Source organism: Vibrio sp. R78045, assembly GCF_042466085.1.
Classification (GTDB): domain Bacteria; phylum Pseudomonadota; class Gammaproteobacteria; order Enterobacterales; family Vibrionaceae; genus Vibrio; species Vibrio cyclitrophicus.
This window is the reverse complement of record NZ_JAXHBS010000004.1, coordinates 1-57,671: the sequence shown is the minus strand read 5'-3', so window position 1 is coordinate 57,671 and position 57,671 is coordinate 1. Positions and strand designations below refer to the sequence as shown.

Annotated in this window: 60 protein-coding genes (1 of these 60 running past the window's edge); 32 read left to right on the top strand and 28 right to left on the bottom strand. The window is 39.9% G+C overall.

The features are described from left to right. Both SJY39_RS00830 and SJY39_RS00825 read left to right on the top strand, forming a co-directional pair. Positions 1-2,482, top strand: partial view of a hypothetical protein gene (locus tag SJY39_RS00830; RefSeq protein WP_390240806.1) — the 3' portion only. The gene continues 170 nt to the left of window position 1, outside the view; only the last 2,482 of its 2,652 coding nucleotides appear in the window; the start codon falls outside the window, past its left edge; its stop codon occupies positions 2,480-2,482. Positions 2,483-2,496: 14 nt separating this feature from the next. After that, a complete protein-coding gene (locus SJY39_RS00825) occupies positions 2,497-3,279 on the top strand; it encodes a hypothetical protein (protein ID WP_390240805.1) in 783 nt (260 codons plus the stop codon). Positions 3,280-3,318: 39 nt separating this feature from the next. Here the strand turns inward: SJY39_RS00825 and SJY39_RS00820 are convergent, their stop codons facing one another. The 14 genes from SJY39_RS00820 to SJY39_RS00755 form a co-directional block, all read right to left on the bottom strand. After that, a complete protein-coding gene (locus SJY39_RS00820; protein ID WP_390240803.1) occupies positions 3,319-4,005 on the bottom strand; it encodes a hypothetical protein in 687 nt (228 codons plus the stop codon). A 9-nt stretch (positions 4,006-4,014) separates the two neighbouring features. Further along, positions 4,015-4,353 carry a hypothetical protein gene (locus SJY39_RS00815; protein WP_390240801.1) on the bottom strand — a complete coding sequence of 113 codons (339 nt, stop codon included), beginning with the start codon at positions 4,351-4,353 and terminating at the stop codon, positions 4,015-4,017. Positions 4,354-4,408: 55 nt separating this feature from the next. Further along, positions 4,409-5,854 (bottom strand): hypothetical protein, encoded by a 1,446-nt coding sequence (locus SJY39_RS00810; RefSeq protein ID WP_390240800.1) that lies wholly within the window; start codon positions 5,852-5,854, stop codon positions 4,409-4,411. A gap of 11 nt (positions 5,855-5,865) precedes the next feature. Continuing rightward, positions 5,866-6,450: a prokaryotic N- methylation motif domain protein gene (locus SJY39_RS00805; RefSeq protein WP_390240798.1), complete on the bottom strand. Its 585-nt coding sequence runs from the start codon at positions 6,448-6,450 to the stop codon at positions 5,866-5,868. A gap of 50 nt (positions 6,451-6,500) precedes the next feature. Then, positions 6,501-7,685, bottom strand: a complete 1,185-nt coding sequence (locus SJY39_RS00800; RefSeq protein WP_390240796.1) for a type II secretion system F family protein — start codon at positions 7,683-7,685, stop codon at positions 6,501-6,503. After that, the gene (locus tag SJY39_RS00795) at positions 7,678-9,336 is read right to left on the bottom strand and encodes a GspE/PulE family protein (RefSeq protein ID WP_390240795.1); all 1,659 of its coding nucleotides are present in this window, start codon (positions 9,334-9,336) and stop codon (positions 7,678-7,680) included. The genes SJY39_RS00800 and SJY39_RS00795 overlap by 8 nt, the downstream gene beginning before the upstream one ends. A gap of 20 nt (positions 9,337-9,356) precedes the next feature. Further along, complete coding sequence (locus SJY39_RS00790) at positions 9,357-10,112, bottom strand: hypothetical protein (protein WP_390240793.1); 756 nt, start codon at positions 10,110-10,112, stop codon at positions 9,357-9,359. Next, positions 10,099-11,703, bottom strand: a complete 1,605-nt coding sequence (locus tag SJY39_RS00785; protein ID WP_390240792.1) for a hypothetical protein — start codon at positions 11,701-11,703, stop codon at positions 10,099-10,101. The genes SJY39_RS00790 and SJY39_RS00785 overlap by 14 nt, the downstream gene beginning before the upstream one ends. Before the next feature lies 1 nt (position 11,704). After that, a complete protein-coding gene (locus SJY39_RS00780) occupies positions 11,705-13,324 on the bottom strand; it encodes a hypothetical protein (protein ID WP_390240790.1) in 1,620 nt (539 codons plus the stop codon). Next, a complete protein-coding gene (locus SJY39_RS00775) occupies positions 13,321-14,526 on the bottom strand; it encodes a TcpQ domain-containing protein (protein WP_390240788.1) in 1,206 nt (401 codons plus the stop codon). The genes SJY39_RS00780 and SJY39_RS00775 overlap by 4 nt, the downstream gene beginning before the upstream one ends. 63 nt (positions 14,527-14,589) lie before the next feature. Continuing rightward, entirely contained in the window at positions 14,590-14,832 is a 243-nt protein-coding gene (locus SJY39_RS00770) for a hypothetical protein (protein WP_390240786.1), read from the bottom strand. Further along, entirely contained in the window at positions 14,832-16,019 is a 1,188-nt protein-coding gene (locus tag SJY39_RS00765) for an ATPase, T2SS/T4P/T4SS family (protein WP_390240784.1), read from the bottom strand. The genes SJY39_RS00770 and SJY39_RS00765 overlap by 1 nt, the downstream gene beginning before the upstream one ends. Continuing rightward, positions 16,000-16,989 carry a type IV secretory system conjugative DNA transfer family protein gene (locus tag SJY39_RS00760; protein ID WP_390240783.1) on the bottom strand — a complete coding sequence of 330 codons (990 nt, stop codon included), beginning with the start codon at positions 16,987-16,989 and terminating at the stop codon, positions 16,000-16,002. Before SJY39_RS00760 ends, SJY39_RS00765 begins: the two co-directional genes overlap by 20 nt. Before the next feature lie 5 nt (positions 16,990-16,994). Continuing rightward, positions 16,995-17,531: a hypothetical protein gene (locus SJY39_RS00755; RefSeq protein ID WP_390240781.1), complete on the bottom strand. Its 537-nt coding sequence runs from the start codon at positions 17,529-17,531 to the stop codon at positions 16,995-16,997. Between the two features lie 271 nt (positions 17,532-17,802). Here SJY39_RS00755 and SJY39_RS00750 point away from each other — a divergent pair, with 271 nt between their 5' ends. After that, positions 17,803-18,411, top strand: coding sequence for a hypothetical protein (locus SJY39_RS00750; protein ID WP_390240779.1), 609 nt, complete (start codon positions 17,803-17,805; stop codon positions 18,409-18,411). A gap of 40 nt (positions 18,412-18,451) precedes the next feature. On the opposite strand, the gene SJY39_RS00745 is transcribed toward SJY39_RS00750, so the two are convergent. From SJY39_RS00745 to SJY39_RS00690, 12 genes are all read right to left on the bottom strand, one after another. Further along, complete coding sequence (locus tag SJY39_RS00745) at positions 18,452-21,469, bottom strand: hypothetical protein (RefSeq protein ID WP_390240777.1); 3,018 nt, start codon at positions 21,467-21,469, stop codon at positions 18,452-18,454. 14 nt (positions 21,470-21,483) lie between these two features. Continuing rightward, the gene (locus tag SJY39_RS00740; RefSeq protein WP_390240775.1) at positions 21,484-21,813 is read right to left on the bottom strand and encodes a hypothetical protein; all 330 of its coding nucleotides are present in this window, start codon (positions 21,811-21,813) and stop codon (positions 21,484-21,486) included. Between the two features lie 11 nt (positions 21,814-21,824). Continuing rightward, entirely contained in the window at positions 21,825-23,054 is a 1,230-nt protein-coding gene (locus SJY39_RS00735) for a hypothetical protein (RefSeq protein ID WP_390240773.1), read from the bottom strand. Then, on the bottom strand, positions 23,051-23,821 hold the full coding sequence (locus SJY39_RS00730; RefSeq protein ID WP_390240771.1) for an HNH endonuclease: 771 nt from the start codon (positions 23,819-23,821) through the stop codon (positions 23,051-23,053). The genes SJY39_RS00735 and SJY39_RS00730 overlap by 4 nt, the downstream gene beginning before the upstream one ends. Before the next feature lie 10 nt (positions 23,822-23,831). Further along, positions 23,832-24,257, bottom strand: coding sequence for a hypothetical protein (locus tag SJY39_RS00725; RefSeq protein WP_390240770.1), 426 nt, complete (start codon positions 24,255-24,257; stop codon positions 23,832-23,834). Positions 24,258-24,275: 18 nt separating this feature from the next. Then, the gene (locus SJY39_RS00720; RefSeq protein ID WP_390240769.1) at positions 24,276-24,680 is read right to left on the bottom strand and encodes a hypothetical protein; all 405 of its coding nucleotides are present in this window, start codon (positions 24,678-24,680) and stop codon (positions 24,276-24,278) included. A gap of 39 nt (positions 24,681-24,719) precedes the next feature. Further along, positions 24,720-25,916, bottom strand: a complete 1,197-nt coding sequence (locus SJY39_RS00715) for a hypothetical protein (protein WP_390240768.1) — start codon at positions 25,914-25,916, stop codon at positions 24,720-24,722. Between the two features lie 23 nt (positions 25,917-25,939). Then, a complete protein-coding gene (locus tag SJY39_RS00710) occupies positions 25,940-27,328 on the bottom strand; it encodes a hypothetical protein (RefSeq protein ID WP_390240767.1) in 1,389 nt (462 codons plus the stop codon). Next, the gene (locus SJY39_RS00705; protein ID WP_390240765.1) at positions 27,321-28,433 is read right to left on the bottom strand and encodes a DotH/IcmK family type IV secretion protein; all 1,113 of its coding nucleotides are present in this window, start codon (positions 28,431-28,433) and stop codon (positions 27,321-27,323) included. The genes SJY39_RS00710 and SJY39_RS00705 overlap by 8 nt, the downstream gene beginning before the upstream one ends. 100 nt (positions 28,434-28,533) lie before the next feature. Continuing rightward, positions 28,534-29,208 carry a hypothetical protein gene (locus tag SJY39_RS00700; protein ID WP_390240763.1) on the bottom strand — a complete coding sequence of 225 codons (675 nt, stop codon included), beginning with the start codon at positions 29,206-29,208 and terminating at the stop codon, positions 28,534-28,536. A gap of 3 nt (positions 29,209-29,211) precedes the next feature. Next, on the bottom strand, positions 29,212-29,790 hold the full coding sequence (locus tag SJY39_RS00695; protein WP_390240762.1) for a hypothetical protein: 579 nt from the start codon (positions 29,788-29,790) through the stop codon (positions 29,212-29,214). After that, positions 29,787-30,524, bottom strand: a complete 738-nt coding sequence (locus tag SJY39_RS00690) for a hypothetical protein (protein WP_390240760.1) — start codon at positions 30,522-30,524, stop codon at positions 29,787-29,789. Before SJY39_RS00690 ends, SJY39_RS00695 begins: the two co-directional genes overlap by 4 nt. 361 nt (positions 30,525-30,885) lie before the next feature. On the opposite strand from SJY39_RS00690, the gene SJY39_RS00685 reads away from it, so the two are divergent. From SJY39_RS00685 to SJY39_RS00630, 12 genes are all read left to right on the top strand, one after another. Further along, positions 30,886-31,440, top strand: coding sequence for a hypothetical protein (locus tag SJY39_RS00685; protein WP_390240758.1), 555 nt, complete (start codon positions 30,886-30,888; stop codon positions 31,438-31,440). Position 31,441: 1 nt separating this feature from the next. Continuing rightward, positions 31,442-32,854, top strand: a complete 1,413-nt coding sequence (locus SJY39_RS00680) for a hypothetical protein (protein ID WP_390240756.1) — start codon at positions 31,442-31,444, stop codon at positions 32,852-32,854. Beyond that, positions 32,851-33,042, top strand: a complete 192-nt coding sequence (locus SJY39_RS00675) for a hypothetical protein (protein WP_390240755.1) — start codon at positions 32,851-32,853, stop codon at positions 33,040-33,042. Before SJY39_RS00680 ends, SJY39_RS00675 begins: the two co-directional genes overlap by 4 nt. A gap of 292 nt (positions 33,043-33,334) precedes the next feature. Continuing rightward, entirely contained in the window at positions 33,335-36,370 is a 3,036-nt protein-coding gene (locus tag SJY39_RS00670; RefSeq protein ID WP_390240753.1) for a type IV secretory system conjugative DNA transfer family protein, read from the top strand. Between the two features lie 8 nt (positions 36,371-36,378). Further along, the gene (locus tag SJY39_RS00665) at positions 36,379-36,891 is read left to right on the top strand and encodes a transglycosylase SLT domain-containing protein (protein ID WP_390240751.1); all 513 of its coding nucleotides are present in this window, start codon (positions 36,379-36,381) and stop codon (positions 36,889-36,891) included. 3 nt (positions 36,892-36,894) lie between these two features. Further along, entirely contained in the window at positions 36,895-39,372 is a 2,478-nt protein-coding gene (locus tag SJY39_RS00660) for a DNA topoisomerase (RefSeq protein ID WP_390240750.1), read from the top strand. A 3-nt stretch (positions 39,373-39,375) separates the two neighbouring features. After that, positions 39,376-41,631: an ATP-dependent helicase gene (locus tag SJY39_RS00655; RefSeq protein WP_390240748.1), complete on the top strand. Its 2,256-nt coding sequence runs from the start codon at positions 39,376-39,378 to the stop codon at positions 41,629-41,631. Then, on the top strand, positions 41,632-41,811 hold the full coding sequence (locus SJY39_RS00650) for a hypothetical protein (protein WP_390240746.1): 180 nt from the start codon (positions 41,632-41,634) through the stop codon (positions 41,809-41,811). An 11-nt stretch (positions 41,812-41,822) separates the two neighbouring features. Further along, entirely contained in the window at positions 41,823-42,896 is a 1,074-nt protein-coding gene (locus SJY39_RS00645) for a hypothetical protein (protein ID WP_390240744.1), read from the top strand. 60 nt (positions 42,897-42,956) lie between these two features. Next, positions 42,957-43,628, top strand: coding sequence for a hypothetical protein (locus SJY39_RS00640; protein ID WP_390240742.1), 672 nt, complete (start codon positions 42,957-42,959; stop codon positions 43,626-43,628). 5 nt (positions 43,629-43,633) lie between these two features. Next, positions 43,634-44,443, top strand: coding sequence for a hypothetical protein (locus SJY39_RS00635; RefSeq protein WP_390240740.1), 810 nt, complete (start codon positions 43,634-43,636; stop codon positions 44,441-44,443). Then, positions 44,436-45,257 carry a hypothetical protein gene (locus tag SJY39_RS00630; RefSeq protein WP_390240738.1) on the top strand — a complete coding sequence of 274 codons (822 nt, stop codon included), beginning with the start codon at positions 44,436-44,438 and terminating at the stop codon, positions 45,255-45,257. The genes SJY39_RS00635 and SJY39_RS00630 overlap by 8 nt, the downstream gene beginning before the upstream one ends. A 56-nt stretch (positions 45,258-45,313) precedes the next feature. On the opposite strand, the gene SJY39_RS00625 is transcribed toward SJY39_RS00630, so the two are convergent. Continuing rightward, on the bottom strand, positions 45,314-45,757 hold the full coding sequence (locus SJY39_RS00625; protein ID WP_390240736.1) for a hypothetical protein: 444 nt from the start codon (positions 45,755-45,757) through the stop codon (positions 45,314-45,316). Between the two features lie 2 nt (positions 45,758-45,759). After that, positions 45,760-46,491: a DNA/RNA non-specific endonuclease gene (locus tag SJY39_RS00620; protein WP_390240734.1), complete on the bottom strand. Its 732-nt coding sequence runs from the start codon at positions 46,489-46,491 to the stop codon at positions 45,760-45,762. Positions 46,492-47,086: 595 nt separating this feature from the next. On the opposite strand from SJY39_RS00620, the gene SJY39_RS00615 reads away from it, so the two are divergent. The 17 genes from SJY39_RS00615 to SJY39_RS00535 all read left to right on the top strand — a co-directional run. Further along, complete coding sequence (locus SJY39_RS00615) at positions 47,087-47,851, top strand: TfoX/Sxy family DNA transformation protein (RefSeq protein ID WP_390240732.1); 765 nt, start codon at positions 47,087-47,089, stop codon at positions 47,849-47,851. After that, positions 47,836-48,081, top strand: coding sequence for a hypothetical protein (locus tag SJY39_RS00610; protein WP_390240730.1), 246 nt, complete (start codon positions 47,836-47,838; stop codon positions 48,079-48,081). Before SJY39_RS00615 ends, SJY39_RS00610 begins: the two co-directional genes overlap by 16 nt. A gap of 126 nt (positions 48,082-48,207) precedes the next feature. Beyond that, on the top strand, positions 48,208-49,617 hold the full coding sequence (locus SJY39_RS00605; RefSeq protein ID WP_390240728.1) for a DNA cytosine methyltransferase: 1,410 nt from the start codon (positions 48,208-48,210) through the stop codon (positions 49,615-49,617). 33 nt (positions 49,618-49,650) lie between these two features. Then, complete coding sequence (locus SJY39_RS00600; RefSeq protein ID WP_390240726.1) at positions 49,651-50,091, top strand: hypothetical protein; 441 nt, start codon at positions 49,651-49,653, stop codon at positions 50,089-50,091. A gap of 21 nt (positions 50,092-50,112) precedes the next feature. After that, the gene (locus tag SJY39_RS00595; protein ID WP_390240725.1) at positions 50,113-50,424 is read left to right on the top strand and encodes a hypothetical protein; all 312 of its coding nucleotides are present in this window, start codon (positions 50,113-50,115) and stop codon (positions 50,422-50,424) included. A gap of 20 nt (positions 50,425-50,444) precedes the next feature. Further along, the gene (locus tag SJY39_RS00590) at positions 50,445-50,948 is read left to right on the top strand and encodes a hypothetical protein (protein ID WP_390240723.1); all 504 of its coding nucleotides are present in this window, start codon (positions 50,445-50,447) and stop codon (positions 50,946-50,948) included. A 112-nt stretch (positions 50,949-51,060) separates the two neighbouring features. Next, positions 51,061-51,921, top strand: a complete 861-nt coding sequence (locus SJY39_RS00585; protein ID WP_390240721.1) for a hypothetical protein — start codon at positions 51,061-51,063, stop codon at positions 51,919-51,921. Between the two features lie 572 nt (positions 51,922-52,493). Next, positions 52,494-52,988 carry a Fe3+-citrate ABC transporter substrate-binding protein gene (locus tag SJY39_RS00580; RefSeq protein WP_390240719.1) on the top strand — a complete coding sequence of 165 codons (495 nt, stop codon included), beginning with the start codon at positions 52,494-52,496 and terminating at the stop codon, positions 52,986-52,988. Between the two features lie 53 nt (positions 52,989-53,041). Next, a complete protein-coding gene (locus tag SJY39_RS00575) occupies positions 53,042-53,239 on the top strand; it encodes a hypothetical protein (RefSeq protein ID WP_390240717.1) in 198 nt (65 codons plus the stop codon). 20 nt (positions 53,240-53,259) lie between these two features. Further along, on the top strand, positions 53,260-53,439 hold the full coding sequence (locus tag SJY39_RS00570) for a hypothetical protein (RefSeq protein WP_390240715.1): 180 nt from the start codon (positions 53,260-53,262) through the stop codon (positions 53,437-53,439). A gap of 127 nt (positions 53,440-53,566) precedes the next feature. Then, positions 53,567-53,839 (top strand): hypothetical protein, encoded by a 273-nt coding sequence (locus SJY39_RS00565; RefSeq protein WP_390240713.1) that lies wholly within the window; start codon positions 53,567-53,569, stop codon positions 53,837-53,839. A gap of 2 nt (positions 53,840-53,841) precedes the next feature. Next, entirely contained in the window at positions 53,842-54,849 is a 1,008-nt protein-coding gene (locus SJY39_RS00560; protein WP_390240711.1) for a hypothetical protein, read from the top strand. Positions 54,850-54,860: 11 nt separating this feature from the next. Beyond that, positions 54,861-55,130 (top strand): hypothetical protein, encoded by a 270-nt coding sequence (locus SJY39_RS00555; RefSeq protein WP_390240710.1) that lies wholly within the window; start codon positions 54,861-54,863, stop codon positions 55,128-55,130. Between the two features lie 4 nt (positions 55,131-55,134). Then, a complete protein-coding gene (locus tag SJY39_RS00550; RefSeq protein WP_390240708.1) occupies positions 55,135-56,316 on the top strand; it encodes a hypothetical protein in 1,182 nt (393 codons plus the stop codon). A 109-nt stretch (positions 56,317-56,425) separates the two neighbouring features. After that, positions 56,426-56,794 carry a hypothetical protein gene (locus SJY39_RS00545; protein ID WP_390240706.1) on the top strand — a complete coding sequence of 123 codons (369 nt, stop codon included), beginning with the start codon at positions 56,426-56,428 and terminating at the stop codon, positions 56,792-56,794. 69 nt (positions 56,795-56,863) lie between these two features. Continuing rightward, the gene (locus tag SJY39_RS00540; protein ID WP_390240704.1) at positions 56,864-57,247 is read left to right on the top strand and encodes a hypothetical protein; all 384 of its coding nucleotides are present in this window, start codon (positions 56,864-56,866) and stop codon (positions 57,245-57,247) included. A 120-nt stretch (positions 57,248-57,367) separates the two neighbouring features. Then, a partial coding sequence (locus tag SJY39_RS00535) for a hypothetical protein (protein WP_390240702.1) occupies positions 57,368-57,671 on the top strand: 304 nt, incomplete at its 3' end.

Sequence of the window (57,671 nt, the reverse complement as noted above, 5' to 3'; positions counted from 1 at the left end):
GTCACTGAATATTATAGCTATGGCTGGGGTGATGATTGTTGTCTGTATGAATGGTGGTAAAGCTCTCTTGTCGGGGTTGATTACTGCTAGCCTTTCAAATGGTTCGTCAAAATACCTGATTGTAAGAGTTATCTTAGCTGTCGGTTTGCTATTGCCTACGGATGCTGGTGTTGAAGCTTTAGATGCGTACAACGTAAATATCAGTAACGTCCAAGCGAATACCATGAGACTGATTCTTGCTGGTGGTGCTGTTGCTGATTGGGGCTGGCAGTTATCTGGTAAAGCAATGTTTGACTTCAATATCGGTGGCGCTCCAACATTGAGAAATACCATAGACCGCTCAAATGACTTTGCCGTTGGATTTGTCTGTAATCTGATGTACCACAAGACGATTGGTACTATCAATGGTGAATCATTATTCAATTACATGGTTGGTAGTAAAGGGAGCACAACAAGCAGAGCAGACTTTAAAGCAGCTTCAAGTTTGAGTGAGATCTCATTGCCGCCACCATCTGGGGTTCACCAGTATTTATCAATTTTGTTAGGTGGTCAAAACGCCAAGTGCGGTGTGATCGAGTTTTCAATTATTCCAGATCCCGATTTAGTAACAGGGGCGTCAGAGGGACAGAATGATGGAATTCAATTTGGGCAGCTCATTGAAGAAGTCCCAAAGATGCAGTCAATAATGCGAGCTACTGCGAACTCAATGATTTTTGGTAGTTTGTTACCGTATGAGACATTCGCTGAGCATTATTATCGCGACTTCGCATCGTTCACCGTTGAAACCATTTATGATGTATTAGGTAAAACAGGTGCTGATCGATTCATTCCTACTGAAATCAATATCGGTTCACTTCAATCAGCTCAAACTACATTACCTTTAAAAGTTAACGCTACCGCTGATGCCATGATCTATTTAGCTCAAAAATTAGCTTATGATCAACAGGCTGTAAGTAATGCTGCTCTATCCAGTTTTGGTAATGAGATGATTCAGGGGCAAGGTTCAACGGCAAGTGAATCTTACGGCTCAATATCGGAACGTGTTTTCAATCGATACCTTTCGGGCTATGTTTCAGCTGGGGCGTTCTGGTCATTCTATCAAGAGTTCGCAGGGCTTAGTTATGAAGCTGAACGTTACACTAATGAGTTAAAAATAGACCTGAATGATTTATCTGATGGTTCGAATCTTTGTGTGAACTCAACGTTTAGTTGGTTTACTAGTAAAGAGCTTGATGGTCGTGAATACGCTTGTGAAACCGTAGGGCATTTAACACTGGGCTTTGATTTTATGACAACAATCATGGCTGATAAAGGGTCGTTAAAGCAGATGTCCACCACCATTAATGGCATAGACAGGTCTTATGGCGTGGACGTGAATATTTGGTCTAACTTCTTCAAGACTAACCAACCCAGCAATGAAGTGGAACTAGGTTTTTTTGCTGGCTTGTTTGTCGGCTTATTTGAATCACTTTGGAAAGGAATGAGCATAATCGACTTTGGTAATGATGGTACGGCCATGGGGTCAGGTTCTGGTTCTAGAGGTTCATTATTGTCTGGTTCGGATGCAATGTTACTTAACCTATCTGGTCAAAACTCTCCTTATGTCATGCTGACTCAATTTGGTGAGGGCATTAGAGATATTGCTTTTCTTGTTCACGTCACCAGATCTGCGTTAAAAGCGGCTTCTGATGCAACCGTGCAAGTAGCATCGAAAGTTAACCAATCAGTACTAAATAAAATGCCCTTGCTCGCTCCGTTGGTTTTTTTGGAAAAAATGTTCATAAATTTGGGCGCAGAAATGGTTAGTTGGAGCATATCGGTTCTTTCAAAGTTAATTATGGCTCTTACTTCTGTGTCATTGATTCTTATTTACGCATTACCAGCTATACCCGTTTTCGGGTGGACAATGATAATTTTAGCAATGCTGTTTACCTGTTTTGCTGCGATGGCCTCAGTACCTTTTGCTGCTATCTTGATGGCGCTACCTAAAGGGGATGGTGTCTTAGCCCCAGATACTGAGAGATTCCTATCACTCTTGTATGGCGTATTTATCCGTCAACCAATGACCGTAGTTGGTTTTGTCGGCAGTATAGCCTTTGGTTATGTCGGCATGTCTTTATTTAATCTAATTTGGTTTACTTCCATGTTTAATAAGATTGGTGGGTTAAGTACGTTAGATTCAATTTCATTCGTTATTTTCTGCATTCTAGGTTACGGGGTCGGGCTGTTTTTCATCTGTTTGTATTGTTTCCGAATCACTACTTTGTTGAATGATGCTAGTGGCGTTTGGTTTAGCTCGGTTCTCGCTGGTGGGGCATTTGGTAATAGTGATGCGGATACCCAAGCAGCGACCCAAGGAATGAAAAGCTTATCAAGTCAACTGGACGATCTAGCAGGAAAGTTTATGGACACTGGTAATGATGATAAACCGAAGAAGAAAGGAAAAAGCAAAGACAAAGATACTTCAAACTTTAACGCTTAAGATAGGGGGCATGTATGTCTGACAATACAAACATTGAACAATCACAGACTACCAAGACAACGGATACCGGTTGTGAAAAAAAAACTGATCTAATCAGTAGAGTAAATGAAGTATCAGTCTCAAAAGATAGCAATGCAGTCATTGAATCTTCTCGCAACCATACAGCTAATTTGCCGCCTCTACCATTGGGCGGTGAACAAGAGCCTAAGCCAAAGAAAAAGCGTGGTGCGGCTGTCAGAGGGGTCATTGTAATAGGGAAAAGCTTATCAAACACAGTTGATGATCATTTTTTCCGTGGTTTACGCCCAAGCTCAGCAGCTAACAAGGTGTTTATACAGCGCTTCTTAATGCCTACTATAAACGACACAATGGCGATTCTCGAACCAAATGAACTGATTGAAAAACATAGGCGCATAGACGAACATCAGTTGCCTTTTAGAGAGCTAATGTTGCAAGTCGAGGGAACAACTCTAGAGAAAATTGAGGCAAACCAAGACATTCTATTAAGCTGTTTGGGTTTGGCTACCTTTTCGGTTCTGTACAGCTTGTATAAGCTGTTTTACTTCTGCTTGAGTGTACTTGTATCAGATTTACCTACAACATTCGCACAGTGGGTTACAGTGGGGCTATGGACGTCCTTTTTTATGTTTTCGATATCGGTTTACATCAGTTTTGCTTATCATAATTGGGTAATTGAAAGGGATCGGTTTGGGACAGGGGGAATGTTCCTGAAAGATTTTTTGAATGGTAAACGTGAGGCCATATTCCCCTATAAATTTGCCAGAAAGTATTTATAAAAAAGAAGCGCTCAATGAGCGCTTTTTTTGATCAAGCTATTAGGTCTTAAAGCTCCGACGTAATACCCAAGAGAACACGCTACTTGAGAGGTAGGTGTACATTGCAAACACAGCCAGTACCAACAGGATATGCTTGGGGTAGGGAAGTTGGCCATGCTGATTAATTGTCATCAAAGGCTTCGTCCAAACGGTGAATGAGCTTGTATCTTGTGGTACTGGTTCGTATGGAAACATAGCAGCCATTTTTTCCGACTGAACTTCAACGGTCACACTGTTTGCACCAAAATTTGCGTTACGAGCGATAAAGTAACCTTTAATCGTTTCACTATCCCCAACTGGCGGTAAAACAGGTGTGAATTCGTTTTTTGAAAAAAATGAAAAAGCGCTTCCGTAATTTTCTACTGGTTGCTTAGAGGTAGGTACGGTTTTATACGGGACGCTATAAGTCAATCCACTACGTGTAGTAAGACGATCAAGATGCAGTTCCATTCTTTCTGAATATCCAATAAATGAACTAGAGGGTAGTGAAATGAATGGCTGGTAAATAGTGAGCAGAGTTAGCGTGAATGAAATAACAAACACCTTAACTTTTCGTATCTTCATGGCGCGATAGGGCAAAGAAGCCAAAAGCCAAAAAGTTCGACGAACCGAACTGATTAAAAAAGCAATGCTAACCAAGACCATTACAAGGCCATGTACTACACCTTTCGTTAACGTTGTTAGCATTGCATCACCTTATTCCTTAGAGTTTGTGCTTGCCATGTTGATTGCATCATTAATCGTAATGTCGATTAATCTTTGATTGTGATTAAAAACAAAATCAATAGCATGCTTGTTCTCTTCAAATGTACTTTTCTTTAAGTAGCGGTACTTATAAATCGTTCTTGAGTCGGGATAGATAATTTCTTGCGGATACCCGAACACTTGCTTAACTGTTTCCATGGTACTAATTCCAACAGTCAGACGTTCAAGTTTTGCGTAGTTAATTGGCTTTCCAACTTCTAGATTGGTACAGCCAACCATCAAAAAAAACGCACAAAAAACGGTTAATTTTCGAACTGTTATTGCAATCATATATGTATATCCTTTATAGCGCAAGTTTGTGTTTTTGCATTTTTTTAAAAAACGATTACGGGTAGTAGCAGTATACTTCTGCAATACCTTGAGCGGCATAGTCGGGTATGACATTACCAGTTGTTGGGCTGTGTGTTTCAAACCTGATTCGCCAAGTAGAAGTTGATTCATCAGCGGATACATAATTATAGTTTCTGTGCAGCCTTGGATACCCATTAGAATCGAGTAAGAAGCTTGTCCATCGTGTAGGTGTAACCAACAGTCTAGCCAATCCTGTGTCAGCACATGACGGCTTGGGTATGATGTTGTAATGTTCAACAAGTCTAGAGCCTTGCATCGAAAACTTTGGCATTAAATCACTAATTGATCTGTTACCGAGTGCTGTCAAAACGATGTCGTTTAGTCTCGTTGTGCCAGAAGTTGATAAATCGATGAAATAACTAGTGTCAGCATTGTTATATATCGCATTATCTACACCAATACTGCCGTTGCCGATATTTACTGCATCACCCGTCGCGCCTATTGATAACTCGCCAGCAATCGTATTTTGAACGTTTGGGTTAGTTTGGGTGAAGTAATCAAGCGCCACATTATCAATGTTAACGTTGCCTAATTGAGCACCAGTTGCATCAATAAAAGTTGAAGATAAGAGGTTGATCGTAGCTTGAGGTGAAGTGAGTGTTTGAGTCTGCACGTTCTCTAATTGGCTGTTACCATCCATGTCAATGAAGTGAGTAGTAGATATGGTGTCAGTACCTCTATCATAATCAGCAAATCGTTCTGCACTAACCGTTTCAACCCCCTCAATACTTGCTCCGTCCAAATAACGTTGTGTTCCGTGAGCTTCCACTAGGCCATCGGCTCTTAGAAATGGTGTGCTAGCAACATTTAGCCCAACATCAGCAGAAATTACAGCGGTCACTTGATCGACAAGAAACATTGTGTTGGTAGCGCCTTGACTCGTAAACATGACTTTTGGTTCGGCTCTGTTTGCGATCTTCAAGGCTAAGAAGAGGTCAATGTCTCCATTACGTCTCATACCAATGTTGTTGTCACTCTCTTGGACAATTGAAACTCTAGTGTTGATATTTACTCCATCGTTACTCACAACAAAACGATAAATAGTATCTTCACCCAAATTAGGTCTATCAAGAGCGCTACAGTGTATGAAATTCAATGGAGCTGTAGCAGTTGCGCTACACGTAGTTTCTTTCAGCCAATCTAGTCCAGTATGAACAGCTCCATCTTCGAATGGAGCGCCAGCAGTATTCCACTGTGCTAGTGGTGAGGCTAAAGCAGGAGGATTGCCCCCACTGCTTTGATAACGAACCACACCATTAACCACGGTTGCTAATCTTTCACTTTGCAAACTAATGGATTCATTCCAATTTTCAGCAACGGTCTTCTGAGCCCATAAATTCAAAAGATACCCTGTTATGACTGTTGCCAATAAAGCGCCAATGAGAACATTGCCATTCTGCTTACTTCGTCTTGAATCCATATTCGCTTACCTTAGTTAGAAATGAAGACTAGGTTTGTTGTCGTACCAGCAGCGGCACATTGAGTAGTAACAGCTGGCATTGTCGCAACGCGAGTAGTACCAACACGGATTTCTAGAGCTCGCTCAAACAAGCCTTGTACAATGTCTTGGCAAAGAGTGTTCGTCACTTCTGACATAGTGATTTGAGCGTACTGATCAACACCAGATAAAACACGACCGTTAATTAACGTTGCGGAGTCCACAGAGGTAAACGTAAGACCGTTGGTTGAGAATGGCGTAACAAATTCGTCAGCCGTTACGGATTTGTCGTCTTCAAGAACAATTTCATTTGAGTTGTATACCACCTGATTACTTAAGCCATCATACGTACCATAAGTTTCTTTTAAAGCTGGTAAATTATCGAAAGCTTTGTTTACCATGGCTACAGCAGTTCTTGTTTTATTTCCCTCTTCCCAGTTAGCGTACATGCCGTAAATTACAGCTAAACCAATACTACCCATAACTACAACGAGAATTGCACCAACAATTGATACACCCTTTTGCTTATTACGGGTAGATTTCATTTTTAAGTTACGACGATTAGTTGAGTGTTTCATACATTAGTCCTTTAAATTTAAAGTATATTGATTTGAAAAAATGATTGATTCTATTTTGATAAGTACTCACCTACAGTAAATAGCCCTCCAATAAACAAACCTAAGTACATAACAAGTACGACCATACCTGTTACGTTAATTCCTATGGCTAAAGCTTTCATTTTTAGCCCCTCATGATTTTTAATCTCGGTTGATATTCCTACCATGTGCTTGCTTGGGTCTTTTGCATCTAAATAGACCTTAAGTAAAAACTGGGTATCAACACTGAATAGATTTGTATTTAAAGACTGACTTATTGCACCAGTTAGTTCAAACGTCTCTTTTATATTCTTCACTTCGTAAGATAAAAAGGGACTTGCTTTTTTAACCATTACCGAAAGAACTGCGTCTAAGCTTTGTCCAGCTTTGGTTAAAGTAGCCAGAGTTTGCAAGAAAGCTACTGATGAGTTGGCTCGATAGCTTTTAAAGGGGATTCCAAATATTGGGATTAACTCTATGACAGCTCTTGGAGTCCCTTTTAGTCGACTAATCGTTGTTAGGTAGAATATTCCTAGAGAAATTAAAGTAGGAATAATAACCACTTGATTAGCTAGTACCGACTCATTAAATGAGTTGAGTGCTAATAGTATTCCCTCTAATTCGTGTCCATTATTCCTAACTAATCTAACCTGTGGTACTACGACTTTAGGATGCATCCAGTTTATCATCGCGAAAATTGCCGACATGTAAAAAACGGGAGAGGCCGCAGCAGAAAGTATAAGGGTCATGTTGGTTGATTGTGAATTATAGTTGTCAATGATCATCCTGATACCCTGTTGGCTTGTCGGGGCAGATTCTAGGATCATTATGTCTATCTCTGAGAGGTAGGGTGATAAGACATTGGCCAGAGTTGGGTCTTGAGTGTCTGAGTTCCAAATTCTTAAAACATTCAAATAGAATCGCTTTAACCCATTCTTTTTACCTTTAGGATAGTGAGAGTTAACTTTGTCTGATAATAGTTCAATGGAGCTCGCAATATCTTTACCTTGTTCTATTTTTGTCAGCAACATAGTTAGATAGTTAATAACTACTTTTTTTGAAACGAAAAACGCTTGAAATTTAAAGAATATCGATGATGTATCTAATTTCTTATATTTCTGGTCATCATACTGTGTATCTTCAAGGCTCAATGAGTTTTTTAGAAAAACTTCTAGCTTTTGAATGCTATCTGAAATAGTAATATTAAATTTAGGCATAAATTACCTTTGGGTGCGGTATATTCATTTCTTGTCTTAAGTAATATGTATCGTATAAATCGCCAATTTCATTCAGTACATCGGCACAGTCTACATATCCATTGAAAATAGCAGTGAGCGCACAATCAATTTTTGTGAAATTATTATCACTTAACCAGACGCGCTTACTTTCAAACTTTAAACCTTTTGATAGCGGTTCTAGAATTTGAGGTGATACGTTAACGACCTCTGCGATTAATTGTCTCCCAATTAGACCATGGCGACATTTTGGGTTTGTACACGTATTCGAATTACTAGTATTTCTAAATCTAAGTTCTGATACTCGATGACCCATACCCATCTGGCATAATTGTTCAATTGCAAGCATCTGTTTTTCATTAATACTTGGTTCAGAATAAATATCCGTTGAACAATCAGGACAAATCTTCTTAAGCAACTTTTGTGAAATAACACTACCCAAAACCTCACCTGATGAGAGTGTGTTGTGATTACAACCAAGACCCACTAATCTCTCAAATACATCAAAAGGACTTTCACAGTGAAGTGTTCCAAAAACTTTATGACCCGTTTGAGATAATGTTTGTGCAGATTCAGCACTCATTCGGTCACGAATCTCAGCAAGTGCAAGAGTATTCGGATCGGCTCGCATGAAGTATGAGATCAAATCATCAGCTAAGCTTTTGCCATTATCATCTTGGTTAATGTTGAACTGTGTAACCCCTTTCAGTTGTCGTTCAATCGGGTTTTCCATCGAGTAGATAGATTCTGTATCGTTCGTTTCCTCGTTGATCAACATTAGGTAGTTTTGTTGAGAGACGGATTTTCCTGAGTTAGTCTCACCAATGGTTAATACCATCCCCTTTCCACGTAGGGCGGCTTTAATTCGAGATGGCTGGTCAAACATAAAGCCAAGCTCTTCGAATGGGATTCTCTTTGCGTGTTCATTTTGATCGCCAAGAACCCTCATAACCATGTGGTAGCATTTTTCTACATTGATTGTTGGGTGCGTTGTTATTCGTACACCTAACCGCTTATTTTCAAGATTTCGATACATAACAGCATCGGCTTGTTCGTAGTCTTTAAATTCTTCACTTTTGATTGCACCATCTTTAGCGGCCATGGAGCTGTATAGAACTGAAACCATCGAGTGCAATTCCTCTTGGTTTCTATCACCACCGTAAACCTCCAACTCACCATTAATTCGAAACTTTATTTTCGATTCACTACGGTCACACGTAACGTGAATATCAGATGCCCCCATATGCTCTGCATCCAACAACATTGTTTCAACTTCTTTCTCTCTAGAGTTGTCTGTCTTAGAGTTTTCCGAGTTTACACTCAGTTTTTTCATGTTTTTGATTATGTCTTTGGAGACATAATGGGGTCTTAAAGTATTACAAAGGCTTGCTAGTTCAGGTTGTCGATTTAAGGTATTTCTAGTCGCAGTCAGGAATAGGTCTATTGGTGTACCATTCGAGTTTTTTAACTCATTGTTAACCAGTGCGTGAGCTGTCTTGCCTTTTTCGCCCTCACTGATTAAAACAATGTATTTCTCATTGCTGTCTAAACTCATACCGACGTCTTTTGCCGTCAGTACGCTCATGACTGTGCCAAATTGACTTGTGTCTGTAACAGTTTCGCGATTACTCATACCCGAACTCATATTTGAACCTACTTGCTCAATGAATCGAATGGAGTAGGGGAGGTGTTCATTGTCGGGTAGTTAACATCGAGAAAAGTAGAATTTGTAGAATCGCCACCTTGATTTTGCAGCTCTACATCAAGCTCTCCCATGACAATGCTTTTCGCATACTCTCTTGTTACTTCGTTAGCAAATTCAATCTCATTCAAGACTTCTGTAGGCGATTGGAGAATTAGAGTCTGTCGTCTATTAGTCTTTGTGTTAAGTACAATTACGTCGTTATCTACGACGTCTATAATACGGTAGTTACCAAATGGCCTTTTAGATGAAATTGCGTCTTTTACATTCACATCCTTTCTGATCTTCCCGTTTACAATAAAGCTAGCTTGAATGAAATTGCCGACTTCAAAGTATTCAGACATGTACATACCGCTATCATTGGTCGCGATAAGTTCACGCATTCGCTTTATTCTGTCACCTTGTTGGTTTTGCAACTCTGAGACTTTGATTGAAGCTTGATCAGCAGCGACCTCTTCCTCAGTGAATTCAGGCACTTCAATTTTTGGTGGGTTGATAAGGTTAGCAAGTTCAGCATTTGCTTTATACAATGCGATGAGTTCTTGAATTTCTTCAAGTTGCTTCGCTTTAGACATTTCCGATTGCATAATTTCTAACTGTTTTTGTTCGAACTCTTTTACAGTCAACATTTCCGCTGAAATCGGTGAGGAACTTAGGATGAACAGCCCAGCTAGTAATAATTTAGATGCGATATTATTTTCTTTCATGAATGATTGCCTCAATTACAGTGTTGCTCGTTTCAGGGTCGTATTTGACTGATTCCAACATCAAGTTTGTTTCATGAACTAGCAATTCACTTACTTGTGAAATAACACTGGTATTTTTCCCAGAAACGATAAGTCGATGTGCTTTGAAGTTCGATATCCAACTGTTTTCATTAACAGTAACTGGTGTGTCTGTCTCGCTAGATTCAGGTTCATATCTCTCTTTAAGTTCAAGATATCGTTCACTTAATAGTGTTGGTGGGATAATCTTCTCTTGGCGAATTGACCAAGAATCAATGACCTTTGAATGCTGCGCAAATTGAAGCTTTGATATGACGTCAAGTATCGATGACTTGTTTTGCTTTGCTTTCCATTTTTTAGGATCAAGCTCGATAGATACTTTCGTTGTGTTGACAGCTGAATTGCCATCTAACCTAGAAGCTGCGTTAGGGTAGAAACCAACTAAGTCATTGACTGTAAATAAGTCATTTTCTCGAACGAGCGACTGGCTATAGTTAGCCGTAAGAACGTAATCTTTTGGGTCTAATTGCATGACAACTTGGATGTGTTTCGTCTTCCACCCATTAACTTCAACTAACGTGTTACGTATTTTCTCACCAGCCTGAGTAAAAACATTTTGCCCTGATGCAAGGTCAAAGGCTCGAATCCACTCGACTTCATTGTTTAGCCTCTCTTGTTTTAACAATCTGTACTGGTCGATTTGGTCTGGTTGAGGTGAGTTATTAGCTTTTTTGTCAAGAGCGGCAGATAACTGGTCAGCCCTTATTCTCGCTGCCTCGGCTCTTTTGGCGTTGGCTAACGCCTCTGCTTCGAGAGAAGATTGATGCCAGTTGTATCCCCACAAGAGGATTGAACCTATCGTAAACCCTGCGGCTACAAGTAATATGCTTCGATTTTTCGACCCATACTTTTCAATGTTTTTTAGAAAAATTGGGGTAGCTTTCGAGTCGTCAGATATTAGAGAACTAAGGTGGATCTCTTCATTCTGAACAGTGATGTCATATGCTGAGTCACTTTTGAGGTTGTCGAAGTGACTGATAATGAAATTAAATCCAGCAACTATTTCCTCATTGACATCTGTATTACATGCATGAACCGTTATTGGGATAGCCTGTGCAAAATTGACATCATTCAATTTGTATAAAATGGTTTCTATCTGGTCGCTGAATAGTTCTTCGCCATCTTTCTTAATTTCAACAGTAGAATCGATTTTAATCGCGAGCCCAACCGTACCAAGAACATAGTAAATATTTTCTTTCAGATGGAAGATGTAGACATTTACATTCCCACTGATTCTTAAGTCAGGTCGCTTATTTTTAATTGCTGTTTTTGTTTCGATTGCTAGAGACTTACAGTTAGTCTCGTTAAGTGTTTGACGGGGGTCGCTCAATGCACCCACTTGTACATTGGAATTGCCGTTTTTCTCAATCACACCTTTCTTTGAAAACTCAAATATAGGTTTGAACGCAGCTGTATACTGGGACTGATTTCTTACATCCGTAGCAACAGACCACTGCATGTCTGTCATTACTGGGAACTGTGTATAATCAAATCTGAATCTTATTGACTTCATATCAGCGACCCATAATGTCAGCTCTAACCATGACGATTAAAGCAGCTTTGTAACGCTTCTTAGTATTACCGCCACCTGTCCACCAAGGCATTTGTTCAGCTAAAGAAGTGATTTGAGCTGACGATAGATCACGTTCGTAAGCATTAAGTACAACGGTTTCACCTGAACGAATAGGGATGCCTGTAATAGTGCCGTGTTGCCCCGTCTCTTCTAGCTGAACCATGTTTTCTTCATCACCAAAGGCGCTGATATTGTTAATTGCTTTTGTGTTTAGTATTAACTCCATATCAATGCTGCCTGTACTTGTCAGGCGTGGTCTTGATGATAAGTTGAAACCTTCATTGATTAACTTAGTGGTTGTGCTTTCTTGAGAGAAGCCGTTTGAGTCTATTGTCACTTCTCGGCCAGCAACAATTGCTTGGTTGTTTGAGCTAACGAGTTGAGTCGGGATGTTGTTTTTGGTTTTAACTGTGTTGGTGATTCTTGAAAAAACACTTGAGTTTTCATTCAGGAATTTCAACATGGCTGTTGAACCATCGAACTTGCCGCCAATCTTTTTAGCGGTTAGGCCACCTAATCCAGATTCAGAAACAACTTTCGGTACTAGAGCATCGACAGCCCAATTTGCATCTTCGAACGCGATAGTCCAATCGATATTTTTCTCATCATTAACTTCGTAGATAATCTCGTAAATGTCTGTCTTGATGTTGTACGGAGTTAGAGCACGGTAGTTGAAATCTTCAATAAAGTACTTGGCGCGTTTAACGTTGCTTGGCGTGTCTTTGATTGTTACCGTTCGGTCAAACCTGTTCAGGGCTATGCTGCCATCAACACTTAGGTATTGACCAAGTTGATTTTCAAGTTGAGTTAATGGGTTAGACTGCTCAGATGAGGTAGATAATGAAAAGTCTGCGCTACCAGTATCTGAGTTTGATTGTGATGCTTGACTTGATGCGATCGCGTAACTAGCTTCTGATACATCGATTTGGAATGTTTCTTTTACGAAGTAGTTTAAGGTAATTCGACCCTCTTCATATCCCCACCATAAACCAGTGGATGCCGAGATCAGGTCAAGCATGTTTCTTAAAGTTGTGTCTTTAAAATTTAAGCTAAGTTCAGCTCCATACTTACCCGTATCTTTTTCAGCAATTGCCTCTGAGTCGATATTTTGTATTGGCAAGATTCCAGCGATATCGTCTGCACTGCCAGAATCCGATTCTTCATCAGATTCATCACCAATTGAAGCTTGTTGAATTAGGTACTCATGAGCGTCACGTTCAACAGCCACAATCACACCAAATTGTTGAAACTTTCGATTTATCTTTTCTAGGACACTGTCTAAAGGTTCTTTTTCAAGATTTCCAATTGATACTGGCATGTCGAAAATTGGAGGAACGGCCACATCTTCTTTGATTTCAAATGGACTACCAAGAACATAAATGTCGTCACTTTCATCCATGTGCGAACGGTCTAGTTCAAACTGTTGATTAACCATCTCTCTTAAGCGTTCTTGCTCAATTTTAAGTTGATCAATTTCTTTTAGTTCGCTTTGGTTGTCATTGCTCGAACAACCAACAACTAGCGCACTTAATATTGCGATACTTAGCTTGCTAATCTTCATTTGGTTTTTGCTCCTTTACGAGTAATGATTGCGACCTTATTGCCGTACTTAAATTCGACATGTAAAGGAATGTCTTCGTCCTTTGTGAGACGAATTAAGCGCTCGACCACGCCACCTTTTCCAGCAAATCGTGTCTTTAGCACTACTGGCGCAACGGTATCGTAATCAGTTTTTTTTGTGTCCCAGACAACAGTCCATTTGGCCATTTTTGCAAAAGCTTCTATATTCCCACGCATTGATTTAGACGTAGAGACATGCCAAGTCGTGTAAGGGGAGTTTCGGCTAACAGTGGAATCAACTTGGTACTGCATTGTGTTTCGAACAAAGACAGTTTGGGCTTTTGGGGAAACTGTAATTTCTAAATGGGGGTTATTTACGGCAATGTGGTTAAGAATCGATTGCCAATCTTTGCCTTGCACAGCATTGATTGTTTCGTTATCTAAACCGTCTGGGGCTGTGTATTTCCAGTGTGGGGGCAAAATCGCGCTAACGAATTCATTTAGGTTAACAACGGCACTTTTTTGCTTTGCCTCTCCAAGCTCAGTTATTTGGTCTGTTTGACTTGGATCGATTACTTGTTTCATGTTCTGAGCATCGGCAGAAACAATAATTAGGTTTGAGGGTGCGCCATCACGCAATTCGTTTTCCAATATCTGAACTTGCGTTTCATGAACGCTAGTTTGTAAAGCCAACGATTCTCTTTGTACTGCCGCTTGAGTGTTAAAGAATTGACTTTCAAGAGCTCGTTGTTTTTCTAAAAAATCTTGCTCTTGCTGAACACCCATTTGTAAAAGTTCTGCTTCTCTTACCATGGCATCTGATTGATTAGATAGACGCTGGTCTTCTAATGAAGCTCTTGCCATCATTATTTGATTTGCTTGACGGTCGTTAGCTTGGCGAGTTTGTTCGTTCAGAAATGCTTGCGCTTCCAAGTTTGACTGCTTTACGTCAGTGCGAGCTTGTTGCTCTTTTTGGAAGTTGATGATCTCAGCTGCATAAAATTCGTTTAAGTCATTTTGCTGATGGATAGCCACAGTCATTTCTCTGTAACTGTCTAGCTGAGCCTGACTTAATTTTTGGTCATACGTTGGTTGAAGAGAGTCATATGAAATGTACACATCAGCATATGAGCTACTTGTGGCAAGTGTAGTTAGCAAACACGACGTTGCTAAGGTTAGCTTTCTATAAATCCGTTTCATCATACAGTTCCATATTTCGATATAATCGTAAGTGTATTATAAAACAACTTGATTAATCAAGCCGCCTCATCGATTGTTTTTTAGTCTTGCGTACATTGTTTTACCTTTGAGCTTCGCCCATGCCTTTTTAATGATCGTTGATGTCCTGATGTTCAATAATCCAAGTACAGCCATCAATACTAAAAAGGCAAGGTAAATTTGAAATCGTTCGACACTAGGGAAGAACCCTAATGGAACAAGTGGAATAACAGCTGGGTAATCAACGATGAATATCTTCGCTGATTTATTTTCATGATGAGAGTCTGACATTAGTTTACGCACTCCATTTGATGATCTAGTGGTAGGAAATCAACGAAGTCATCATATGTTTCTCTTGTTATTAATCCGTCAGCAAGTAATTGCATCCCCTGAGCGCGGAATGAGGCTTTCCTTTCCGATAAGATCAAACTCGTTATGCGGTGTACTTGCTGAATGTTTTTTGCTGCTAAAAGCCTAGAACGGGCTTCTTGATCCACAATTAGTATTTCTCTTACCGCTATTAGGCCACCACCTTTTCTGTCTAGTAGTTGTTGTGCGCAAAATAATTGCCCCTCATTAATCAACGAGAATAACTGATACTCGCGCTCATCAGCATCAAACATCTGATAGACTCTTGGGAATACACCAGCAACATCGTTTGCGTGTGTAGTTGAAGAAACACGATGGCCAGTGTTAGACAAGGATAGGGCTGACTTGAATGACTCTTTTTCTGTCATTTCACCAATGGTTATCCAGTCAGCTGCTTTACGCATGGTCAGAGCGTTTGCAAGTTCATAAGTTTTTAGATCCCCCCCAGTACTACTATTGGCCGCAATTTCTGAGTGCTTAATAGTATTTGATGGGTGCATTTCGATGTTGTTGAAAGAAAATTCTGGTGGGCGAGCAAATTCGAGAATTCGCATGTGTGATGGTTGCTCAAGAATGTAGCGTATCAATGAGGCCAGAGTAGAGGTTTTACCCGTACCAGTTGAGCCAATCATAAGAATCAGCCCTTGGGGAATTTTACGGACAAGTGTGAGTAGTTCTTCTGGAATGCCAATCTCTTCGTGGTGAGGGGCTTTATCTTTAATTGGTCTAATTGCGATGTCTAGACCTGATTGGCCGTTGTCCGAGATCTGGTGCATGCTGTATCGGCAATGCATTAGCTCATTTTCGTTATCACTGCGACTCATTGTAAATCTGCCGCCAGATTCGAAACCAGCTTGAGTCAAGCTTACTTCATTCTCAGATGACAGTTGAACACCAAGCATTCGCACTTCATCAGTGGTGAGTTTTCGGTTGGATGCAATTAATCGGAAATTATCTTTACGGACACGAATGTAATCATCGTAAGCAAGGTATATGTCTCGGTATCCAAGATTTACGCTTTCTTCAAGTATGTATTTAAACAAGTCATCTGCAATAGTCGTGATGTTAAATACTTTTTCTGCGAACCCATCATCTAAAGAGATTGTCATTATCTATGCTCTCTTGAGTGTCCAAAAATTCTTGAGTTGCGATAATCTTTTGGGCTTCGGTTATATCTTGGATTGATAAAGTCCCATTGATAACTGCATCTCTAACGACTGAGCGTGAGTCTTCATTGGATTGAGTTTCAACCATATCCCAATTGCCAATGTATGGGTTGAATGTTGATTGTGAATTGATCCTTACTACCGTAGGGTTAAGTCTTAATTCTTCTCGTTGTTCACCATCCATGGTGAAGACATCGTGTTCAACTGGCCTTGTTTCAATAGCAAGTGTTGCTTCTTCAATGATATTCAATTCAACAGCAGTCCAGTAGCGTGTCATGCCTCGTAGGTCAGCAAATAGAGCTTGCCAGCGACTAAGAACCTCGCGAAACCCAGCCTTAAGACCTCGCTCCCAACCTGTATCAACATTTTCTTTCCAGATTTTCTTTTCAACGTCGGTTTTCGGTAAAAAATTCGGAGGTATAGGTGCTAGATCTAGTTTTTGTGGCTTAAAGAGGTAATCACGCCAGTTTGGGCGAGATGGGCTGAGGTAGGGGTATTTGATAATTTGATAAGCTTTATCGTGAAGAGCGATGATGTTGGTGTCTATTAGTTCTGTTCCTGCATCGGCTTCATCTACGATACCACCGACTAAGAACATACCTTTCGCTGTCCCAGATTGAACCAGTGAACTAATGTCATCAAAGCTAAGTGATATGTCATAGAATCTTTCTTTTGATTTAATTTTTCGTTTTTGGTCTTCGAGTACGGATGCAAAGGCATGGTTATAACCATGCCTTTGAGCTCTATCTGCAAGCGTGTTATACCATGCCTCTTTTTCATCGAGTTCATTTTGGTATTGAGCATTACTAGAATTGATGTCCATTAATTGCTCTTTCGTCATTGGCGAAGAGAATGACATACATGAGAACGTCACTGCCAGAGGGAGCACTGTGTATAGATAAGATAATCTCATGTTGTTCACCGTGTTATTGTCTTATATTCGATGAGCATTGATTTGAAATTGGGATCTATTCGAAGATCCATGACGTGACCCGCGTCGGCTTTAATTTGCTCTAAGGCTATTCTTAGTGGTTGATTGTCTAGGTCTATGGTTACTGGCACACCGAGGGCTGGTTTTCGCCCCGTCTCATACACAGAGTTGATGTCCCAACCAAGCAGGACAGCTATCGCTTGTGATACAACTTTTATGTCGCACCCCTCACAAAGTATTGTCCTTTTCGTTTCTAAACCACTGAAAATAGCACCGTTGGGTGACGGTACAGGCTGTGATGAATTTGCTAGAGCGTTTTGCTTAGCAGATCTCACATTGGCTAAGTGCCTTTGTTCATCAAGGTATTGCCGAGCTAAATCTTGTATTTCAGTATCAACGTAATGTGGAAGTTCACTTGCAGCTGGGGCATTGTTATTTACGCTTTTTGAAGAGCAACCACTTAAGGCAAGAGTGAGTGTGAATGCTGCCAGAATTCGTGTCGCAAATTTAGTCTGACCGTCCATGCTATCCATCCATATCCGTTATACTGTTCATATCGAATGTAAATTATAAATAAATTTTAGAAAGCTGCAACATATCATTTTTATTTATAAAGAATGGTTGTTAATCGATGAAATCTATATCTGTTGCTTATAGTATAGAGTACTGCGGCTTTTTTTGAGACATCACGCATAAAAAACAACCTGCATAGGCAATCGATAGGTAATGGCTGTTAGATTTGAGCATATATATATATCGTTTATCACATTAATATAACAAAGCTAGGGTTTGCCGATGAGTATGGATGCGACTAAGGTCTTTTATACTAAGATAGGGAAAGTTATTTCAGAGAGCGAAGTAATTGGTCTGTATCTAAGTGAAATATACCCAGATTTTAGTAAGAAGTTTTTCGCTCAAGTCTATTCCCTTGAAGAGCTAAGACTGATTCACGCTACTGTTCATAACTTTACTTCCTCTACTTTTCAGAATCTCCTTATCGCGATCAGACTTAACGGTGGTTCATCTGAGTTGGCTAATAAACTCAGTGTTGATCCTAAGTTCATTACGGATATATTAGCAAACACTTCTAAAGAATCGGTGGATTCTTTGTGCTCTCAAATTCAAGAAGCCAATCTAGTCAGTGGTTCGTTTTTTCAAAAAAAGCGTCAGTTTTACACTGAATCAATCATCGCTCGATTTAGACGTTCAAATCTAACCAAAATCCTCGCTACAGCCACTGACTTCCAAGCCGTCGTTAATATCCTTTCGAACGAGTTATCACCCTCAGAAAAAGTGCTCATTGACATCCAAGAGGGGCGAGTTAATGGACGCTCATCATGGGCATGTAGGAAGATTGAAACGAAGTTAAAGTTACCCAATGGAACACTTGATAAGAAATTCTAAACTTAGCATGAAAAAAAGCCGCTCTGATTAGCGGCTTTTTTTATATCTCGACTGTGGCCAGAGAATCGATGAACTCAAGTATGACGTCCTCATTCGTGAGTGGCCTTGCTTCAAACTTACTGTCTTTTAAACGTTTGTTTAAGTCATCTAAAGCGCTTCCTCTTGGAAACCTCTTACCAAGTCTTAGATACGCATCTCTTTCACCAAAACGTATTTTTGCTTGCGACTTTATGACCTCATCAACTGCATCAGAACTGAAATTCCAAAGATACGAGGGGGTGATGTAGTTTCTAAGAATTTGCACTACGCAACCTTTAATTTTCTTGAAACGACCAATATACAAAATGTTTCGACCAAACGAATCGCTAGACCCCACCAAGCGTTGTGCGTTGCTAATAAATGAATCAGATAATTTATAGGCTTTGGCTAGGTAATCAGCTGATTTTTGTTCTAGCTCAAGCACGTATAAGTTGCTACAAAGGCGAAGCATTTCAGGTGGTAAATGTTGAGGACTTTGGCTAGAGACAGTAATACACATATTGTACTTACGAGCGATGAGAGCTGAATTGTCTAGAATGGCATCCATTTCATCAGATTTCATCTGCTTATACTCATCAGAGAAACTATGCTTTTTATCACGAAAATCGGTTTCTAAGATCTTGTAGTACATCTCTTTGTAGTCATCAGGAACAAGCTTCATAAAGTCTTCTGGCTCGCGCCAAAAGTTTTTTTCTGCAATGTACTTGCCCAGCATTCCGAACATTCTTTTTGTGTTCACGGTTTCAGGGTCAGACCCAGTGCCAGCGACACCTTTTAGATTGACACCAATGATTCTTGCTTGGGATATATCTATTTGGGATGCGCCTTTAAATATAAATGGATACCGGTTCATTAGAGTCTGGATTGATGTTCTGATGTATTGAACTAATGGGTCATTAGAATTGGTTTTGTAAACTTCATATGTGGTCTTTATCGCAGTCGATTTGTTACAAATATCAGGGATCATTTCTAGGGTAGGGCTTCCTTGCCTATGACAAAAGCGAGCGTGCTTAAAGTATTGACGACCAAGCTTGAATAACTTATCTCTAATCAAAAACCACGTCTTTCGTTTAGTGTCTGGAATGTCAATTTCAGCACTCTCAAGCAGTTCATTAATTTCGGCTTGTAGTCTTCGCTCGTTGTTTACAGGATTTGCAATTCTAGAGGTGTATAGCTTAGGCATGCTACGTGACTCTTTGAATAGCTCTCGTAAAATGTCATCAACAACAGCTGAAAGCTTTGCATGAACACTTTCTTTACTTGTCCCGTTTACGATTCGACATATAAAAGCAGAGGCAAAAGACAACTCTTGATCTTCAAGTTGGTCTAAGCCAAATTGAGGCTCAAGGATATTAATCATACTACCCTTTGTATTGTGAAAATTAAGCAACTCAATTTTGTATTGCTGGTCATCAGGCAACCATGAACGTACAGAGCTTAAGTAGTTACAGACACCTGAACCAAAGTCTAAATAGGACATTAACGGTAATTCGGTGTTGCCCTTACCGAACAGAAAAGTATTGTTGAAAACAGCACTAAACACCGTTTTACCACTACCCATACCACCCACAATTGCGTTTAGTGAGTAATGCTGTTCAGGAGACGTAGGATCAATAGGGAATAGTCGACCATCTAATGAAGACATACAGAGGCCACCAGATTTCATCGGTGATGTTGGCCTTGTCAATGGAGACGTCTTAATATGCTTCTCAATGGGTTGAACGCAAACTCTAGCCGATTGGGTTCTTGAGAATGCTGGTAATGACGCTGAGTAAGCTTGAAATTCATCAGTAGCGCTTTGAACGGTTGGAGAGCCCCACGCCCCTAGAGCTTGAGTAATTTCCTTTTTGTATGCTTTGGTTTGTTCAATGGTCGATCCCCACGTTGTGATGGCCATAGTTCCACCTAGCAATGTACCAGAATCTTTTTCCACATAATTGATAAGTTCAGTCAAAGCGTTATTGATATTTTTGCTTTGTTTGCTGAACATTAGAAAGGGCATCCAAGTTTTACGCGAACTCAGTCTAGCTGCAATGTTCTCTGTGCCACATTCAAATTCGAATGTACATCTCAAAGGGATATGTGGTGACATACGAGCGAGTAGCTTGCTAAAGGGTAAGGCGTCAATGCTAAAGGTATCTCTATCAATTGAAGCAAATAGCATTGAGTTTGATTCGACCAGAGTAGAGTCTTGGTCTGACTTTTTCTTATTATTTGTAACGAGTTGGTATGCTAACGGTGGGTAGGTAACAAAATCATCATCATTATCTGACAATGTAAAATCACAGTCATCACCAATAGATTTTGCTCTCCAACCTGTTTGTTCGAGAGAAATTAATTCTTCTTCTTCTTTAATTATTTGTAGGTAACGATCTGCTGAAAGTATGTCCACACTAATGCTGTCTGAGATCGCCATCTTTACACTTTGACAAAAAGCGTTATGCGCCTGAACGATGTTTAACGATTCAATGAAGTTGTTTTGCATCAACTTAGGAGCATCACCTAAAACAAAGTTCTCACCGAGAAACTTCGGGTTATTCACCGAGTCTCTATTGCTAACTGTTGGCTCTGTTTTTACGTACATAATTGTTCTTTCATAAGAACAGTTCTTATTCAGATCTTCTTTCTGTTTTTCGAAAAAATGCGCAGCTTCAAAGCCAAGTGTTCCAATTGAATTCAGCGTTGAATGAAATATGTCATCCAATGTTTCTTTGTTCCGACCGCGATCCCGAATGTACGTAAGTCCGACCTTGTGATGAGCTGGTCTTAGAACGGCTCTAAGGTCAATGGCAAGATCGTTTAAGTAGTTTTTCTCTGTAAACTCAGTTAAAAATCGATTCATGCCTATGACTTCGAATGCGGTTATACATCCACCATCCGTAGTGATCACAGTATTTGGGCATATCATAGACTTAGTCATTAATTGACAATGCCCCAATGCATGGTGAGTTAAACCATCACTTAACAAGTTACTGATTGCAGTAAGAGACGGAATATTAATGCCAGCAAACTTACCCATAGTTCCCCCTTATACTAAAATCTTAACGTTATTGGCTTGCTTTCATTATCGCTTCTACTTTTTAAATCAACTGGGTGGGAGCTGCTAGAGGTGTTGCTGTGCAGATCTTTATTAGTAGTGTTCTGCTTATTCTCAACCTCCATTTTATCAATCATTGTACGTACACCGCTGATTTGGTCGTCAACACTGAAAGTATTCAACTGTTCTAATTCAACGACACGAAGATTATTAACGATGCCGCCATCTGGAAACATTTTGATTAGCTTTAAAACCCAATCTTTTTTCGCAAGGGTACGTGTGTGCTCAAGATAATCAGCCGCTTGAAATTGGTCAGAAATACTCATTTTCATGTCTCCTATTTGACAATACTCAATTGGGGGATTAAATCTTGCTCCAAGATTTTCAGTTTTAGAGCTTCGGTGTATTCAGGGTTCGATTTCTCAGTAAAGAACCTCAATACACCTGTTGAATATCCGCATATAGAAAATTGCTCATCAATGAATGATTTGGCTTTAATCCTACACATAATACGGTCATACGCTCGCATGTAAACGCTCAACGGGGGAGGGCAAATGTCGTTTTTATCTGAATAGCCAAGTGATGTCCAAACAATCTCATTAACCAATCCATTAACGTATGACATGAACGAGACGTCAGAGGAACTTGGTATCGCGGGGGCAATTGGCATTCTCTGACCATCTGTAACGAACATGACTCCTAACTTAATAGTTGAATAGTTCAATAGGTCTATGACTTCGGGTATACATGCCCAGTTGCGAATTTCTGAGTGTTGTACTGTTTGGCCTAATGGGTGGTGATGGTTGTACTTCTCAACAGTACTAGTTTGATTTATATGGATGAAGCCGCACTTTGTTTTTGATAGAGCAATTAACTCTGAAATTACTCTTTCAGTATTCGGTAGCAATCCACTTTCAGTTGTTCCAATTTCAACGTCTTTAAAGGTATCTGACTCTTTATAGATATTAGAAGCTGGGAATACAAAATTGAGCAAACTTAGCGCGTAAGGGGCTCTAGGAAAGCGAGCGGAGCACACTGCTTGAACACCTTTAACACGTCTTGAACTGTTTGCTTGAATTTTTTGCATTGATTGTCCGATTGCCCGTTCAAGTTCTAGGGAAATGTTCATACCAAGCAAAGGACGTTGTTTTTGGTTTTCAGGTAATATTTTCTCATGAAGTGTCTTGAGAATAGTGAAGTCATTCGTTGCAAGGTCGATGCCGTAATCATCTTGTAGTTTTTCTGCAAGCATTTGAAATAAGGTATAGAAGACAGGCAGTTTTGCTTGTATGTCGTTGGGTAAATCTAACTCTACGGCAACAGTGCTAAGCATGACACCAAGAAACTTTGAAGACTTAATATTTGGAAACCTTTCAAGCCCCATTTTACTAAAGACGTGAGGTTTAGCGTTTGTAATGTAAATACGCTGTGCATCTAAGTTTCTTAAATTGACTTGTCGAATTTTATCAGGGTCACTACTAATGCACTCTAACCCATGATTAACGTGTCTAAAGCCTCCATTTGAAGTATTGTCATCAACCCAGATGATACCTATTTTCTGCTTCATTCGTTTACTTCCTTTGCTTGAGTTTGAAAAACTTTAGCCCTGCTAACCCATTCTCTTGGTTGTAATGGATTAGACTTACTCTCACCAACCTTAAAGATGGTTTCAGCCCAAGTTTTAATCTCTGATTCAAATCCGTCTGGGTAAAAGAACAGCTTTAAGCCACTAAATGTACCAACCGACCGTTTGTCATATTCGTCCTGAGACATAGCCAAAAATTTATCAGCGAAGTCAGCAGGGTTATCTGTTTGAAAGTTCCTAAGAACTATTGATTTCTGAGACTCGAAAGCCTGAACCAAAGAATCAACTTGAAGAATCATTGATTCGAGTTTTTGCCGCTCTGAACTACCCTCTTTCAGTAAGTCAATTGAGTATCTAAGGGTGTAACAGGTCACTAAAAGCAAGTTAAGTGATGCCTGTGATATATCGGGAGCGTAGATAATGACGCCTTTATTTTCCTTACCGACAAACCCAATATGCTCGCATAAATGACAATAGGGACAACGAAGTGAAAAATTACTTTTTACGTTATGCGTATGATCCCCATCAATGTGATGAACATGAGCACCTTTTTCCATTTCAAGTCCACATACTTCACATTGAACTTCTTGATCACTATGCAGCCGAGCGCGGTGCTCGGTTATGAACTCTTCCCTTACTTTTTGGTATTCTTCATTGTCATCTTGAAAGTTGGGGTTCTCCATGCGGCTAATGGCATGTGAGTTTCTAGTCGTCCCAATGAAAAACGTGTCTACGTCTGAATCGCTCATAAATCACCTTTTAATTGGGTAGAATGAAAGAACCGTCTCTCTTACCTGATTCTGTTTTGAGTATTTCATTTACAACTTGCACGTCAGTTTTCAACACATCGGTTGTGGCTATCTGACTGCATGCTCTTGGGGAGGTTAGGCAAAAGCCTATCAAACAAGTCAAGAAGCCGAATTTTTTTGGGATCTGTAGTTTCTCTGCATCTTTTACTAAGAACAGTCCTGATGCTACGGTAAACAGCCCAGCAACCAATAATATGACTTCACCATTTTGTAATGCCGCTCTAATCAGAGTAGCTAGTCGGTAGGCTAACCCACTGGCGTTGTTTCCATCGTCGTATGGGTTTGCATCTTGCGCCAAGGCAAAAGAAGAAAACCCAACCAAGATTAAAAAAACGATTTGGCGTACTAAGAATTTGAGCGGCATAGATTTCATCATCGACTTTTATAATTGCTACTAATTAGGAGTTTGCTCTTGTTGATCAAAATACTCACTGTACTCACTGGTTTCGTTTGTCACAAAAACATTACCCATGTTGATGACGCCACCAATACCCGTTAAACAAATTCCAATTACAATTGCCCAACCGCCAGCTGATTTAGTCTTTTGACTCGTTTGATTATTGGACATTAATATGGTGAGGAAACCACCAGCAACCACGAACAGGCCAATAACTAAAATCCAAATTTTACCTGTGTTACCTGTTGCAGTGCCGAGCGTACCTGCATCTTCCACCAGATTGAGAAGACCACGTTTATCACCTGATTCCGTACTAGCAAGCAAGGGGGAACTCATTGCCGTAGCTGCGAGAACTAAAGATGCTTGACTCACTTTTTGAATGACATTTTTGATTGTTTTCATGCTGTGTTCCTTATAAAACATGATTTTTTAGAAAAACGATTACTGACCAAGTCCAGCAATACAATATTGTTCAAAACAGGTTTCACCCGTAATGAAGTCAATTTTTTTAACTGTGCCTACGCCTTTTACATAAGAGTTAACATGTAGCTTTTCCGCCTTTTCAGAGTTGGGGTTAAATACAACAACTCTGTTTGCTTCTTTAATTGGAGTGATGACTTTCCAACCTTTTAACCAAACGGTTTCACTTTTGGTTTTAGCAATTCGCGCAGCTTCTTTCTCTTTAGCTTTACGGGCAAGCTTGGCTTCTTTTTGCTTTAGTATCTGAGCGTTCTTTTTCTTTTGGATCGCTTCGATTTCAGCCTGACTTGCTTCTTCCCTAACTGGGTCAATAAACCAGTTTTTAGATATGTTCAATCGCGGTGTACCATTGATGATTTCAAATGATTCAACCTTTAAGCGACCAACATATTTTGAGCGGAATGGTTCGTTGATGGTTAGAGTAATCGTGTTGTCGTTGCCATTACGCTTTGGTGCTTCAACAATGAACAGCTCGCCATCCTTGAGAACGTCAATGATATGAAACTCTTTTAATCGTTTCCTATGGTTAGTCACTTGGTCAGATGACCCATTTGGACGTTCTAAACGTCGCAATCGATTCACATGTTCAGTTAGAGTTTCTACTGCACTAGAAGTAATTTCTATCTCATCTTCAATGCGGTTAATCTCAGCTGATTTATTTTGAATCAAGATGGAAAGTCTTTGCGTTCGAGCATCAATCAGTTGGTTAGCGATGTCCTTAACTTGCTGTTCTGTCAGACCCTCGTTGACTGTTTGTTGTTGTGGAATAAGGACAGCAATATCGTTTAAGAACGACTCGCGATTCGCGGCCAATGAGTTAACTACCAAATCAGGCACAAAGCTTTCAATTGTAGGCTTGATTTTCTCAATAACAGCGTTGGCTATTGCGCTTTGTTGTTCAGGGCTTAACTCAGATGACTGGTTTGCTGATTCGTCCAATTGTGCTTGAACGTTTGTCGCAAACCCTTTTAAAGTGTTATCAAGTTTTAACTGGCCGTTTGACTGGTTCATATAGTTTAATGCACCAAGGCCAATCGCTGCCAAAGCGAGAATACTGACCACTATGAGGCCAATCAGAATGCCCTTACCTGTAGGTTTACTGTTACTATTCCCCGAACTTGGTTCGCTTGATAGTGGGTTGTTTTCTTCACTAGCCATACATACCTCCGTTGTTGGTTTTGCTAGTACTTGTTTGCAAATACTTTGTCGTAGCTTCTATCTGGGTTGGTTTCTGGATTGTCATCAAATAATCCCATTGGCAGATATAACGCATCAGCAAAGACGACCCCTACGGGATAGTTTTTAGGTACGGATACTGTTGAGGGAATATTCGCGTTCTTTCTTAGATCTGGAATGAACTCTTTAGCAACACTCGCTAAGCTACCTATCATTCTGTCTTTTGTGCTGTCGACTGTTGGGTTGTCGATTACAATCGTGTCACCAGTGATTGTCGTTGTAGTGGCAGTTATAAAATCAATCCAAGGAACAATGAACGCTGCACTTGCTCTAGCAGCAAATTTCTTAACGAAGTGGGTATCAACGTCATTATCGAAAAGAGGGCTGTTATCGATTGTTACGTCTACGGCATAGCCATCAATCGCTTGGACATGATCGCCCACTTGTATTTGATTGGCTTTCAAAACGATGCCATCTTGTGCATCAGTTAATTGAAAGCTCGCCCTTATTCTGGCGTTTTTTAAAGGTGCGTCTTGTAAATCTATAAACACATCCAGATTAAAGTCAGAGTTGATGGCTTCTTTGATTTGTCCAACAGCGATATCTCCCATATTGATTACTCTGACTAATTCGGGATTGTTTTCATCCTCAACGTCTGCGTTGTTAGATTGACTTGAATCTTTCATTGCTAGTTCGTCTTGAATTTTCTTTAAGTTGTCTTCTTTAACCGTTGTCACGAATTCGTTTTTCATGATTAGGTCTTCAAGAGAAATCAGGTTTTCGGTTGCACCTGTGGTGTATTTGCTCTCGAAATTTTTCACATAATTGGTAACGTTAATTGCTTGTGGGTAATGAGAGGGCAGTTCACCAGCAAAAAGCTTGTTAAGGTTTCGTTTAACAATTTCTGAGCGACTAAGTTTTGGTTTTTGCTCTTCACTTTTGGGTTGAACCTCTTTAGTTGTCTTTGCCTCAACGACGTTTGTTTCGTCAACAGGTTCATTCTTGCTAGCAGAATTTGCGTCAATTTTGACTTCACCTTTATCTGATAAAACATCGGTGTTGTTGATGTGAGAAACACCATTAATAGTTGCTGCATCCTTAGCCAATTTCTCATCTTGTTTCACACTTAACATTGTTGGCGAGTCAGGGGTCTTCTTATGCTCATTCTTTTGCTTTGCAAGGGAGGCAGATGAAGTATCAACCGTTGACTGCTTATTGCTTGGTGGTCTTGATTTTGAAAGCTCAGCCATCTTTTCCACAGACTGTATGTATGCGGCAAGTAGCGCGATCGAGATAGCAAGAAAGAGAGCGAAACCGATAATGTACTTATTTCTTCTCTTGATCTTTTTTGCGTTGGTGATCGAATTGTCAGAGGCGTCCAATGGGTTACTCATTTACAAATACCTCTGTGTCTCGCCCGTTAATTGAAAACCAATATGAACTACGTGGGTAGGCTTTATAAATTTTCCAATTACCAGAGCTCTTACCGCCAATAATGTCGTGCTTCATGTTTGCAGTTGTCTTGATGTAAATGTGTTTTTTATATTTCCAAGCCTGAGAGCGAGGCGGCAATCCATCGATAGTAATGCGTTCACTACCGCTCATACTGCGACCGTTTAGAAAGGCAAACATAGCCCTTTCATCATTCTGGGTTAACGAGCTGTATGATTCACTTATAGGAGAAACACTGAGCTTAGCGTCTGGGGAAGTGATAGGGATGTGTATGTTTTTCTTAACATCAACCTTTGAATTAGGGTTAGCGTTATACATGATTGGGATTGGTTGATTGATCGCTTTAAGGAAAACAAACCCTGATATGGAGTTATGATTTTGTTCCGCTGTAACAATCAGAATGTTTTCATTAAATGGCTCAAATTTGAATGGTGTCGACTCTTTAGGTAAGAAATTAACAATAGGGTAGGGATTACCCATCGAGTCGTAAAAGCTGATGGCAGTTGGTCGGTTAACCATTGTATTAACGTTGATTAGTTGATTCAGTTCAGGGTCAATCGTCTCAGATGTCATATCGACAACAGTCTCGTAAATCGGCTTCCTTTGAGCTTGGTTAATTTGGTCGTTGATAACTCTTCGTTCAATAATTTGTTCAGGGTTATTAGAAGCTTTATGAACTTCATTAGATTGATCAATTCCATCAGAAATTGATAACACTCTGACGTCATGCTTTGCCTTGGCAATTTTACGGTGCTTTTTGGTCATGTCTTTGAGTGCAATTTGCTGCAAAACATTGAGTTCGCTGGGGCTCAAATCATCAAGTCGATAGAGGGCGTTTTCTATTGTTCCGTACTTCGCAAGTAACTCCTGTTCGGAGCTCGCATTTTGATGTGACTGTATCTCTGAACGAGTTTGTGCGCTGCTCGCAATTTTTTCGATTGGTAGGATTTCACCATGGGATGAAACGATAGTTACAGACGAGCTAGCGATGCTAACTTGACTGAGGCTTAGAGCCATGATTAACCCACGCTGAATCCAAATAGTCATAAAAATTACAATATTTCATCCATAAACATATATTTCATATCATAACTGTTTTTTAAATAAAGTCAGTAAGTTTTTCTAAAAAACGAATCTGTAACGATGTTTACTTACTTATCACGCTTCGAATCCCTAAAGCGATTCTACGGTGAGCTTCGTTCATTCTCTCCACTTGAACATCGTAAACAATTGGTGCATCAAGATCTTGGCCATGCATAAGAATGCGAAATTCAATTTCGAATTGGTAAGTGTAAACCTGTTTTGGTCTGAGTATTCTATCTGGATCTTGATAGGTTTTTAGTTTTTCATCAACAAAGTTTGAATCCAAAATATCAATGGTCATTGAGGTTTTGTTGGCTTTTAAATATCGAATAACCTCAGCAGTTTCCAATGCATCATAAAACAACTGACCTAAGTTTCTTTGGTCATTGAACGTTCTATTTGTCGAAAAAATTTCAGATGTACATTTAGCTTTTACTATTTCGTAACTTTGATGGTCAAAAGTCATACATTCGATTAAATGGTCTTTTGTCCACTCAAGAATCTCTGTGTTTGATAGGTAGCGATGAGGTTTCAGGTGGCTAGTTGTCACTAAGGGAGTTCGCTGATCGTTTACAGAAATGTAGCCCCTGTTGTAATCGGTACTTGTTACTGAATTCCATTGATACAATGCGTACAGCAACACGAAGAAACCCAATATCATTAGGCCGAACCAAAGTATAAACTCGACACGTATAAACGTTCTATATTGGAGTGCTTTCTCATGAGCAAAGTCTTTCATTTTTTATGCCTCGATACCAATGATAGTAAACTGAGATTCGTCATTTGCTTTTGGGCTTGGTGCGACAAAGAACCATATCCCCTTAACAGAGGGAGACGTGTATTTTCTCTCCACCAGTGAGCTCACGGTCTGTACGTAGACTGTGTAGTAAAACCGATTTGCTCTTGCTGAAACGGGCAATACAATGATTGGGGGGTAGGGCATGCCTGTGTAGAAGTTAGCGGTACTTTTTTCCATTACTGCACCTACTCTTGATACATACGAGTTGAGGTAGGCCGATGATGACGAATAGTTGAAATACTTGTTCGCGCAATATTCTGGTTTGCTGTTTATGTTGGTTAACGTAAATGAAAAGCATGTCGCGACCACTTTCTCGACCCAAGTTTTCAATTTAGCATCAGTTAAACGGCTGGTTTTCCATACCTTGATAGGCTTAATTGAGTGTTTCTTACTCACAGAATCGGTATGGCCAATGACGGCCTTTCTAACTGGTTCTTGCTCGACAAGGTGGTTTATTGCTCCTATCGAGATGAGTATTAAAAATGTTAGGCCGTAAATGGCATAAGTTAAGGTGTGCTTCATCGAGTAACCATCCAAAGTGACATGCGCGAGATTTTAAGTGAGCTCGCTTTATAAGACGGATGCGTTGGTATCACATCGAAATTGAATTTTATTTTGGTGTTTGAATCTCTTGTTCCAGTTTTAACTTTAATGATTCCTTCGGTTTCAAGCGTCCACTTAACCACCTCCAATGCATTTCTCTCATCTTCATCTTGGATCTGGGCTTCTGTAGTTCCTAATGGGAAATGGGGTTTAATCACCAAGGGTATCCCGTTGGTTAGTTGAAATGTCATTTGCCTGATCATGTCTTTATCAGTCATCATCTCATCTACCGATATATGTTCCGCATTCGATTGGATGTCATTCAAACCTAATTCAGTAGTCAATTCTCTCCATTGATCTTCCCTTTTAAGGTAAGAAATAGTTGTGTGAGTAAACAGCATCGTTAAATTCTTAGTCATACCTGATTGTACTAATGCAACACGGTCATCAAAGTAGTGTTCTGAGTCAATTATTAGGTTTGCAGATATGGCATTAGTTTGTTGGTTTGTGGAGACTTTGAAGACTCCGCTCGATCTATTGAGCGCGTGTTTGGCATAAAGTATTTGCATTCCGAACAGAATCAAAATAATTGAAGTGGCTGCCACGGCAACAATGTTTCTCTTGTTAGCAATTTTGGTGATGTGACGGCTTAGGAGCTGATTTGTGTTCTGAATAGATTTGTCTATCTCAGCTTCTCGATTTTCGATACCCATCGAATTTCCCCGTCTTGGTTAAATGTATACAGTTCCCATGCTCTTTTTTTGTCATTAATTAGCAGACTGATGACTGACAGTGACAAAGCAATGGAGATGCAAATCAAAAATATGGCTCTGAATTTTTTTGTTACATAGATGATTTTACGGTCATCATTCCAAAATTTAGGCACTCGAAAAATGAATAAACCGTAATGTATACAACGAATACTTTCGTTTCTCATCTTCTTAACGTAGTCATCGTATTTTAGCTCGACAACTCTTTCAGCCCTTTCATTCTTATCCACCAAACCAGTCATCCTTGTTGTTTTCTTATCGCATGTGTATTATAAACAAATATCAATATATTGGAATGTTTATCATGGAAGCTAAAGATTCGGCATTACAGCAAGCGTTACAAGAGCAAGCTAAAAAAAAGAAATCCCCAATGTTTAGTTGGATGAATTCACCCTCTAAAACCCTCGTAACAATTTTCACGCTAACCATGTTCTTCGCCTTGTTTGGTAACTTTCTGATCTTCATTCTTATGGCGCTATTTGCAATCGTCTATGGTCATCGTGTTCGTTCAAGAAATGATGATGAATTACTGAAATCGTTGGCTGACTACTTAACAGCAATCGGCAAAACTTCTCTTATTTTCGTATTTACAGTCATGGTGTTAAGTTTCATTCAAACATCAATTTACGTCTCTGATACCGTCCCTAAGATGTACTCATTGATCCCACAAAGTTGCATCGTCATTACTGGTTTCCTCTATCTAATTACAGGTTTAACCAATCTATTTAGAATGAACCGCGCACTCACGCCAATCTATTCCCCATTCTCAGTTATTCCACTTTTTGTTTCACTCGTATGGCGTTTTTTCAAAAAACAGATTGCCCTTGTATGGTCAGAATTAAGAAAGCCAAGGAATTGATATGAACCCCAATCACAATGAACCTACTGATGTTAGATACATTTTCACAGTCATCATGACTGGGTTGATGGTTTTTGGTGCGTTCATTTTGGTTCTATACAGTAACAAGTTAGTCTTCATTCAGTTTTGGCGTGTTCTGCGAATATTAGAACTGATGGTGTGGGATTCATTCGCTTCCTTGTTTTCGGTTGATTTCTTCAAGCACTGGTTGGGGCAATTAATGAAAACACCTCCAACTCGTATTAACTGGAACTATATTTCTAAGTTTGAAGCGTCATTAAATGAATATTTACGCTGGGTGTACACGCCATGGCTGATTTATGTTGGATACTGTTTTCAACGTAATATCAAAAAGGTAAGGGGTGTGTTTAATGTACAAACATTGATAGAGCAGTACGGTCATGAAAACGATGCAATCAAGACGCTTGCTGAGGATAACCCTCTTATGCATAGTCGCGTCTTTGATTTTGATAATCGCAACGATTTTCACAATCGACATGCACAAGCTATATCACCTCAACGCTATGTAGAGTCTTGCCCACCTCCTTGTGCATCAATCAAAGAAATGCAAAAGCATCATGCCAAAATTAATGTTGGCAAACCCTCGCCATATAGACCAATAGCAATAATTGATCGTAAATCAAGCTCCGTTGACTTTAACCGAACGGTCGCGAGAACTTCACTAGAACGTCAACTTACCTCACCACCAACTGATGGTGGTTATTACCTTAATGAAGATTCGCCAGCCCGTTTATTTGACAAGGATGGGAACATGGTTGAATTAGTAAAAGTTAAAGCAAAAGATAAAACAGTTCGTATCGTTGGTGGGTTTGCAGAGTGTGGATTGATCAACAATGGTCGTGAGTATAACGGCACGGCAGCACAGCTGCGTTATGCGTTTAATTCAACGGAGAGAAAAATATTCGATTTCTTATGTCGTCGGTACAAACACCCGAATGTTGATTTAGCAAAATTCGTTCTAGAACTTACAAAACGACACGCCTATACCAAGACTTATTTGGTTGAATTTCTAAACGTTGTTGATATTCATAACACAGTAGCTTCAACCGAGTTCTACCTAATGCAAAGAGAGGACAGAGCGTTATATTTTGCCTTATATAGCGCTAGAGAAGAAAAGCCGTTCTATGAGGCTATTGGTGTTATGAGCCACTACCATATGGAAAAACTGATTGGTATGAAGTTGGTTACACCCTATGTCAATCCAGCCATAAATACTCTTGAATTCGATGCGCGTCGTATCGCAAACAAGAAGCCTCCGCGCCTTGATTTAATAAGAGAGCTTGATGCGAACATGCTCGCTGACGCTGATTTAAAGGAGGCAAGAGCCTTTGTTGATTCTGATGATACGGAATTGACATCTCTCTTGAAAAGAAAGAATGAGGTGTATGGGTGAACAAAATGCAGATAGGGCTAAACGAATACCTAGCCATGAGGGAAGAAGTCTCATGTTCTTGTCTTAATTATCAATCTGAAATTCATGACCATTTGACCCAAGAGGAATTTGAGTTCATCAGGTTCGTATTAGCTATGGATTTTATTGAACTTGGAGGAATGGCTGAGCATGGAGGTTTTGAAGTCTAAATGAGTCGCAACTTACTGTTTAGTGTATTTCCTGTTTTAATCAACTTGCATGATAGGAATCTCTTTAGCTATTCACTTACTGACGCATTCAGGTTAGCGAACTTAGTCGCCATAAGTGAAAGTGATAATGTTGATTTAAAATCCAGATGTGTAATTAACGACTACTTATCTTCGATTGGTTTTCAACGTGGCGTGTCTGTCAATTCAAAACCTCTATTACATGACCATCAGAAGCATTTAGTGGATTTTTCTAAAAAACTATACGATAGGATTGGGGTTAGTCAGGTGAACTATGAGTGATGTTAGTGCGTTCAAGGCCAAAACCACTCACGCCATGGCCAATGACTTGTTTACGAACAAGTCGAATCATGTGGATACGCGACCTTATTTAACAAGGTTGCTTACTGTTCTACCTTATGTCTACCACGTATTATTTTATGTGGCGGCTATATCAGCGTTAGTCTTTCCGACTTTTACTTATTTCATTGTTGTTGGTATGGCCTTTTTTGCTCTGTATGCCGTTCAAACACAATTTGATTATCTGATTTCTGTACCGACCTTTTCTCGCGGTAATGGATTTATGGCAGAGGATGGCATACGAGAATCTACCTTACCATTCCAAACCAAAGAGAAAAGCGGTAACTCAAAAGCTTATATGCTCTTAGGTTACGACTTGCTCTTCGGTCGTCAAATGTGGATGGACGTTGACCGAGAAACGCGAATGTCGTTTATCTCAGGTACGACAGGTGCTGGTAAAACAGTATGTCAAAATTCACAACTCTTACAATCATGCATACAGGGTCACTTTGAGTATGGTGCGCCAGTGATTCTCATGGATGGTAAAGGCTCGATTGAGGGGCTTTATCAATTCCTGTTTTACATCATTCGAACTGGCCGAATTCATGATGTACGCATTCTCAACTTCCTAACAGGTGGTATTACTCAAGATCCTAAAGCGATGCTCGATGATGAATTTTCATCGAACAAATTTAATCCATTCTCGGTACTCAATAAAGAGGAATCGAGGGGGCTTGTGATGTCATTTGGCCGCTCATCTGAGGGTGGTAATGGCGACTTCTTCCGTGATCGAGCGAGTACCATGCTTGCTGGTGAATTCTCCGTACTATGTTATCGACGTGATAAGTTCGGAGAACCATTGGATGCATCAGTAATCCGTAAATTCACTGAGCTTAGAAACATGTTCAGAGCAGCATCTGACAAAACTGTTCCCGAAGATGTACGCCAACCGTTAAAGGAGTACCTTAAGACCCTTAATGGCGTTCAAGATGCCCATTTTGAGATGGATGTTGATAAAGGGTTTGAGATAAATCCAAAGGCCGAAGAGCAGCATACTTACAACCGTTCAATGCTCTCTAAGACGCTCAATGAGATGACAGAATCACTCGGTCATATATTCTGTTCCACAGGTAGTGATATCAACTTACGTCACGCAATTTCTCATGGCCAAATTGTCTTGGTATTGTTGCCAACAATTGAGAAAGAAAGTGAATCAATGAAAGAACTTGGACGTATGATGGTGGGTTCATTACGTCCAGCATTTGCGCCATTGCTAGGTTTTAACATCCAAGGTACTAAAGCTGAGGTTGTCGACGCCTTACCATCTAATCGTGTCGTACCCGTTAGGCTCTATCTTGATGAGGTTCTTAACTACTATACAGCTGGTATTTCTAATTTCCTCTCTTTAATGCGTTCGTCTCAAGTGTCAATGACACTTATCGGTCAATCATTGAAAGGTATAGAAGACGCTGGTGTATCAGAGGGTCGCCAATCCTTGGCAAACCTCAATAACAAGATCATGTTTGCTACCCAAGATGTTTACGAGACGATGGAGCTCATTAACAAATCTGTGGGAAAGGCAACGCAGATTCAATCAAGTCAAATGCATGGTAGCCATTTATTCGGCTGGTCGAATGCTGACACTCTACAAATACAAGATGCCGAACTAATTGACTCTAGGGATATGGCCAGTGCGAATCCAATGGAGGGGCTTTATATCTTCCGTGGCCAAGTAACACCATTCAGATCCGCAACATTCTTTCCTGATGATGATAGAGACGGTTCACTCGACTCATTTAAATTGAATATTTTTGCTGAATTACTTAACCCAACGAGTGAGGAAGTAGAGAGAATCCGTGCCATTGCAAGTGTGGCCGATAGCTCAAAGAATGGTTCACTCAAACCTATTGATTCAACTAAACATAGCAATGAGCTCATAAAGGATTTCTGTTCTAAGTTACAGGCTAACCTCAACTCAGCAAAAAAGATGGGTACTCAGTATGAGAACAAATTACACATATTGACGTATACCCTTGCAGATGATCTTTTGTTGGATAGTGAAGATGAGTTTGAGGCTCAAAAAGCCAAGCTTAAAGACCAGTCGCATGTAAAACATGAGACAGGTAATCAAGATGTCGATTTGACTCATGTTGTTCATGAAGACGATAGCAACCATACGATTGTTGAACCTACAGCTGAAATGTTTGGCGATTACTCAGGGTTTATGTCAAGTCCACCAGCGCAAGAATCACCACCCGTTGAGTCTTACAATGACGTCCAAGAGGATAGTAATGGTTTTGATCCAGTTAATGATGTTGAGGCCGCGAACGTCACTGACGAGAGTTCAGATTTTACACCATCTGGGTTGCTTGAGAGAACGGCTAATCAGCTGGGTATCTCTAGTAACAAATTATCAAAATTTGAGCTAATCACTGACGATATTGAGCCAGTTGATCAAGCGAGCTTAACTGAGGTGTCTGAAAGCAGTGACAATAAAACAAACTTAGACGCCAGCCATGACCAAGAAGAGAGTGACAGCCTCGACGGACTGTTAATGACGGGGGGCGACCTTACTGCCCACCTTTCGTCAGACGTACCATTTGGCACATACGTAAGCGATGATGATGAAGCAGAAACTGAGTCTGAGAGTTCTGAAAAGGATAGCTCTGAAAATGAAGATTCGGAGAGCATCGGTTATATACGTGACTTGTTTGACGACTCCGATATTTCTGATGATAACGATGACTCGAATACCTCTAATGATAGTAATAAAGATAAGAATTCAGAGAGTAATTCTGGTGCATTCGTTAGCCAAACTATTGATGATATTTTTTCACATGGTGAATCAGTTACAGGCCAAGACTTCAAAGAGCTAAAAGAGACAATTTTAACCCCTCCAAAATATCCAGTACTTCCCGAACTCGCGAAAATGAGTACCGAAGACCAGCAACTGTTTGTAGATACGGTGCAAACCAACTTGGAAGAAACAGAGGGAACGCTATCACAAAACACTATTGATGAAATGTTTTAGGAGACGACATGGATTTGCCTATTGATAACGAAATCACAGTAACTGATGTCGCTTACTATGAGTACCTATTTGAAGAAAAAGGTATGGAACTCGCGAAATGTACATTAAGAGCAGCAAGGCATTACAAAGTCCACCCAGATTACATTTTCACGATAGCCAAGCAAGAAGCTGGTACAACTGGTGAGTACAACAAAAACAAAGATGGCACTCATGACGTCGGAAAGATGCAAATTAATTACGAACGCTGGGCTGTGGAGTTTCTACGGTTAGGATTTAAAATAGATTGGGCGCGTGTACTCACAAACCTCTGCGACAATGTGCTGGTGGGTACGAAGATAATCGAGATGCGACAAAAATCATCGAAGAATGCTTTAACAGCGATGGCCAATTATCACTATTTTGTAAATGGCAAAAACCCTAAGCTGCATTACAAATACAAGGGTCATATAGAGAAACATTATTTGCGCTTACAGAAGTCCAAAAATGATTTTATCAATGATCACTTTTTGGTTTCGAAGTAGCCTATGTTGATAGTTGCTGAAAAATTCAGAATGGCTGAGGTTCTTGCAAAAGTGCTAGGGTTTAACAAATATCGCTATCCATTCTTTGAAAATGAGGATGGCGATGTAATTTGTTATTCATCGGGGCATCTCTTCGAAGTCTGTCATCATCAAGATGACCTCTACAACTGGCGAAAGCCTCAAAACTTCAACCACCTACCAAGAGCTCTAACGTTAAAGCCGACTAAAGACTATGAGCTCAAAATAAAAGGTCGGTCTTTAATGACCAGCTACCTAAGAGAAAATATCCCGTTGCTCATGAAAGAGCACGATACAATAATCAACGCTTGTGATGCGGATAGAGAGGGGGAGTGCATATTTTACGACCTTTTCAATGTGGCCAATACACAGGCAACCATTTACCGATTAGACCTGTCAAAAGGGATAACTCGCTCTAGAATTCAAAAAGCTTATGACAACTTGCTATGCGGCACTCAAACTAAAGCTCGTGCATACGCTTCACAAGCTCGTTGTTTCGGTGATTTCGGGTACGCTCTCTTAACGGTAGTGACAACCTTTTATGGAAGAAAGTCACTTCTTCACCCGTTACTGGGAGGTTACACCGATAAAAAGCAAAGTGTCGTATCGATAGGCCGCGTAATAATTCCTCTATTAAAACTAATCGGTGATCGATGTCAGTTAGTAGAGAAAGCTCAGTCAAAACACGTTCACATACCCTTTGTCGATGGGTCATTTCAAGTTGGGAAGAAAACGGTCGATGTAACGTTCAAATACGACTACGAGCGATTGGGTTTCAAGCCCTCATTACTGGCAAACGCACAATTAGTCGAGCGATACATTAAGACAAAAAGTAAATCTCACCGATTCGTAATAGCAGAGGTTGAGCATGTATCAGGTATCCAATCAGCACCAGAGTTGCACGACACCGCTTCTATTCAGGCAGAAATGTCCGATAAATCTCCGTTAGAAACCTTAGATATTCTCCAATCATTGTATGAAAAAGGGCTTATCACTTACCCACGAACGGATGAGACAAGCGTTCCTGATGATGAAGTTTCCAGCTCGAACCTAAAGGCTCTATTTGATGGTATGAATACTAATTTCAACTCGGTTAGCGAAAGCACAACCAAATCATCAAGAAGTTTTTTAGAAAAACAAGATTCATTGATCGAGCAAGCCAGCGAGAGTTCTTCTAAGGCTGAAATTAACGCCTCCCATACAGCTTTGACGCCAACAGATGCAAAAGTTGACTTAGGGAATTTGAGTAGCGATGAACTATCCGTCTACACCAAGATTTGTGAGCGATTTACCGATTCACTATCAGGGGATAAACACATATGCAGCGTTAATATCATTGGCGGTTTTGTTGGGGATACCACTGGGATGCTCGGAGAAGTGAGCCCATCATTTACACTCCATAAAATAGTCAAAACAAATGCTGATGGTGAGAGTTCAAACCGCTTTATGCACTTGAAACAAGGTGATGAGTTATCGATAACCGATATTCGAGTTGAACATGAAGAGTTACCACTTCCGCAGTACTACTGTGAGTCAGAATTACCAATGGTAATGAAGAACATATCAGAAACGGTAGATGACCCAAAGATGAAGAGCCTTTTAATTAGAGCTAAAGGATTGGGGTCAGCTTCTACACGGCACAATGGTTTGCCCTCGTTGCTTAAACGTAACTATGTAGAAGTGACGAATATTGGTGGTAGAAGATGCTGTGTAATTACGAGTAAGGGGGAGGCACTTCTATCAATCTTGCCTGATGCTTTTACTAGCCCTATTACGACCGCATTGTGGGAGTTGAAATTCATAGAGATTGAAGAGTCAAATGATCTCGATTCTGCGAGAGCTTTAAGAGATGCGTTCATACGTTCAACATACCAGCACCTTGAAAGTTACATTCAAAATTTAAACCGCCAGTACGCAACCGGTGGCGGCATCGAAAACCAATGTTCAACACCCCCAGACAAACAACTGCTCGCGAAAGTTAAACAGCGAGCAAGAGCACTCGCATTAGAGATTCCCGTATCGATATTGAAAAGCAAATCATCTTGCTTGTCATGGTTAGATCGAAATCCAGAGCTAATTCATTCTAGAGTTCAAACGAAGTTAGAAGACTCAGGCTTACACATGGCGAACGATGTCCAACGTGACGCACGTAGAGTTGCGCTTAGAGCACAGGGGCTTAAAGAAGATAACCAGAACCCACCTACTAATAAAGCCCTTCTAAAAGCCAGTATGCTCGCTCAAAAGACGGGCTGTAAAATGCCTAAGCAAGCAAAACTCTCTGCGATCAAATGTAGTGAATTTATTCAGCATGCTCAATCAAAACTCAAACCGTCAGACGACGAGGTAAGAGCTTTGAAGAAACTGGCCAGCAAAGCAAACGTCATCATCGGGAAAGATATTCTAAATTCTCGACTAGAAACACGCAGGAAGACTCAACAACTCAGAAAAGCACTAGGGAAGTAAAACATGATTAGTTCAGATCAGCTCATTCAGGGGATGACGGAAAGGCAGAGCGAGGGTGTTTTGGCAAGCGGTTCACCAGTAGCAATAACAGCTGGTGCAGGGGCTGGTAAAACAAGAGTTCTGACAACACGAATTGCTAAGATTATTCGTGATGGTAATCCACCTGAATCAATAGTTGGTATGACATTTACCAGTGACGCCTCTATGGAAATTAAAAACCGTGTAATTGGTATTGTTGGTCAAGTCGCTGGTGGTAAAGCAAACATATCGACCATTCATAGTTTTGCTATGTGGAAAGTGCTTTGTGCTCACTGGAATCACCCATACCTAAAGAAGCTCGGTTGTGTATCCAAAACATTCAAACTCGAAACATCCAACTTAACTTTAGAGCAGTTAAAAAAGAGCTCTAAACGTAACGCTTTATCCAATGCACAAGTGAAGCACTTGGATGGTTTGGTCGAGAAATCGGACAATGAATTTACATCTTGGCTCTCACTTACTCGTAGTTTCGGTTACACCCCGATGACTTACTTTAAAGACTTGGACTCGCCTTTTACTTCACTCGAAGAACTCTGCCGTTTTCCTGAAAAATTAACTCACGAAGTTTCTACTTTCAAAGACTATGTAAATCACTATTTTCTCAAGTGCTGGGTTCAATACGACTCACTCTTAAGGGAGAGAGAGGTAATTGATTTCGACCAAGTGCTTGTCTTTGCCATGATGCTGCTTGAGCACTGTGCGACAACAAGAATCTCTATTAAGAAGCGCTTTAAGTACTTTCTAGTTGATGAGTTCCAAGATACAAACGTTTGTCAGTATCGTTTCATTCTTGCGTTAGTCGGGGATGGTAAAAACTTTTCAATGTTCGGTGACATCAAGCAAGCCATTTATGGGTTTAGAGGCAGCTCATGTTACTTGATGGCCAATATTGAGCAGCAGTTCGCAAATATTCAGATCATCAACTTGCCCGACAACTTTCGTTCTACAGATAAGGTTGTAGCCGCTGGGAATAAAATTGCTGAGCATATGGGGATACAGCTCGTTTCAGAACCAATGATCGCTCATAAAAGCTCAAAAATCATTCCAGCAATGAGGCAGTTTGTTACTGAGAATGATGAAGCTCACTGGGTGTGCGACAAGATATTAGAATTGAAAGGTAAGGGGATAGCCCCTCAAGATATTGGGATCTTATATCGATTCAATAAGATCGGTCAGAGCATGGAGAACTACCTGATAAACCGTTGTATCAGTTATCGTCGACTTGGGAATGACAAAGGTCTTTATGAAGAGCCTGAAATTCAGAATATCGTTATCTTTCTTCACCTTATTTTTCACCCTTACTCGCCTAAAGCATTGAAGTTCTTGTTTGCAATGTTTACTCAATTTGGTGTGAATCAAAGCATTATCAATGAGGCCAGAAAGGGGCTATCAAAAAACTCAGATGGCCAAGTAAATAGTCACCAAGTGTTGACAAATATCATGACCAATAACCAATGCAAGGAATCGACAAGACCGTATCTCAAAAAGTTAGTTAACCTTATTGTCAGTCTTTCAGGATCTTGCCAAAGAGTGAACACGTTTGATGATTACTGTAGAGCGATCAATGAACAGTATTCGAATATGGCTGACGAACATAAGGAAAGCATTGAAAAGACCCATGGTGATAAGTTCTGGGGAGCTAGGCAGGATGTAATTAAGCAACTGACCAATCACTATGTTGATTCATTTCTGGGGTTATTTGGTTCTACGCAATCGACAAGCTCAGACACCACAAAGGAATTGGCCGAGCATAATTTCACATTGATCTTCAATGGCAGCTACGAATACTCATTATCGGAATCGAATTTTCTTCAATACGTGTGTTCAAGACCACTTATCGACCGAGTTAAGAAGAAGAAAGATGATTTGAATGAAACTGACGTTGAACTTATGACCTTGCATGCTGCAAAAGGGCTAGAAAAAAAGGCAATTTTTATCATAGGGGCTTCGGAAGAATGCTGGTGGCGTGACCCCTCAATCAAAAATGGGACGGACGCTTATGAAGAAGAAATGCGTTTGTTTTACGTTGGGCTTACTAGAGCTATTGAACACTTAACACTCACGATGGCGGCAACCAGAGAATACAACCGCGCAATACAGCGTTGTTACCCGCAGCGGTTTTCAAAGTTACTAGATAATACGTTTGAATATCATGACCATTCTCAGACCCCCTCTAGATTGGTTGAAAATGCAGAATCGTTTGAAAATGTGGAGGTTTAAATGAATGAACTAAGTGAAAGTTTTGATGGTGTAGTAAAAATGACTGATCATCGTTTTACAGACAAGTTCAATTCCGATTTACCAGAGTTCGAACTAGTTATTGAATCGTTTGGTAGCGGAGATGCAGCCATGAAACCGTCAAGCATATGGACGAATTTCGACTTGAACTCAACTACCTAGATTGTTCAGCTATGAATGAATTAGAACTTACCCCCTCTCAACACTCCCAAACGTCTATAGATGACGCTTGGACATCTGTATTAAATGAACTGTATGGCCTTGTAAGCATCAGTCACTTTAAATCGCCCAAAGATGCTCACGTAGGTCAGATACGCGCCTACAACGTCAGTACAGGGCGTTTTATTAGTGGTGTAAGCCAATGTTACTTAAGAGCGCCCATAATCGAACACTTCAACCGTACAGGGCGCTTAGACAATCGTTTCATTGGTCTAAAGGACGCTGACGAACTGGGTTTGAAACTATACGAGGGGGCTAAACCTAAAGTCATACTCAGATACGCTAATTCAAAAGTTGATACTCAATTTGACGATTCAACAGGGGAGCTCATAGAAAGCGTCACTGAACTAAATCAACCATATCGTTCATTTCAGAATGTTTACCATTTCTCTCAGTTTGAGGATGTACCTGAAACTGCATCTGATTTCCAAGATGTCGAATGTGTAACTGTAGAGGATATCAATCAGTTGATGGTGTCAGTCACTAAGCAGTTGGGGGTTGAAATACGAATCTTAGATAAGCCAACAGCCACCTTTTCTTATGCAGACCGTATAATTTATTTACCTCACCCACAGTTGTTTAGATCCAGCGATGACTTTTATGGTCAAGCAGTACGCCAACTCTCAAAAGCTGTAATCTTATGCGCTGATTTACCATTAGCTAATGCAGTGAACGCTAATGAAGCCTCCGAAAAAATTGAACTCGCCAGTACACTTCTTTGTGACCGCCTTGAGTCAAGTTTGATGTATAAGATTCGGGGAGAAATAAATAAAAGTGTTTGTGCCGAGGCGCTAGCAACGTTGTCCAGTAAACCTATGGAATTATTGACTCTTATGTTTGCAATAGAGCAGTGTGCTAATTACGTAGTCAATCATTCAGGCTTGGTTGTTAAGTTGCTGACGATGCAAAGTATGTTAAGTGAATCGTACCAGAAACAGGTCTTAGAAAACCTGAACCGTTTTTCTGAAAAACCTAAATCCCCAGTTGGTGTAGAACAGTTTTCTGAAAACATTACCATTGAATTATAATGTGTATACGATTATAAACTGTGCTATATTGATTATGTCAGTTATCAAGGAAAAGTAACCATGAACCAATATCAAACACCAGTATCACCAGACAAAGTAAATTACTTTCACTACGTTAATCACCTATATCCATCTAGTGCTATTTTGGAGTCGAAAGAGCGACTTTTCCTTTCATTGTTTGATTACGGTAAATGTTACCTAGTCGCAAAAATCATCAACACTGATCGAATTGATGAGATTGATAACATATCAATTGCCGCTTATAGAAAAAGCTGTGCTTTATTTTTAAGCATTGAAAACTTCTATGGTGAAGAATCAGCATTCGACGTAATTGCCCCTGTAAACCCGAAATCTTGCTCATTTCCATCCTATCCAGACGCTACAGAAATTCTAGAATTCGAAGTTCACTATATTGATGCAATGTCAGGTGAGCTCTTAAAGGTAATTCGTGTAACCCCTGATGATTTCCAATTCACTACGGCACTAGCAACAGAACATGCTCACTTGCGAGATGACCCGTACACCAATGAGCATTTTTCCAATGGTGTAGCCAAGTTCTTCGATCAAAATATCGATAATAGAAACTTGGACAAAATCTTGTCATCTCCTTGCACCGTGAACAAACGAGAACCTACTAGCGACGAGCCACAAGGTACAGGTGTAGTGACCTTTGTTGATTCCATTCTCTCTGACAGTACTTTAGATTTACAAGACGCGAATGAGGAAGAGTAGTGCTTATGAGCAAGACGATTTATTGTTCTGCACTGGTCATGCTTTTTACTGGTTGTGCGTCTAATGATGTAAAGGAAAGTGCATCTTTAGCAGTCCCAACAATGCCAAGTGACTTAGTAGCGTACCTCTCAGAGATTAGTAAGCAATCGGGCGGTGAGATATCTCAATCTAATTTCAGGTCTGAGAGTTCAGATCTAAAATTGGTGAACTGGTGCGGAACACAAGATGATGTTAACCAGCTAAAACAATCAGTTGTTAAGGCGTGTGTTGTTAACGATGGCGTAACTACAGGTAATTGGTGTTATGACCCAAGAATAGCTAAACCTCATTTTCTTTTTGAGGTGCGTGAAAGTTCTAAGGCTCAAGCTCTATGTGGAAGTACTAAAGAGTGGGTAGCATCTTTGAGCACTCCTAGTAACCATTATACTAGCGTTTTTTGGCTGTCCTCAGCTCGAAAAATGGGATTCTTAACACCAGAGCAAGTCGCGCTGAAATCAAAATTAACTGGCTCATTGGCGTTAAAAAAATCAGAAGATGAATTTGCTGAGTACTTGGAAAGTACGAGACGGGATCTGCAAAAAAAATACTCGAACAAAGCAGCTATTCAAGGCAGTTATGGCCATAAAGTTTGTAAGTGGGACGATGACTTTTATACGCTAGAGGGGGTAACTATTGGTCGAGTACTTTCCACCTATGACAATCAGTTTCAATTGGAGCTGGTGGATTACCAGTCGTTAAGCGGCACTTACGACGGCTTTCCAAAAGGGCAGATAGTCTTTGGAAAGTATGAAGATTGGAGCTTGTGTAATGGTTAAGAACTTTTACGTTTTCGGCAATCTGCTCTCTCGCGAGCCGCAGGGCTTAGTTAGTTTCGAATCACTGTTAGATTTGCATGATAAGAAAGAACGCTTGTTGAGTCTTGTTAACGAGGTAAAAGAGTCATTTCAAGGGGAAGCTCTTGCAACCATGCTCGAACGCCTTGAGTACGATGATCTGTTTTACTTTGTTGGTGTAGATAAATCGGACTTACGTGTTTCGGCTTCTTACATGAGAGCTTGTACTATTAGCTATTATGATGAGTCGTGCCATATCGACAGGAACATAGGCTTAGCTGGTCTAAGAAGTGATGAGACTTATTTTCACGAATGGGTTGGTCAGGTACGAAAACATCAGCTTGAAGTGATCACTACGTTGGTCTGTAAGGTCATGTGTGATCAGGTAAGTCAAACGGTTGAAGAGTCCTTTGATACTGCATTTGAAGAGGAAGTATTTGAACCACTATCCAGTGTGTCCGAAGTTCAGACAGAAGCATTTTACTTGGCAAGCGTTGTTCATCACTACGTCTCGAAGTATCCAGAACTGTACAATGTGGCACTCTGTAATTACGACAAGATAATCAAGGTAACGAATTGTGTGAGTGTCGGGGCTAGAATTTATAATGGCTTTAAACAGCTTACTTACTTGTCAAAGTGGTTTGAAAACGTGGCGACCCGTGATTTGTCAGGAATAGTAATGGTCAATACTCAATTGGGCGTTATAGAATTTAGTGCTCATGCTCAACGGGTATCAAATTGTGAAAGGCTGAATTGCAATATGATTGTTACTGATAGGGGTGGGTACTTAAGTTGAACCGTGCTCATTGATATTGGCATATGATTAAATTAGAGCGTGGTAGTTCAGCCTTGCTACGTTCTAAGTGCAATTAACGTAACTGGTACATCAAAGTTCAATCTCCATCTTCGCAAAGTATTCCGTACATCTTCCATTTCTGGTGATACCGCATCTAACTGAAACCGATAGTCGACAACGTTGATGAAATCTCTAGTCGAAACATAGGCAAAGGGAATGGTGTCATTCTCAAAACCAATTGGTTCAATTGCCTTTTCGCTTAATAGGTACTTTTTAATATTGCCTTTCTCAATAACATTGTTATAGAAGTCAATAAACATCTGGGTCATTTGTTGATCCATCTCTATTGGTCTGAGATCGCCAGCCGCAATGAAAGGTTGGTCTTGTGAGTCTTGGATTTTCCCGTTTATCCGCTTTATACAATGTTGCAATGGAATGAAAGTGATCCTGCTTTTTTCCAAAGCTTCGATACGGTCAGGGGCGACTGTACTCGTATACATGATTAACTCCTTTTACAGTATTTCGTAGAGGCATTGGTACTTGCCGCTCTTTTATTTTTCAGAAAAATAGGAACGTCTATATCTCTGCCAATTCTTGATTCAATCTCACTTGGTGTGACAATGTAACTATCGACCATTGACGCTTTAGCTAAAGGGCTGTTAGGAATCCACCAAGCAATCGCTTGATTACCACTGTATGCAACTTTCCAGAATGCTTCGGGGGCTTGAATCCCATGACTTATTTTGAAATCACCATTCATTGGTGTGTTGCCAGCGAATACACCCCCAACAACAGTAACTGGGTATTTGTCTCTTCTGCATTCGACATAGACCTCAGTCTCTTTCCAAGCACCTGTATTCATTTGGGCAACTTGGGGAAGAACGTTCGTCATGATGTTACTTTGCTTTATGGTTAAGTCTGAGTAATCCATCGCATTAGCAGGAACTAGATGGCCTCGATGGTACTTAACTTCGCCCTTACCGGTTTTGTAAGTTTTGGTAGATGTCTGAGAACATCTACTTGGTAAATTTGGATCACGAAAGAACGAATCGTATCTGTCATAGTTCCCCGTATCCTTACGGGCGATGTACTTCCAGCCAATTGCACTCTTCGTCTCACAATCTAGCCAAATCGAAAAACCCTTATAGTCAATTTGATAAATGTCTTGTGCGAAAGAGGGCATTGCACCAAGAGACGTGCTTAATACAATCGCAACCTTAGCTAGCTTGTTCATTCTAAATATCCCTATGTTGTTTACGATCTGTTATTAATGGTTACGCATCACATTTATAATTATACTCTAATGATCTGCAATTTGAATGCGCGTTTGACGATTTTAAGGTTTTTTGCCGCAATTATGAGGCATTATTATCAATTCTATCAATTCTATCAATTTGTTTTGAGTCGAACTTTCTCGCTAAGAATTGGTAATTATGTGTTACATATTTATTTGTACATATACAATCTGTATTATAAATTAGATTGGAATATTGGAGAGCATAGGTGTAAAATAGACAATATAGTGCAACAAAAGAGTCATTTCGTTGCGCTATTTACAAGATGTCACATTTAGGGCTTTAACGGTGGGAGAGACAATAAAGTTTGCCCGTTAGCGCAATCTAGACAATAAAGTTTGTCCTTAAGCCAGTGAGCGCACTTGAAAGCTCATTCCATAACCAGATGGAATAGAAAACATTAAGCAATTATTAAAATGGGTTTGAAATCAATGTTCGAACGATAACTTAAATGGTACTTTGTACTTTGTTTCTATAGCGCATTAAGTAGTGATGCTGTAACTTTTTAAATCTAATCTTTTGTTGAGGTGAAACATGGAAGTAACTTATCTTGGTCATGAAAGTGAAGAGAGCCTAATAGATGAAATCTGCATTGAAAATAACTGGGATCGCAGCAAAGTGATTCGACGTTCAATGTTTAGTACTTTTCAATACTATTACAACGATGTTGTTTTCTTGAAACTGTACGAAAAAATCATTTACGTTAGAGTGTCGCAAGAAACAATTCCATTGTGGGCAAAGATGGGTTCAGTCCCTTGCCCGAACCTTAATGCCCCAAAAGCCTTTAAGCCATCTAAACCTACTTCACTTTTTGAGTTAGCGTCAAAGCCTTCGACTCATTCAGCTACTGTTAAGAAAAATGACACAAGTTATGTGCCAAGGGATTTTTGGCACTCAGTTCCTGCAAGCCTAGATTCGATCACTGCTTTGGCAGAGGTGAGCTTAGATTCATATTTGCAGAATTTAGTTATCGTTGAAACTCGTAAACAAGTTACTAAAATTCGTGACTTGCCCAATATTTCGTTGTCATTCTCTCGCATGTTGAAAGGGGCAGGGATAGGTTCGTTGGCCAACTTTAAACGTTTAGGTTACTTACAAGCATTCCAACAAGTTAAACTTTTATACCCTACAGCTGGGAATGATTGTCTTCTATCTTTCTATGGTGCGTTGAATAGTGTCCATTTTTGTGCAATTCCGACAGAGAAAAAATGCGAAATTATTCAAGAGTATCAGGACTATATTGTTTGTCAGGATGCAAATCTTTCAGTTGATAAGGAGTCTGTATGTGCCAATGCGTAGTTAACTATGAGAGCAAAGCGTTTGTTCTTCAAACAACCAACAACATGCAGACTTCAAAATGCAAATGTGACAATGTCACTCATGGCAAGCAAAGAGTCTTCAAACGTGTGGCGACACTTTGGTTTGACGATAAATCTAAAATGATATCTGAACAGGAAGCCATTCATATTGACCATTTATTGTTGACTGGAAATACCCAATATTTGGATGATTTCCTATCTTATATGTAAGTAACGTTTTTTAGAAAAACCAACTCAGTAAAATATAATTTTCATACTCTAAGATTACCGCTTTAAAATATAATAATATCTTGTTATGTTGGGTTCACTATTAAAATTAAAAACTAATGGCTTATTATGAAACTAATAAACAGAGTTCAGAAATATTCAGTAAAACATTTGAGTAGCGGTGCGTCTCGAATTTATATTAATAACTCATTCTATTTAAGGTTAATTGGTTTTGTTGCTGGCGTTAGGTATTCTTTGAAAGAAACCACATCTGGCTTTATATTGAAGTTTGACGAAAATGGTACGAATTGTGTTATGAGTTCAGGTCGTGGGGAGCTCGTTGAGCTTAAAAATAAAACCGTGGCCAAGAAGTTTGAAAGTTGCAATTCAGTTAGAGTCGTTTTTTCAAAAGATGGAATTTCCATAACAAGCAGTGTTACTGACTCAGCAATACGCAGAAGAAATGAATCATTAAAATTCAAGGTTAATAACAACTTACCCCTTAAGTTAGGTTCGCTCTTTAGTGGTCTTGGTCTTCTTTCAAAATGCATTAAAGATGGACTGTTTTCATCTGGTGTTCTTACTGAAATGGAATTTGCAAATGACAACGATGAATTGGTTTTGAATTGCAATATTCAAGGAAACCCAATTTGGAAAGACGCGAGTAAAAGCGCTGTGGCTACAGGTGAAGATATCCAAGACTTAGTCACTCAGAACCTACCAGAAGTTGATGTACTTGAAGTCGGTCTTGTTTGTAAAAACCAGTCAAAACTTTGCCCTAGTCATATGCGAGATTTGAATCATAGTGTTGTGGGTACATTGTTCATGTCGTTACTTAGTGTCATTCGAAAAATGAATCCAGCCGTATTATTAATTGAAAACGCTCAACCATTTTTAACCTCCCAAACGTTTGATCTACTATCGCGAGAGTTGATTAAGGATTACACCTTGTCGACCACTGTTCTTGAGGGATATGCCTTTGGTGACTATGAAGAACGTAAGCGTGGTTGCATTGTAGCCGTTTCTAAGGGGCTTCCAGAACTTAGTTTATCGTCCTTTGCCTCACCAATTAGCGTCGATCACAAGCCGCTATCGGAGATTTTAGAGCCTATCGATGCGGATTCAGTTCTATGGAAAAAGATGGGGCATGTTAAGAAAAAGCTACTCGACCCTAAACTCAATTTTAAGAATGTCCTGCATTATCCGAACGATACAAAAATCAAAGCTCTTTCGGCTACCTACGCGAGCCCTAAGATCGGCTCTCCGATGGTCGGTCATCCCAACGATTCAGACTTACAGCGTCACTTTACTTGGTTAGAGCACTCGCGAATCAGACGTGTTCCAGAGTCCCTTGAGCGTGTGTTGGAAACAGTAGCTAACGGTACTCATTGCATGTCTCGAACAAAGAGTAATGTTGGTGCTGTTCATCGAATGTGCGGTAACAGTGTATCCCCGTTGCCATGGACAGCATTGGGTGAGTTTATAGGCAATTTTTTAAAAAAATCACTCTGTTTTAATCGGGAATTGCTAACAGCATAAGTGCTATCTACGTTTACGTGAAAAGGAGTTCACTTGTTTATTTATAGAGCTAAAGTTTTAGATGTTAACGATGAAGCGGCTAAATGCGACGGGGTTTTTTATACAGTCGTAGATTCAAGCTTTGACATAACCATACAAGCAACAAATTGTACTAATGAAGAGTTTTCTAAACACTTCATTAACGTTCATGGCCATGGTAGGGGGCATCTTCAAGATGGTTCGGTAATGGTTATTTATTTTAATACATATAATTGTGAAGTAGGTGATGAGTTGGCTGTTAATAGCGATGATTCATTTAATGCCATGTTAGATCTACGTCTAGAAGATGCGGATTCCTCATTAGATCAAAAGTGCCGTTTGTTTTTAGCAAAGCACAAATTACCACCTTACGAAAATAGACCAGAATACAAAGAGCCCTTTCAGTTAGATGACCCTTTTGAGTTTGATGGTTTATTCGACATAGAATTAAATTAATTTATATAAGGAATAGTTAAAATGGAATACCAATTAAGTTTATTAGAAGTTACCTATGCAGTTTTTGTATTGCCGTTTTTAGGTGCAATTATTTTCCGTTCATTTTTTATGATCTCACCTAAAGAGATTCACAAATTACAGTTACAACAACGTATTCTACATAGTTTGGAAAACATTAATTTAGTCACTGAGTATCACAACATCATCCGACGTGAATACCGACGTGACGGTAAAGACTCTGCTATCAAAGCACATATTTGCTTGTTTCACTCAGACCATCACGAAGCACTTAAATACGTCGAAAATAAGTTTGAACGCAAGGCAGCACACTAATTAATCAAGGTGTTTTTATTGTGAAACAATCTATGTTGGATGCAGCCCTTTATCTGATTACACTTATCGGTTGCTTAGTATATTTCAAGTTAATCAGTGTTTACACTCACCAACTTGATGCCCCAGTGCCTCTGATTATTCTATTCATGGTGCTGTTGATTTCGGCTATCGTGACTCACATTAGACTTGACCAATCAAGGCGCGGTCGAGTTAACGTTTTGGCAGAGGTCATCGTTTTCGTCTTGGCTGCTACACTCGCCATTTATTTACGTTCAGAGTTAGTCGAGGTTTTTCTGTTACTGGATTCAATGGATGGAAAAGATGTGGTTTTACCGATTATTGGTTTGAACCATGACTACACAAATTTGTTATCAAATCGGCTTGTTGGTTACAGTGGGTGTCTTGTTGTTTCATTGATTTTTTTACGATTCACCGTGTACAAGTTCTTTAAGCCATATTTGTACCGTATATTCATTTTAGAACAAAATAGACCCCAATCATGCCCAGCTTGTGGGCGTTATTAACACATCCCAATACGTTTTCTCAAAAAATAAACCTGATATGAAAATGCCAATTGAAAAGATTCCTTAAACGATGTATTGTTTAATCATCAGTTGGCATATTTTCTAGGTTATTATGCGTTCTCAATTTTCATACAACTCCAACAATTTCCACAAGAAAATCAAAAAGCAATTTGGTGGTTTCCCTACTTATGGGAGCTACAACGTTGAATACGATTTTAAAGATGATTGGTCTATAGAAAGAAAGGGTACTCAAGAACTGGCTGGTTATTTCAGTTCACTATCTGAGAGCAATGGTGGGGTCGTACTGAGTAAAGACCAGAGTGTTGTGATGTCTCTTACCCCAATGGAACTTGAGAGTCATATTATGGCGCAACATTCTGCACAAGGTCATGTGGTTGTGTCGGGGTTGGGACTAGCGATGATTGTCCTAAGCCTATTGCAAAAAACTACAGTTCGTAAAATTACGGTTCTTGAGGTTGATCCTCAAATCATCTCTATGTACCCGTCTGTACTAAACGGTCAGTCAAGGTGTCTATGGGAAGATAGCATTAAAGATGGCCGTCTCAATGTAATCGAGGCTGATTGTCATCAACCGTTACCACAAAAAGTGTTGGATGAAGTGGGTACAAGTATTGATTACATGTGGTGTGACACTTGGAATACTCTTGGCCATAGTAAGTCACTGTTTCGAACTCAATTGCTTGCTCAACAGATAAAACCAAAGGTGTGTGATTTTTGGGGTGTTGAATTATATTTGGCCATGAAAACGGTTATACAAAACCCATCTCTACAAGCCAAACCTTTGATTGATTATGCTTATTCCACTGGTTTACCTCTGAGTGTTCTCAAGATGGACACAAAACAAGCAAGACTATATACAGAGTTATGCTACGCAGCTGCGAAGAACATTACCATTCAAGAGCGAGCTCGCGCTCGTTTGATTAATGCAACTAGCCCCAATATTTTCGCATGACTAAAGCCTTAAAGCTGAATGTTGCCTTGTTGACTATTGGGGATTGTGAAACCAAGAAGCAATTTTGCTTGTATTTTTGTGAGCAGATCATTCGTCAATCTGAGGTTGTCATACCTAGTAAAGCGTTGCTACGCAGAAACGGTGAACTAAGCTTTCATTTTAGTGGTAAAGCGTTGGCATCAATGGTCGACATTTATTGCGAACTAAACCTCACCAAACAGCTTCATTCCGTTTTAACATCGACCCGTATCCATAAGCCTGATAGTCGTGGTCGCAAACGTGTGTTGAGTCATTATGTTGTACCTAAAAGGATGCCTGTAAGCCCTTTAGAGACTGTTTTACCAATAGTGAGGAACTTATCAAGCGATGAGGCTTTTCATTTGCTTATGATAGTAAAGAAAGTCCAGTACGGGCATAAACATAATTCATTCTGCCCCTATGACCTAAAACTGTCAGAGTGTCACTTTATTAGTGACGTGAACGTTTTTACAAGAGCCTTTAAGTCAGAACCTTGTACAGAAACCATTTTGAATGAACTTTGCTATCGTATTTCAAGAGAGAACTAGAGCCTTATGACTACGCACTTGTCAAATCATCGTTTTATTTCTCAAACGGCAAAAACATTTAAGATCCACATCCACACACCAGACGATGAGGTTTTACATCGTAGTGTTGGATACTCAAAGATTGGTGAAAAAGAGGGGCTTAAAGTAGCGATAAAGTTAAGGAATGATCTTGGCAAGTTGCTTTGGAAAAAGTACTGGCCAGAGGTTTTAAAGAACGACAAATTATTGCTTAGATTGCCTCACAGTCTTGACCCTGTAATTGTCTATAAGCCAGCCCCAACCAAAACTGACCCTAATCATCGTATACCGTGTTACTTGGCTAAGTGGAAAGAGTACGACGAGTCTGGTAATTACAAGCTTAAAACAGTTGTTCGCTCGATAAACAAATATGGAAAGTTAGCGGCATACACGCAAACTAAGATGGCCTTGCTTGAAGCTCATAAAGATGTAATCCCTTTGTTGGAATTCATGGAACGCTATAGCATTACAAAACTAGTCTGATTTTTTAGAAAAATCATAACTGTACGAATTTAAATGAATAGGGAGTACGTATTTTGTTGTCAAGTTTTCAGATAGTTGATCATATATTGGAAGAAACCAAAGTGGTTCAAGCTCAAGGCTTTCTTGAAGCCATCAGTGAGTATTTGAGTTCGTCGTTAGTGAATGTCTCGATTGATTGGAATCCAGCGTTTGGCCGAGCTGAAATTGTTGATAGAAGAACTAAGAACAACTACACAGTCACTTTATTATAGTTAAATAGGAGAGGTTCAAAATGGAAACAATTGCATTCAAAAGCGGATTGAAAGCGGCTCAAATGGGTATTGCTCTTGAAGATTCAGCGTTGAATAATCTTCATCCAGACTCTGAACGTTACGAACAGTTCATAGCTGGATACGATTCTTATAGCGAACCCAATAAAGCATCTAAGCAAACTCAAAACGTTGAGCGCTAAGCTATAAAATTGACACTTTTAAATTGGTGTTTTCACTTTCCTCGCTATAGTGTCAGTGCTATAATTCAAATATACGGTATTAGCATCATTTAAAGCCTCTTTTAAGAGGCTCAATAAGGAATTGACCATGCCTCAGTTTAAAGCACTTTCTGACATTAAGATTTACTCGAAACCAGCCTCTCATATGACTTATGAAGTTAGGGACGGATCTTACTGTGTTCACGCTTGGGGAGTTTACCCATCTTCAAGCGTTCTTGCTGGCCAAGATGTAAAGCAATTTGTTGATACTTGTGCGACAGAAGAGGAAGTGAATGAACGCTACCCAGAAGCAGTTTCAAGCCACCCAATGCTTCAACCTCAGAACACTTTTGATCATTTATCAGAGAATGGTGATTATTAGAGATGGCAAGTAAGTATCTGACTTATTCCCCAGAACTAGACTTAATCGATCGAATGGCAGAAGAGCACGGCATTCCAGTATTTCGTCATTTTGAACATCTCAATAGTATGTATATGGAGATGGGGGGGCATCCCTATTCTGAGTCATTAGATGCTGTAACCCACGTATGTGAATACGGGTATCGACAAGAGAGAAACATCATATTTTTGGAAGACCAATCCACTATAGATTTCCTCATGTCTCTAAGATTTAAGACCCCAAAACAAGGTGCAAGAATCCCTTTGCCGCATGAGAGTTTTAGTTTAGCTGTGCCATCAGGTTTAAAGTTCAAAGGTGTATCAATTCCCCCAGTGTTAGTCTATGCAGGGGAGAAAGAAGTACCACGCTTATCAGTCGATATGTTCACTGAGTTGGGTTTAGTAAAAACAAGACCCCCAGAAAGTGTCATCTCGGAAGCTTGTGGTGCGTTTGGTCGAATTAACATCATCATTCCTGAGAAAGCCGTCAATACTCCCAACATACCTAAGAACTTACTTCGCTTAACGGATGAAACGCTTATTGAGTTACTAGGGGTCGATTTTGATGACTCAGAGATAGACCCAATCGCTTTATGTCGTTCTATTGTCGGTACACCGCTAAACGGGCTATCTGATGAAGAAGTCCACCAGCAAATGGTGGTGCTACGTCTTATTGTTTCACTGGGTATCTACAACAACGCTACAGATAATAAGTTTCTGCGCCAAGGAGTGCCATATGGTCACTCGGTTAAGAAAGCGAAAAATCTTGGTCTGACCAAGCAGATTGCGAATGTTAGCTCTTTTTCATCTTTGAAGTTAAATACACAAAGAAAGGGAACAGGTGAAAAGGTTGTGGCTGGGTTTATGCGTAACCTACAGCATGAGAGGTACTACCAAGGCCGTTACAAAGATTTTCCTGAAAAAAGCCGTTGGGTCGAAGTCGAGGGCTGGGTTACTGGTAGTGCAAAGGCTGAAACCCAAAACATTAAGTAGACAGGTGCAGTATGGCCAATAAATCTGAAATGGTCGATGGTAAAACAGTTTTAGAGTCATTCATTGAGATAGGTCTTAAGCGAAACAAAGATCTTTTTACCTCAAGAGTGATGACAGATGACTTAATGAAAAAGGGTTATTTCTCCACCAAAACTGTTGCCCAAGCTCAATCTATTGTGCTCGGTTACATTAAGCGCTATTGCATTGAAATAGATTTGCGAAAAAGTATTCTAGAACCGAAGAAAGCTGGTACTTTTCGATTGAAACAAGAATTTAGGTAATTTGATGTCTATGAATGATGGAATTCTGATCAAGTACTATCGTGGTGCTTGTAAGTTTAACGATTTGAAAGTGAGCACGGATACGTTCATTCAGGGTAACTTGATGGAAACTTTGGATGACGTTATCGATACCGGTGATCTGAAATACGATGTCGAATTGAAATTTGAATTTGAGCGTAAGTTTGACTCTGTCTTTGCTCATTATCATGAACTTGTTGACGATACGATCTCTGAGTTAGAAGAGGCTATTAATCAAGATGAGCATGCGACCAAGGCAGCTCAAAAGCGTCTGACTGATAATGTGAATCGGGCGATTAACTTCTTTATTACTGAAAGGATATTTGGCGGTTCTGAGTCATATGGTTGGTTGCGCGGTGATTTCTTAAAAGCGGTGCAATTGCCTTATGAGATACGCTTACACAATGTGCCATCAGCCATTAAAAAGTTGGAAAAGTATTTAAAGTCGAACGCGAGCAATAGCGGTTCAGATTTGAAAGCCAGCAATCCAAAGGTTTACTTTGCTTCTCTAATTTTAAAAGCCTTTTCAGACTATGGCTTAGACCAGTTGATTGAATTGGCTAACCTTTCAAAAACTTTACCAGTTCGCAAGCGTAATGCGGCTAAAAAGTTCGATTATGATTTGCTCTATAAAGGGATGAATGAGGCGAGTAAAACGGTGATAGACACTGTAATGCAATCCTTATCTGACAGTTATAGTGAACGGTGTAAGCGACACTTAGAAAGGCTTTACGAACTGTCTAGTAAGTACAAGTCAGAGGTCGATGACATCCATTCAAGGAACGCTGATTCAATGGATGTATACCGTGAAATGAAAGCGTTAAAATTGCGATACATTCAGGAGGTTGGCGAGCCTGATGCGAATGTACTCAGATCTACGCCTGAATATATTTCTATCCACCTTGAGTCAAACAAAAATCGTGACTTGATTAAAGTAAGAGAGAACTTAATCAAGTGGCTAGTTTCCGTTGAGGTCGTTCAATCAAAAGTCCTCTCACTGGATGTTGGTCTAGACGGGTTTGATTGTGCTATTGACTTGTATTCGAGTGAAACAGTAGTTCGTACTTTGAAATTTAAGACTGTTTTCGCTGGTGGCCACAATATTCAGAAGCTCCATTTAAGAACGGTTCACCACCTAGCAGAAGAGAGAACGGTCAACCCACTTTAATAGCGGTTTGAACGATATAGTTAGATCCATTAGGAGGGTAGAAATACTCTAACCTAGTTGGTATGTTTAAAAAGTACATGTGATTAGAAAGAGAGGAAAGGAGGTCTACATGTGGACTGAAAAAGAAAAGGAATTTTTAATGAAAAATGCTGGCAAACTTAGCACTAAAGAAATGTCTAAAAAGTTGAAGAAAAAGCCAGATTGTATTCGACAGACGGCCTGTATTCTCGGTGTGTCCTTACATATCGAAAAGATAGACCCAGACGTTAAGAAACAAATGTTGAAGATGTTAAAGTCTGGTCTGCCCAAGCTGAAAATCAGTAAAGTAACTGGTGTGTCACTGTCTACTGTTCGTGCTTATGCGAAGAACCCCAATAAGTGCAACAAACCAAAGCGCAATAACAATGGTAAACGCCCCAAGAGCGTCGTACACGACAAAACCACCAGCAACCTTGTTAACGCTGTCTTTTCTCTATAGAGAAACTGAGAGCCCCTTATAGGCAACCATTCAGCCTTGTTACATAGCAACTTAAATATAAGGTTCAATATGTCACAAAGAAAAATTATATTCCCCAAAAGCGACGATTGTCGTGATGTTATTGTTGTCGGTTGGGATCGCCCTTTATCTCAACTGTTTATGTTCGTTGGTACAGAGTATTTCGATCCCGAATTTACGTGCTGGGATCTCGATGACGCTTTGTTAATTGATACCTATATTGATGTGCTACCCAAAGATATTTCTCCTGATTGCTTATACCAATTTGGTGAGTTAATCAGAGATGGCCATCGTGTGCTCGATCAACCAATGTGTTCAGATGATTTACTCGAACGGTTGTTATCACGTCTTAGACAAGATGCCCTAGAGCCCACGAAGTCTCATAGCTCACCAGTGGTCTTTGCTATAGGTGGAAGTCGAGGAACAGTGCATTAGGTTGAATTAAAGCTTAGTGCTGTTCATCCATTTGAATCAAATTTTTCAGAAAAATGCTATTGGCTCACCTAGAGTTAAAATTAATCTACTATGGGATGAGTTACTTATGAGGGATTATGTATGAGAAAACGAATTTCAATGTTGGCACTTTTTTTAGCAAGCAGCGTGAGTGCATTTACTGATCCCAACTATACCGTTGAGATACAATGTACAACCGATAGTCCTAATGCAGTAAAAGGACTGGTTGTTAACTATGAGATAGGCCATGGTAAGGTGAAAGAGGTGATGACCCTACCATCTCAAAAATCCCCACTGGTAGATAATTGGCAACGTCCTTTGTTTTCTAAGTACGCTGTACATAACGATGCGAGCAGGAATAGTAAGATAAGCATTTATAAAGCGGCAGGGGGGTTAGAGTATTACG

Excerpts from the sequence above, each read along its gene's own strand:
- SJY39_RS00640 (WP_390240742.1), top strand. The coding sequence starts at position 42,957 with ATGAACCAATATCAAACACCAGTATCACCAGACAAAGTAAATTACTTT.
- SJY39_RS00765 (WP_390240784.1), bottom strand. The coding sequence starts at position 16,019 with ATGACAATCTCTTTAGATGATGGGTTCGCAGAAAAAGTATTTAACATC.
- SJY39_RS00645 (WP_390240744.1), top strand. The coding sequence starts at position 41,823 with ATGAATGAATTAGAACTTACCCCCTCTCAACACTCCCAAACGTCTATA.
- SJY39_RS00770 (WP_390240786.1), bottom strand. The coding sequence starts at position 14,832 with ATGTCAGACTCTCATCATGAAAATAAATCAGCGAAGATATTCATCGTT.
- SJY39_RS00705 (WP_390240765.1), bottom strand. The coding sequence starts at position 28,433 with ATGACTATTTGGATTCAGCGTGGGTTAATCATGGCTCTAAGCCTCAGT.
- SJY39_RS00780 (WP_390240790.1), bottom strand. The coding sequence starts at position 13,324 with ATGAAGATTAGCAAGCTAAGTATCGCAATATTAAGTGCGCTAGTTGTT.
- SJY39_RS00665 (WP_390240751.1), top strand. The coding sequence starts at position 36,379 with ATGGATTTGCCTATTGATAACGAAATCACAGTAACTGATGTCGCTTAC.
- SJY39_RS00580 (WP_390240719.1), top strand. The coding sequence starts at position 52,494 with ATGACTACGCACTTGTCAAATCATCGTTTTATTTCTCAAACGGCAAAA.
- SJY39_RS00775 (WP_390240788.1), bottom strand. The coding sequence starts at position 14,526 with ATGATGAAACGGATTTATAGAAAGCTAACCTTAGCAACGTCGTGTTTG.
- SJY39_RS00630 (WP_390240738.1), top strand. The coding sequence starts at position 44,436 with ATGGTTAAGAACTTTTACGTTTTCGGCAATCTGCTCTCTCGCGAGCCG.
- SJY39_RS00595 (WP_390240725.1), top strand. The coding sequence starts at position 50,113 with ATGGAATACCAATTAAGTTTATTAGAAGTTACCTATGCAGTTTTTGTA.
- SJY39_RS00710 (WP_390240767.1), bottom strand. The coding sequence starts at position 27,328 with ATGAGTAACCCATTGGACGCCTCTGACAATTCGATCACCAACGCAAAA.
- SJY39_RS00650 (WP_390240746.1), top strand. The coding sequence starts at position 41,632 with ATGAATGAACTAAGTGAAAGTTTTGATGGTGTAGTAAAAATGACTGAT.
- SJY39_RS00820 (WP_390240803.1), bottom strand. The coding sequence starts at position 4,005 with ATGCTAACAACGTTAACGAAAGGTGTAGTACATGGCCTTGTAATGGTC.
- SJY39_RS00810 (WP_390240800.1), bottom strand. The coding sequence starts at position 5,854 with ATGGATTCAAGACGAAGTAAGCAGAATGGCAATGTTCTCATTGGCGCT.
- SJY39_RS00725 (WP_390240770.1), bottom strand. The coding sequence starts at position 24,257 with ATGATGAAATCTATGCCGCTCAAATTCTTAGTACGCCAAATCGTTTTT.
- SJY39_RS00610 (WP_390240730.1), top strand. The coding sequence starts at position 47,836 with ATGTGCCAATGCGTAGTTAACTATGAGAGCAAAGCGTTTGTTCTTCAA.
- SJY39_RS00540 (WP_390240704.1), top strand. The coding sequence starts at position 56,864 with ATGTCACAAAGAAAAATTATATTCCCCAAAAGCGACGATTGTCGTGAT.
- SJY39_RS00635 (WP_390240740.1), top strand. The coding sequence starts at position 43,634 with ATGAGCAAGACGATTTATTGTTCTGCACTGGTCATGCTTTTTACTGGT.
- SJY39_RS00550 (WP_390240708.1), top strand. The coding sequence starts at position 55,135 with ATGTCTATGAATGATGGAATTCTGATCAAGTACTATCGTGGTGCTTGT.
- SJY39_RS00685 (WP_390240758.1), top strand. The coding sequence starts at position 30,886 with ATGGAAGCTAAAGATTCGGCATTACAGCAAGCGTTACAAGAGCAAGCT.
- SJY39_RS00660 (WP_390240750.1), top strand. The coding sequence starts at position 36,895 with ATGTTGATAGTTGCTGAAAAATTCAGAATGGCTGAGGTTCTTGCAAAA.
- SJY39_RS00740 (WP_390240775.1), bottom strand. The coding sequence starts at position 21,813 with ATGAGTATTTCTGACCAATTTCAAGCGGCTGATTATCTTGAGCACACA.
- SJY39_RS00690 (WP_390240760.1), bottom strand. The coding sequence starts at position 30,524 with ATGGGTATCGAAAATCGAGAAGCTGAGATAGACAAATCTATTCAGAAC.
- SJY39_RS00545 (WP_390240706.1), top strand. The coding sequence starts at position 56,426 with ATGTGGACTGAAAAAGAAAAGGAATTTTTAATGAAAAATGCTGGCAAA.
- SJY39_RS00805 (WP_390240798.1), bottom strand. The coding sequence starts at position 6,450 with ATGAAACACTCAACTAATCGTCGTAACTTAAAAATGAAATCTACCCGT.
- SJY39_RS00735 (WP_390240773.1), bottom strand. The coding sequence starts at position 23,054 with ATGAAGCAGAAAATAGGTATCATCTGGGTTGATGACAATACTTCAAAT.
- SJY39_RS00800 (WP_390240796.1), bottom strand. The coding sequence starts at position 7,685 with ATGCCTAAATTTAATATTACTATTTCAGATAGCATTCAAAAGCTAGAA.
- SJY39_RS00785 (WP_390240792.1), bottom strand. The coding sequence starts at position 11,703 with ATGAAGTCAATAAGATTCAGATTTGATTATACACAGTTCCCAGTAATG.
- SJY39_RS00755 (WP_390240781.1), bottom strand. The coding sequence starts at position 17,531 with ATGGACGGTCAGACTAAATTTGCGACACGAATTCTGGCAGCATTCACA.
- SJY39_RS00605 (WP_390240728.1), top strand. The coding sequence starts at position 48,208 with ATGAAACTAATAAACAGAGTTCAGAAATATTCAGTAAAACATTTGAGT.
- SJY39_RS00570 (WP_390240715.1), top strand. The coding sequence starts at position 53,260 with ATGGAAACAATTGCATTCAAAAGCGGATTGAAAGCGGCTCAAATGGGT.
- SJY39_RS00790 (WP_390240793.1), bottom strand. The coding sequence starts at position 10,112 with ATGAAAGAAAATAATATCGCATCTAAATTATTACTAGCTGGGCTGTTC.
- SJY39_RS00585 (WP_390240721.1), top strand. The coding sequence starts at position 51,061 with ATGCGTTCTCAATTTTCATACAACTCCAACAATTTCCACAAGAAAATC.
- SJY39_RS00760 (WP_390240783.1), bottom strand. The coding sequence starts at position 16,989 with ATGAGATTATCTTATCTATACACAGTGCTCCCTCTGGCAGTGACGTTC.
- SJY39_RS00750 (WP_390240779.1), top strand. The coding sequence starts at position 17,803 with ATGAGTATGGATGCGACTAAGGTCTTTTATACTAAGATAGGGAAAGTT.
- SJY39_RS00695 (WP_390240762.1), bottom strand. The coding sequence starts at position 29,790 with ATGAAGCACACCTTAACTTATGCCATTTACGGCCTAACATTTTTAATA.
- SJY39_RS00625 (WP_390240736.1), bottom strand. The coding sequence starts at position 45,757 with ATGTATACGAGTACAGTCGCCCCTGACCGTATCGAAGCTTTGGAAAAA.
- SJY39_RS00565 (WP_390240713.1), top strand. The coding sequence starts at position 53,567 with ATGCCTCAGTTTAAAGCACTTTCTGACATTAAGATTTACTCGAAACCA.
- SJY39_RS00655 (WP_390240748.1), top strand. The coding sequence starts at position 39,376 with ATGATTAGTTCAGATCAGCTCATTCAGGGGATGACGGAAAGGCAGAGC.
- SJY39_RS00615 (WP_390240732.1), top strand. The coding sequence starts at position 47,087 with ATGGAAGTAACTTATCTTGGTCATGAAAGTGAAGAGAGCCTAATAGAT.
- SJY39_RS00670 (WP_390240753.1), top strand. The coding sequence starts at position 33,335 with ATGAGTGATGTTAGTGCGTTCAAGGCCAAAACCACTCACGCCATGGCC.
- SJY39_RS00680 (WP_390240756.1), top strand. The coding sequence starts at position 31,442 with ATGAACCCCAATCACAATGAACCTACTGATGTTAGATACATTTTCACA.
- SJY39_RS00560 (WP_390240711.1), top strand. The coding sequence starts at position 53,842 with ATGGCAAGTAAGTATCTGACTTATTCCCCAGAACTAGACTTAATCGAT.
- SJY39_RS00825 (WP_390240805.1), top strand. The coding sequence starts at position 2,497 with ATGTCTGACAATACAAACATTGAACAATCACAGACTACCAAGACAACG.
- SJY39_RS00745 (WP_390240777.1), bottom strand. The coding sequence starts at position 21,469 with ATGGGTAAGTTTGCTGGCATTAATATTCCGTCTCTTACTGCAATCAGT.
- SJY39_RS00620 (WP_390240734.1), bottom strand. The coding sequence starts at position 46,491 with ATGAACAAGCTAGCTAAGGTTGCGATTGTATTAAGCACGTCTCTTGGT.
- SJY39_RS00700 (WP_390240763.1), bottom strand. The coding sequence starts at position 29,208 with ATGAAAGACTTTGCTCATGAGAAAGCACTCCAATATAGAACGTTTATA.
- SJY39_RS00720 (WP_390240769.1), bottom strand. The coding sequence starts at position 24,680 with ATGAAAACAATCAAAAATGTCATTCAAAAAGTGAGTCAAGCATCTTTA.
- SJY39_RS00715 (WP_390240768.1), bottom strand. The coding sequence starts at position 25,916 with ATGGCTAGTGAAGAAAACAACCCACTATCAAGCGAACCAAGTTCGGGG.
- SJY39_RS00815 (WP_390240801.1), bottom strand. The coding sequence starts at position 4,353 with ATGATTGCAATAACAGTTCGAAAATTAACCGTTTTTTGTGCGTTTTTT.
- SJY39_RS00795 (WP_390240795.1), bottom strand. The coding sequence starts at position 9,336 with ATGAGTAATCGCGAAACTGTTACAGACACAAGTCAATTTGGCACAGTC.
- SJY39_RS00730 (WP_390240771.1), bottom strand. The coding sequence starts at position 23,821 with ATGAGCGATTCAGACGTAGACACGTTTTTCATTGGGACGACTAGAAAC.
- SJY39_RS00555 (WP_390240710.1), top strand. The coding sequence starts at position 54,861 with ATGGCCAATAAATCTGAAATGGTCGATGGTAAAACAGTTTTAGAGTCA.